Source organism: Stenotrophomonas sp. PS02289 (genome assembly GCF_029960115.1).
Lineage (GTDB): Bacteria > Pseudomonadota > Gammaproteobacteria > Xanthomonadales > Xanthomonadaceae > Stenotrophomonas.
The window spans coordinates 1-48,151 of record NZ_JASCOZ010000013.1; the positions used below are offsets into that span (position 1 = coordinate 1).

Here is a 48,151-nt window from a genome sequence, read left to right on the forward strand (position 1 = left end):
CGGCCACGCTGCGCGCGGCCTGCTGGTTGCGGGTGGCGCTGGAGCGACGCGCGGCCGTGGCGGCCGCCGGCACCGCAGCCACCGCAAGGGCGGCATCGGCCACTGCGGCGGCCTGGGACGGCGCTACGGGAGTGGGCACCGCCGGCGGCGGCAGTTCCGCTTGGCTGGCGAACACGGGCGTGGCCGGCGCATCGGTAGCCTGATCCGGCAGCTGCTCGCGGGTCATGAACAGCGCCACCGCCGCCACCGATGCTGCCAGGGCGGCGCTGCCGCCCCAGCGAAGCAGACCGCGGCGCTGACGCGGGGCCTGCGCGGGGACGACCTGCGGAGCCGGTTCAGCCGCCACGGCGGCCTGCACCCGAGCCGCGAAATCGACCGGAGCCGGCGCGCACGCCTGCCCGCGCAGCACATCGCCCAGCAGCTGCCAGCGCTCGTGACACCCGGCCAGGGCATCGTCGTGCTCCAGCCGGCGCAGCATGAAGCGGGCCTCGTCGGCCGTCAGCTCGCCGTCGATCAGCGCCGACAGCTGCTGGCGGTGATGGGCATCGAATTTTTCCGGCACGTGGCCGGTGGAATCAGCATTGGGATTTTCGTGGTTCATACGCGGCTCTTCTCGCGGGTGGCGCTGCCCACATCCAGCAGCGGCCGAAGTTCGGTGTCGATCGCCTCACGGGCGCGGAAGATCCGCGACCGCACGGTGCCGATCGGGCACCCCATCTTCTGCGCGATTTCCTCGTAGCTCAGGCCATCCACCTCGCGCAGGGTGATGGCAGAACGCAGTTCTTCCGGCAGCGCCGAGACCGCCTTCATCACCGTGTTTTCCAGTTCCTGGCGCATCAGCTCACGCTCGGGCGTGTCGGTGTCGCGCAGGCGGGTGCCGCTGTCGAACTGCTCGGCGTCACCGATGTCGATGTCGTCGGTGGGCGGGCGGCGGTTGTGGGCGGCAAGGTGATTCTTGGCAGTATTCACGGCGATCCTGTGCAACCAGGTATAAAACTGGGCGTCGCCGCGGAAACTGTTGATCGCGCGGTAAGCGCGGACAAAGGTGTCCTGGGCCACGTCCTGACATTCACTCCAGTCGGCGATGTAGCGCCCGATCAGCGCGACGATCCGGTGCTGGTACTTGCGCACCAGTACATCGAACGCCGCGCTCTCGCCGCGCTGCACACGCCGGACCAGTTCCAGATCCAGCTCCTGTGGTGTTTCAACCTCGGCCATGCTGGGCCGCACTCCTGTCAGCCCAACCGACGTCGGGCAATGAGACTGCCAATCCCGGGAAAAGTTCAGCGCTCCGTGAGGAATGCCGTACCAGCTTTTAACCACCGTTCCGTTAAGGTTTCCGCTCACGGTCGTGAACGGTCGTTGCGGATACCCCAGCTATAGGGATTTGACGGGGAGGAAACAACCTCTGGATCATAGCCCCCTTCTCCATACACAACCGGATGGAACGTCCCCATGCTCTCAGGCTTCGATGGGCTCCGCTTCTCGCATTGGCACCCACAGATCCGTGACGATGGTGTCGTGGTGCTCAGCCTTGACCGCCAGGACAGCAGCGTCAACGCCATGTCCCAGGACGTCCTGCTGGAACTGGGCGACCTGGTGGAGCGACTGGCGCTGGACCCGCCCAAGGCGGTCGTGGTGCAGTCGATCAAGCCGGCCGGGTTCATTGCCGGGGCGGACCTGAAGGAATTCCAGGAGTTCGACCGGCGCGGCACCGTCAATGACGCGATCCGCCGTGGTCAGACCGTCTACCAGAAGCTGTCGGAGCTGCCCTGCCCGACCGTGGCGGCCATCCACGGCCACTGCCTGGGCGGCGGCACCGAGCTGGCCCTGGCCTGCCGTTACCGGGTGGCCTCCAACGATGCCTCCACCCGCATTGGCCTGCCCGAAACCCAGCTGGGCATCTTCCCCGGCTGGGGCGGCAGCGCGCGACTTCCTCAACTGGTAGGCGCACCCGCCGCGATGGATCTGATGCTGACCGGCCGCACGTTGTCCGCCTCGGCCGCCCGCAGCATCGGCTTGGTCGACAAGGTGGTGGCACCGGCGGTGCTGCTGGATACCGCCGTAGCGCTGGGCCTGTCCGGCACGACCCGCCCGTTCAAGCAGCGCGCCACGGCGTGGGCCACCAACACCTGGCTGGCGCGCAAGCTGCTGGCCCCGCAGATGGCCAAGCAGGTCGCACGCAAGGCCAAGAAGGACCACTACCCGGCTCCGTATGCGCTGATCAACACCTGGGCGCGTACCGGTGGCAGCCCGATCCAGACGCGCCTGGACGCCGAGCGCCGCGCCGTGGTCAAGCTCGCCGGTACCCCGACCGCGCGCAATCTGATCCGGATCTTCTTCCTGACCGAACGACTGAAAGCGCTGGGCGGCAAGGACCATGGCATCCGCCACGTCCACGTGGTCGGCGCGGGCGTGATGGGCGGCGATATTGCCGCTTGGTCCGCTTACAAGGGGTTCGAGGTCACCTTGCAGGATCGCGAGCAGCGTTTCATCGACCCGGCGATGGAGCGCGCACAGGCGCTGTTCGCCAAGAAGATCAAGGACGAAAGCAAGCGGCCGGCAGTCGCGGCACGGCTGAAAGCCGACCTCGCCGGCGACGGTGTGGCGCAGGCGGATCTGGTCATTGAAGCCATCATTGAGAATCCCGAGGCCAAGCGTGCGCTGTATCAGACCCTGGAGCCGAAGATGAAAGCGGACGCGCTGCTGACCACCAACACCTCGTCCATCCCGCTGGTGGAGCTGCGCGACCATATCCAGCGACCGGCGCAGTTCGCCGGCCTGCACTATTTCAACCCGGTGGCACAGATGCCGCTGGTGGAGATCATCCACCACGACGGCATGGACCCGCAGACCGAGCAGCGTCTGGCCGGCTTCTGCAAGGCGCTGGGCAAGTTCCCGGTGCCGGTGGCCGGCACGCCGGGCTTCCTGGTCAACCGCGTGCTGTTCCCTTACATGCTCGAAGCCGCCACGGCCTACGCCGAGGGCGTGCCCGGACCGGTGATCGACAAGGCAGCGGTCAAGTTCGGCATGCCGATGGGGCCGATCGAACTGCTCGATACGGTCGGCCTGGACGTGGCGGCCGGCGTCGGCCATGAGCTGGCTCCGTTCCTCGGCCTGCAGATTCCAGCAGCGCTGCAGACGGTCGACCCGGGCAAGCGCGGCAAGAAGGATGGCCAGGGCATCTACAAGTGGGAGAACGGCCGTGCGCAGAAGCCCGACGTGCCGGCCAACTACCAGGCACCGGCCGATCTGGAAGATCGCCTGATCCTGCCCCTGCTCAATGAAGCCGTCGCCTGCCTGCACGAGGGCGTGGTGGCCGATGCCGACCTCCTGGATGCGGGGGTCATCTTCGGCACCGGCTTTGCGCCGTTCCGCGGCGGCCCGATCCAGCACATCCGCGCGACCGGTGCCGATGCGCTGGTGGAACGACTGAAGCTGCTGCAGCAGCGCCATGGCGACCGCTTCGCGCCGCGACCGGGCTGGGATTCGCCGGTATTGCGCGAACCGGTGATCTGATCGTCCGCACCGTGCCTTCAACGACGCCGCCGCAAGGCGGCGTCTTTGTGTGTGTGTCGCATTCCCCTACGCGCTATCGATCAGCTTTCGGTCAACACGTTGTGGCGTTCACTGATAACTCCGGCATCGCCCGCTGCCTACCCTCGATCCTGTCGCTGCTCACTTCATTGCAACGACACTTTCTCTCCAACTATCGAGACACGCATGAACAAGATCTTTGCAGGCGTACTGCTGGCCGGCGCAGCACTGGCACCGATGCTGGCATCAGCCGACACCATCGGCCCGGTGGTCGACACCTTCGAGGGCAAGGGCTACGGCCCGACTCTGGAGGCCGCCCACCAGTCGGCGCAGCGCGATGCCCACCACAAGGCCGCCGCCGCCGGCTTCGGCCGCTGCGTGGAACAGTTCGTCAACGCCCAGCATGACGGCTCGCTCTACTACGTCATTTCGGTGCAGGAGTGCGTCGCCCTGTAACCGACACATCGCGGCATCACGCGAGAACCTGCCGGTCTGACCGGCAGGTTCCGTGTTCCTGCCGCCGCAACAGGCTGTTGCCCGAATGGGGCATGCCGGTGCTGCCGGGTCGTGCCATGCTGACGTTCTGTCCACGCCAGCGAGAACGCCCGCATGACCACCATCATCGCCCCGCGCGTCCACGATATCGGCGGCCTGGAAGTACGCCGCGCCGTCCCTACCTTGCAGGCACGCAGCGTAGGTCCGTTCGTCTTCGTCGACCAGATGGGTCCCGCCGTGCTTGCGCCGGGCACCGGCATCGACGTACGTCCGCATCCGCACATCGGCCTGGCCACGGTGACCTTCCTGTGGTCCGGTGCCATCGGTCACCGTGACACGCTCGGCTCGGACCAGGTGATCCGCCCGGGCGACGTGAACTGGATGACTGCCGGCCGCGGCATTGCCCACTCCGAACGCACCCCGCCGGTGGAGCGCGAGCACGACCATCCGTTGCACGGAATGCAGACCTGGGTGGCGCTGCCGAAAAGCTTCGAGGAAACCGATCCGGCGTTCTACCACCACAGTGCGGCCACGTTGCCGCAGCAGCGCCGTGACGGGGTGTGGCTGCGTGTGATCGCCGGCCGCGCCTATGGCGAGGAATCCCCGGTGAAGGTGTTCGCCGACACCCTGAATGTGGCCGTCGACCTGGATCCAGGGGCCGAGCTGGACCTGGACACCGGCCACGTCGAACGTGCCCTGTACATCCTGGAAGGCGAGGCCCAGCTGGACGGCGTGGATGTGCCGGCGCAGCACCTGATCCTGCCCGAGTTCAACGCGCGCGGACGGCTGCGTGCCAAGACCCCGGTCAAGGCGATGCTGCTCGGCGGCGAGCCGCTCGACGGTCCGCGCCATCTGTGGTGGAACTTCGTGTCCAGTTCCAAGGAACGCATCGAGCAGGCCAAGCATGATTGGGAAGCAGGTCGTTTCGGCACGATTCCCGGTGACGACAAAGAATTCATCCCGTTGCCCGTGGCGTAGAGCGGAGCTCTGCCCCGCTTCCACGTCCGATTTCACACGATTTCACAGGTTTCACGCCGTTCGTCGGCAGGCAACATCCGCTTCACCCCGATGAACCGCGATTCAGCTACGGTCGCCACAGCCCGCCTCCCCCGGGCGTTCGTGGAGACATGCAATGAACATGGCAAAGCGATTGGCGGCCGAGCTGCTCGGCACGTTCTGGCTGGTGCTGGGCGGTTGCGGCAGCGCCGTGCTGGCCGCGAAGTTTGGTGGTGAGGGCAATCCCCTGGGCATCGGGTTTGTCGGCGTGGCGTTGGCCTTTGGGCTGACCGTGCTGACCGGAGCCTATGCCTTCGGCCATGTGTCGGGTGCGCACTTCAACCCGGCGGTGACCGTGGGCCTGTGCGCCGGCGGGCGTTTTCCGGCCCGCGACGTGGTGCCCTACATCCTGGCCCAGGTGGTAGGCGGCTTTCTGGCGGCCTGCATCCTGCTGCATATCGCCAGCGGAGCCCCAGGTTTCGCGATCGACGGCAGCCAGGCCGGCGCGTTCGCCAGCAACGGCTATGGGCCCTTGTCGCCAGGCGGCTACAGCGTGGCCGCCGCCTTCCTCTGTGAAGTGGTACTGACCGCGATGTTTCTGGTGGTGATCATGGGAGCGACCCACGGCCGCGCCCCGGCAGGCTTCGCGCCCCTGGCCATAGGCCTGGCCCTGACCCTGATCCACCTGATCAGCATTCCGGTCACCAACACCTCGGTGAATCCCGCCCGCTCCACAGCGGTGGCGGTGTTCGCCGGCAGCGGCGCGTTGAGCCAGCTGTGGCTGTTCTGGGTGGCTCCGCTGCTGGGTGGGGTCATCGGCGGGATCGCCTACAAGTGGATCGGGGCCGAACCCCGCCCCGGCTGACCGTACGCCTAGCCGGATTCAGATACATTTGAAACAGTTATTTGAAGATTCGGTCACATTCCGTTAAGGTCAAAATCACCAGCCCGTCACGCGACCGGAGATTGGACGCTCCCGTTCCGTGGCCCTGCCATTCGACTTCTTGGGGGAAGCATGAACGTCCTGCGCGCTGTTGTATCGCTGTGTCTGTTGTTGAGTGCCACCGTGGCCTCGGCCCAGGCTACCGCCGAATGTCCCACCCTGCCTGCCGGAAGCGGCCTGCAGTGGAAAGAACAGGCCGAGAACAATTACCTCTCGTGCAAGGCGACCACGACCGATGGCCGTGAGGTGTTGAGCCTGATGCTGACCCAACGCGACCCGGATATTCCGCTGTCCCGGCCACTGCGTCAGGAAAAAGGCAGCTTTGCAGGCGAAAGCATGTACTGGTATCTGCCCGATCTGGGTGGCCAGCAGCCGCCGGGCTACGCCGACCGGCGCATGACCATCGTCAAGCTGGACAAGAACAAGTACGCGCAGATTGCGCTGTATCCCAGTGATTCGAAGGAACTGGGTTCGCTGCAGTCGCTGACCCAGGGCATGGCGCTGGGTTCGTCGACGGTGGCTTCCGAGCGTTGATTCAATCCCAGGGCCGGCCAACGGCCGGCCCACCGGATGCCTCCGCAGCCCTCAGAACCGGCCTTCCTGGAAATCCACGAACGCCTGCATGAGTTCCTGTCGCGTATTCATCACGAACGGACCGTGGCGCATGACCGGCTCACGCAGCGGCCGGCCTGCGACCACGATCAGGCGTGCACCATCAGTACCGGCCTGCAGCTGCAGTACTTCGCCGCCGCCCAGCACCGCCATCTGCTGCCGCTCGACCGGCCGTGCGTTGTCGCCCTGCCCGACCGTCACCGCTCCCTCGAACACATAGGCGAACGCGTTATGCCCTTCCGGCAGCACGTACTCCCATGCCACACCCGGGGCCAGTTCGATGTCCAGGTAGACCGGATCGGTCGCCGGCTGCGTGATCGGCCCGGCCGTCTCACCCACCTTTCCGGCAATCACCTTCACCTGCACCCCCGCCGCCGGCTGCACCACCGGAATGCGTTCGGGCGCGAACTCCTGGTACTTCGGGTCGGTCATCTTCTCGCGCGCCGGCAGGTTCACCCACAGCTGGAAGCCGCGCATGCGCCCGGACTCCTGCTCGGGCATTTCCGAGTGCACCAGCCCACGCCCGGCGGTCATCCACTGCACGCTGCCCGGGGTCAGCAGGCCTTCGTTGCCGTGGTTGTCCTTGTGCCGCATGCGGCCGTCGAGCATGTAGGTCACTGTCTCGAAGCCGCGATGCGGATGGCTGGGGAAGCCGGCGATGTAATCCTCGGCCTTGTCGGTACCGAACTCGTCCAGGAGCAGGAACGGGTCCAGGTCCGGCAGGTCGGGGCCACCGATGACCCGGGTCAGGCGCACGCCAGCCCCGTCAGAGGTGGGCATGCCACGAATGGTGCGCTGCACACGCACGGGGGTTGAGGCGCTCATGTTGACTCCATCGAAAGGTTACCCGGTACAAGATGGGCGCAGCCCCTGGAACCGCCAACGGCCACGTCCGCAACCCATTGTTCCAAACGCAAGGCCCATACGACCAAAGTACTAGCGGCAAGTCCCCGCGATTGCATTGACCCGGTCAATGACTGCGCAGACTCTTAACACGCACTCCAGGGAGACGCACATCTCATGAAAGGTTTTTCCAAGCTGGGCTGGGCCGCGCTCGCGCTGCTCGGTGCATTCTGTCTTGGCACCGTCGCACTGCGGCGGGGCGAACACATCAATGCCCTGTGGATCGTGGTTGCCGCGGTCTCCATCTATCTCATTGCCTACCGTTTCTACAGCCTGTTCATTGCCAACAAGGTGATGCAGATTGATCCGACCCGGGCCACACCGGCGGTGATCAACAACGACGGCCTGGACTACGTGCCGACCAACAAGCACGTACTGTTCGGCCACCACTTCGCCGCCATTGCCGGTGCAGGCCCCTTGGTCGGTCCGGTGCTCGCCGCGCAGATGGGCTATCTGCCTGGCCTGCTCTGGCTGGTGGTCGGCGTCGTCCTGGCCGGCGCGGTGCAGGACTTCATGGTGCTGTTCCTGTCCAGCCGTCGCAACGGTCGCTCGCTGGGTGACCTGGTGCGCGAGGAAATGGGCCAGGTGCCCGGCACGATTGCGCTGTTCGGTGCCTTCCTGATCATGATCATCATCCTGGCGGTGCTGGCGATGGTGGTGGTGAAGGCGCTGGCGGAAAGCCCGTGGGGCATGTTCACGGTGATCGCCACGATGCCCATCGCGATCATGATGGGCATCTACATGCGCTACATCCGCCCCGGCAAGATCGGTGAGATCTCGGTCGTCGGCCTTATCCTGCTGCTGCTGGCGATCTGGTACGGCGGCAAGGTCGCGGCTGATCCGGTATGGGGCCCGGCCTTCACCTTCACCGGCACCCAGATCACCTGGATGCTGATCGGCTACGGCTTCGTCGCTTCGGTGCTGCCGGTGTGGCTGCTGCTGGCCCCGCGCGACTATCTGTCCACCTTCCTCAAGATCGGCACCATCGTCGCACTGGCGGTCGGCATCCTGATCGTCATGCCGGAACTGAAGATGCCGGCGCTGACCCAGTTCGCCGCCAGCGGCGACGGCCCGGTGTGGAAGGGCGGGATGTTCCCGTTCCTGTTCATTACCATCGCCTGCGGTGCGGTGTCCGGCTTCCACGCGCTGATCTCCTCGGGCACCACGCCCAAGCTGCTCGCCAATGAAAGCCACATGCGCTACATCGGCTACGGCGGCATGCTGATGGAATCGTTCGTGGCGGTGATGGCCCTGGTGGCCGCGTCGATCATCGACCCGGGCATCTACTTCGCAATGAACAGCCCGGCGGCGGTGATCGGGGCGGATGCGGTTTCCGCCGCGCACTACATCACCAACACCTGGGGCTTCACCATCACCCCGGAGCAGTTGAACGCCACGGCGGCCGCGATCGGCGAACCGACCATCCTGCACCGCGCCGGTGGCGCACCCACGCTGGCGGTCGGCATCGCGATGATCCTGCACGAAGCCATTCCCAGCGGCAGCGACGCGATGATGGCGTTCTGGTACCACTTCGCGATTCTGTTCGAAGCACTGTTCATCCTGACCGCCGTGGATGCAGGCACCCGTGCCGGCCGCTTCATGCTGCAGGACCTGCTGGGCAACTTCATCCCGGCGCTGAAGAAGACCGAGTCGTGGACCGCGAACATCATCGCCACCGCAGGCTGCGTGGCGCTGTGGGGCTACCTGCTGTACACCGGCGTGGTCGATCCCTTCGGCGGCATCCAGACCCTGTGGCCGCTGTTCGGCATCTCCAATCAGATGCTGGCGGGTATCGCGCTGATGCTGGGCACGGTGGTGCTGTTCAAGATGAAGCGGGACCGCTACGCGTGGGTCACCGCCGTGCCGGCGGTGTGGCTGCTGATCTGCACCACCTACGCAGGGCTGATCAAGATCTTTGACAGCAACCCGGCGCAGGGCTTCCTGGCGCAGGCGCACAAGTTCCAGGACGCGATTGCCAGCGGCACCATCACCGCCCCGGCCAAGAGCGTGGCGCAGATGCAGCAGATCGTGGTCAACGCCTACGTCAACACCGGCCTGACCGTGCTGTTCCTGTTCGTGGTGTTCTCGATCCTGGCCTATGCGATCAAGACCATTGTGGTGGCGCGTCGTTCGCCGCAGCGCACGGACAAGGAAACCGCGTACGTGAAGCTGGAACCGCATCAGATGGCGGATCTGTAATGGGTACCGGACTGGTTCCCGTCAGTCAGTACCAGGCCCACCGCCGCATCTGGCGGCGGCTGGTGCAGACCGCGCGCCTGTGCTGCGGCATTCCCGACTACGACAACTACGTGCGGCACGTATTGGAAAAACACCCGGACCGCACGCCGATGGACTACAAGACGTTCTTCCGCGAGCGTCAGGAAGCCCGCTACAGCGGGCGCAACGGCGGCCGGTGTTGTTGACGGCCGGTTGACGGTTTGAAAGCAGGAAGGCGGCGCAGATGCGCCGCCTTCTTTTTGGACGCTGGGGGGCGTTACGCCCCCGCCATCCATTTCAGGATCAGGCCGGTGACGTAGGCTATGCCGGTGCCGGTGGCATAGCCGACCGTGCCCAGCAGTACGCCCACCGGAGCCAGACTCGGATGGAAGGCCGCAGCCACCACCGGGGCCGATGCCGCCGCACCGATGTTGCCCATCGACCCGATCGAGAAGAAGAACAGCGGCGCGCGCACCAACTTCGCCACGATCCACAGCACCAGGACATGCGTGGCCATCCAGATCACGCCGAGCGCAAACAGCCACGGACGGTCCAGCAGCGACAACAGGTCCATCTGCATGCCGATGCAGGCAATCAGGAAGTACAGGAACACCGTGCCCAGGCGCGAGGCACCGGCCGCTTCCAGCTTGCGCGCCCGGGTGAAGCTCAGGCCCAGACCCAGCGCGGTGGAGATCAGCACCACCCAGACGAAGGGGCTGTCCAGGCTGAACTGGCTGGCCCAGCTGACGTTGACCTTGAACCAGCCGGCCAGCGGCGCGGCAATGGCGTGGGCGATGCCCACTCCACCCAGCGCGACACCGACGATGACCATCAGGTCGGTCAGGGTCGGGATGCGCGCATTCTGTGCTTCATAGGCACTGATGCGTGCCTTCATTTCATCGATGGCACGGGTGTCGGCCCCGTTGCGCGTGTCGATCTGCTGGGCGCGGTTGGCCAGGAACAGCAGGATCGCCATCCACAGGCTGGCACAGGCCACGTCCACCACCGCGAACTGGCCGAAGGTGGTGGCGTCCACGCTGAAGACCTCGCGCATCGCCACCATGTTCGCTCCGCCGCCGATCCAACTACCGGCGAGTGCTGCCATGCCGGCCCAGGTATCACCGGCCACGGTTTCGGGATGGATGAGCTTCATCACCTGGAAGGACACGATGGCCCCCAGCACGATGCCGGCGGTGCCGGCGCAGAACACCACCAGCAGTTTCGGCCCCAGCTTGAGGATGCCCTTCAGGTCGATGGAAAGCGTCAGCAGCACCAAGGCGGCAGGCAGCAGTACATCACGGGCGATGGGATTGTAGAGCGAGGTGTTGTGACCATCGATCAGACCGGCGGTGTTGTAGATGGCCGGTATGAAGTAGCACAGCAGCAGGGCTGGCACCCACGCGAATATCTTTTTCAGCAGCGGGGTGGGACCGCTGGCGGCCCAGAAGATCAGGGCCAGGGTGGCGGCAATCAGGCCAAGGCCTACGATGTCGCTGGTAATCAGGGCGGTACTCGGTTCGGTCGGCATGCAGCCATCCTCTGTCGATCGAAAGGGCAAAAAAAAGCGCCACATCACGCGGCGCTTTTCCGAGCTTAACATTGTCTTCACGGCATGCCACCTCGCGCCGCCCCCTCCCCTGTTCAGGTTACGAGGGCGGCAGCGACGCACCCAGGTCCAGAATGACCCGGGTGCCGCGCGGCTCGCTGGACTCGATTGTGAGCCCCCAGCCCAGGTGTTCGCACAAGCGTGCGATCAGCTCCAGACCGATACCATCGCCCTCGCCCCGGTCACCGCGCGCCATGCGCGCATAGACAGCGGCGATCTCCTCCGGGCTCATCCCAAGCCCCGGATCCTGCAGGGTGACCACGGCGCGGTCGGACAAGGAAAGGCTGATGGTGCCCCGCCCGCTGTTCTCGATGGCGTTGCGCAGCAGGTTGCCGATCGCCGCCTGCACCACGCCCAGCGGCGCGATGATGTCCAGTGCCGGCAGCGGCTGCATTTCAATGTGCAGGTCCTTGTCGCCAAGCAGGTGGCGGTGGTCCTCGACGATCTCCGGCAGCAGTGCATCCAGCGCGATGCGCTCCTTCAATGCGGCCAGACGGGCCGGCTCGCGCGCCAGCACCAGCAGCAGCTGGATCAGCTGTTCCACCCCCTGCGCGCTGCGGTGCACACGCTGCATCTGCTGACGTGCGCGCTCGGGCACGTCCGGCTGCTCCAGGGCGAGTTCAGAAGCGCCGGTGATGACCGCAATCGGCGTGCGCAGCTCGTGGCTGGCAGTACTGATGAACACCCGCTCGCGCTCGACGAACTGCTCGTTCCGGCGCAGATAGTCGTTGAGCGCGTCAGCGATCACATACAGCTCGGAACTGCCGCGCGGGTCGACCTCCACGCGTTGGCCAGGTACGCCCGGCCGCAGGTCATGGATGTGCCGGGCCAGCGAGCGCAATGGCTGCACCACGCGACTGACGCCGATGGAGGCCATCAGCACGGTCACGATGATCATCACCACACCGGCCAGCATCACCCAGCGCGTGGCGAACTCTTCCAGTTCGTGGAAATCGTTGATGTCCAGCGCCAGGGCCAGCCGCCCCTGGGTCGCGGTGTCGCGGACCATCACTGCGGCCGAGCGGTCGTTGATGACCACCCCGTCATGCAGGCCCGGATGCAGCGTGCGCAGCACCGCCGGCAGCGCAGGGTCATCATCGATGGTGAACAGCCGCAGCGTGTCCGAGTCCTGCCAGCGGTAGTGGGGTTCGTGCTCGACGTGGTTGATGATGCTGTCCAGTTCGGAATTGAGCAGCGCGCGCCATGCCGAATGTTCGGCGTGCTCGTGCACGTAGTTGCCCACGCTGAACACCGCCACCGAAATCATGGCCAGGTAGGCCAGCAGCCACCACACCAGGCGGCGATGCAGCGGCCCGGGTTTACGGAGTCGCATCGCTGTCTTCCGTCGCCGTGACTGCCAGCCGGTACCCCACACGCGGCAGGGTGTGGATCAGCTTGCTGGCGAACGGACCGTCCACGCTGCGGCGAAGTTCGTAAACATGGGAACGCAGCAGGTCGCCGTCGGGCAACTCATCGCCCCACAACGCGAACTCCAGTTGTTGCCGGGTGACCGCTGCCGGGCTGGCGCGCATCAGCACTTCCAGCAGTTTGCGGCAGGCCGGGTACAGGTGCAGCACCTGGCCGTCGCGGCGGGCTTCCAGCGTTGCCAGGTCCAGGCTCAGGTCGGCCACTTCCAGCACCTTGCGCGGATTGCGCCCGTGCGCACGCACCTGCAGGGCTTCCAGCCGCACCTCCAGTTCCGGCAGCGCGAACGGTTTGGTCAGGTAGTCGTCCGCCCCGGCACGGAAGCCGGCGATCTTGTCGGGCAAGTCATCGCGGGCGGTCAGCATGATGACCGGCACTTCCGAGCCGTGTTCAGCACGCAGACGGCGCAGCACTTCCGGTCCCTCCATGCGCGGCAGCATCCAGTCCAGGATCACCGCGTCATAACTCTGGCTGGCTGCCAGATGCAGCCCGGTGATCCCATCCGGGGCGACATCCAGCACATGGCCGCGTGCCTCGAAATACTCGAACAGGTTGGCCACCAGTTGGCGGTTGTCCTCGATGACCAGCAGGCGCATGTGCGCGATTCCAAGGGTAATGGAGGCGATGGTAGCGTCGTCGATGTCGAAATGAAGTCGCAATTGGCCCGATTCGACGTGTTTCTTACACCGTCCCCGCCACAGTGCGTTTTTTGCCCTCACCCACGCCTGTGACCCGTCTGCTGCTGCGCCGCCATTGGCGCGTTCTGATCTGCCTGGCCCTGCTGCTGACCCTGGCCGCCGGCATCGGGCTGCGTTCGCCCTCGCCGCCGGACGAGCCGCGCTTTGTCCTGGCCGCCCGCGACATGGTGGAGAGCGGGCAGTGGCTGCTGCCACACCGGGGCAGTGAGCTGTACGCGGAAAAGCCACCGGTGTTCATGTGGATGCAGGCGGCCACCTGGTCGGTGGTGCGCAACTGGAACCTGGCCTTCCTGATCCCGTCGCTGCTGGCGGCGCTGACCACCCTGTGGCTGTGCTGGGACCTGGGCCGGCGTCTGTGGAGCCGGCGCGTGGGGTGGTGGGCGGTGTTGGCGCTGATGAGCTGCCTGCAGTTCGGGCTGATGGCCAAGCGCGCGCAGATCGACATGGTCCTGGTGGCACTGACCACACTGTCGTTGTGGGGCCTGTTGCGGCACCTGCTGGAACGCCCCAACACCGCTGCGCTATGGGTCGCGGGGTTCGCCGCCGGCCTGGGCACCGTCACCAAGGGCGTGGGCTTCCTGCCGCTGCTGGTGCTGCTGCCTTGGGCCCTGTGGCGCTGGCAGGCGCGCGGCCAGCGGCACGCCTATCTCGCCCCTGCCCGGCCTCTGCTGTGGCTGCTGCCGGCCTTCCTGCTCGGCACCGCGGTGTGGCTGGGGCCGCTGGGGATCGCCCTGCTGACCGCCCCGACGCCGGAACTGCAGGCCTATGCACACGAACTGCTGTTCAAGCAGACCGGCACCCGCTACACCAACGCTTGGCACCACGTGCAGCCCGCCTGGTACTACCTGCAGGTGATGGCCACGTTGTGGTTGCCCGGCAGCCTGCTGCTGCCGGCACTGGCTCCCGGCTGGTGGCGCAGGCTGCGCCGGCTGGATGCGCGCTGGTGGCTGCTGCTCGGCTGGTCGCTGCTGGTACTGCTGTTCTTCAGTGCCAGCCCCGGCAAGCGCGAGGTGTACATCTTTCCGATGCTGCCCGCGCTGTGCGTGGCGGCTGCGCCACTTCTGCCCGGCCTGCTGCGTCGGCCCGGACCGCGATGGATCCTGCTGGCCTACGCCGTCGTGCTGAGCGTGGCTGGCCTGGTCATCGGTGTACATCTTCTGGGGGGCAGTGCGTGGGCGCACGCACAGCTGGCCAAACGGGCGATGCCCGACAGCCTGCTGGCTCCGCTGGGCCTGTGGCTGCTCGGCTTCGGTCTGCTGATGGCGGTGCTGACCGCGTGTCTGCGTCTACGCCGCGCGGGCGTGCTGGCAGTGCTGGCCTCGTTGCTGCTCTGGAACCTCTATGGCTGGGGCCTGATGCCGGCACTGGACCCCTACAGTTCGGCGTCCGCGGTGATGCAGCGGGTGGGTGAGCGGATTGGCTCCCAGGCCGAACTGGGCGCGGTGGCATGGCGCGAGCAGAACCTGCTGCAGGCGGACCGTCCGGTCACCGAATTTGGCTTCAAACGCGACTGGAACGACCAATGGCTCGATGCCGTGCCATGGCTCGCGCAGGCACCCCACACCCGTTGGTTGCTGGTGGCCGAACCGGCGCTGAGCCCGTGCGTGGATCGTGCCCGGTCGGTCGCGATCGGCAGCGCCAACCGCAATGACTGGTGGCTGGTGCCGGGCACCGCGCTCGACCTGCAGTGCCATGCCACGGTGGTCGGCGGTGAGTCCATGGGCGATGACGGCGACTGATGAACCCAGGCCCGCGTTTAACGCACGCGCAACGCGGCTCTGACCGGTCTCCGACAGCGCGCTGACCAGCATGGCCCGGGTCCTTCCTACCGGCTGTTGTTCGCATGCGCCCTGCTCCTGCCGCGACGTTTATCGCGACCTCCGTCCCCCGCGCGGCAACCTCTGCGTTCCTGACCCGGCACCTGCTGCTGCCCTGGCTGGCGGCGCTGCTCGCAAGCTGGGCGTTGATGAGCGCCGGGGGTGATCAGTGGCTGGCCGACCAGATCTACCGGCTGGAAGGCCACCAGTGGGCGCTGCAGAACGCGTGGGTCACCACCCATCTGATCCACAAGGGCGGCAAGTGGCTCAGCGCGTTTGCCACACTGCTGGCCTTGGTGGCGTGCTTCCACGCTTGGCGACACGCCCGCTGGCGCACCTGGCGCTGGCCGCTGCTGTACCTGGTGCTGGCGGTAGCACTGGGCACCGGCATGGTGTCGCTGCTGAAATCGCTCACCCACATGGACTGCCCGTGGGACCTGACCCGCTACGGTGGCCTGCGCGAGTATGTGGGCCTGTTTGCCACGCGGCCGGCCGACATGCCGCGCGGCATGTGCTTCCCGGCCGGTCACGCCAGCGCCGGCTACGCCTGGGTCAGCCTCTACTTCTTCGCACTGATGGTGCGCCCGTCCTGGCGCTGGCGCGGACTCGCCGTGGGCCTGCTGGCCGGCGCGGTGTTCGGCTTTACCCAGCAGTTGCGCGGCGCGCATTTCCTGTCGCACGACCTGTGGACCCTGGTCACCTGCTGGACGGTGGCACTGGGGCTGTATCTAGTGGCCCTTGCGGTGTCGCGACCGGCCCACTAGCCTTCGGGCGGTAATTCACCACCCAAGGATCTGCCCGTGAACCACCGCCCGCTTTTGCTGGCCCTGGCTGTTGGTGCTGCCGCACTGACGCTGGCGGCCTGCCAGAAGGAACCGTCCCCCGCCGCCACCCCGGCGGCCGGCACCGCCAAGCCCACCGAGACCGCGGACCAGTTCATCGCCCGCGTCAACGCCGAGTACAAGGCCATGTACCCGGAAATGACCTCGGCGCAGTGGCTGTCGTCGACCTACATCAATGACGATTCCGAACGCGTGGCGGCCAAGGCCAACGAGCGCTGGCTGACCGTGTTGAATGGCTGGATCGCCCAGGCCGGCCAGTACGACGGCCAGCCGATGACCGAAGACACCAAGCGCCAGCTGCACCTGCTGAAGCTGATGACCGCCATGCCGGCCCCGCGCGACCCGGCCAAGCTGGGCGAGCTGACCCGCATCGCCAGCCGTATGGAAGGCGCATACGGTGCAGGCAAGTACTGCACCGACGAAGCCAACCCGGCCACCTGCCGCCAGCTCGGCGACCTCGAGCAGGTACTCGCCCGCAGCCGCGACTACGACAAGCAGCTGGACGCCTGGCAGGGCTGGCACGGCACCACCAAGCCGATGCGCGCTGACTACCAGCGCTTCGTTGGCCTGGTCAATGAAGGTGCCAAGGAAATGGGCTTCGCCGACGCCGGCCAGATGTGGCGCAGCGGCTATGACATGCCGGCCGACCAGATCGGCCCGGAAACCGACCGCCTGTGGGAACAGGTCAAGCCGATGTACGAGCAGCTGCACTGCTATGCCCGTACCAAGCTGGACACCACCTACGGCAAGGACAAGGCCGAAACCGAAGGCGGCCTGATCGCCGCGCACCTGCTCGGCAACATGTGGCAGCAGGACTGGTCCAACCTGTGGGACCAGCTGGAACCCTACCCGGGTGCCGGCAGCCTGGACATCACTGCCGCGCTGGAAAAGCAGTACCAAGGCAACCTGAGCGGTGCCATCGCCAAGGCCGGCGGCAGCAACGCCAGCATGGAAGCGCTGTACAAGGCGCAGCGTGACGCCGAACTGCGCACCGCCAAGCAGATGACCGAGCGCGCGCAGGACTTCTACGTGTCGCTGGGCATGCCCGCGTTGCCGAAGTCGTACTGGGACAAAACCCAGTTCATCAAGCCGCTGGACCGTGACGTGGTCTGCCACGCCAGCGCGTGGGACATGAACATGGAAGGCGACGTGCGCACCAAGATGTGCATCAAGCCGAACGAAGAAAACTTCACCACCATCTATCACGAGCTGGGCCACATCTATTACGACCTGGCCTACAACCCGCTGCCGCCGTTGTTCCAGGGCGGTGCCAACGACGGCTTCCACGAAGCCATCGGCGACACCATCGTGCTGGCAATGACCCCGCAGTACCTGAACTCGATCGGTCTGGTCGACAAGCCGCAGGAAAGCCGCGAGGCCACCATCAACGCGCAGATGCGCATGGCGCTGAGCGGCGTGTCGTTCCTGCCGTTCGGGCTGATGATCGACCGCTGGCGCTGGGGTGTATTCGACGGCTCGATCACCCCGGAGAACTACAACAAGGCGTGGTGGGACCTGAAGGCCAAGTACCAGGGCGTGGCTCCGGCCAGCGCGCGCGGTGAGGAGTTCTTCGATCCGGGTGCCAAGTACCACGTGCCGGGCAACACCCCGTACACCCGCTACTTCCTGGCGCGCATCCTGCAGTTCCAGTTCTACAAGGGCCTGTGCGACGCAGCCGGCTACAAGGGCCCGCTGCACCAGTGCAGCTTCTACGGCAACAAGGAAGCCGGGCAGAAGTTCTGGGCGATGCTGAGCAAGGGTGCCAGCCAGCCGTGGCAGGCCACGCTGAAGGAGATCACCGGCGGCGAGAAGCTGGATGCCGGCCCGATGATCGAGTACTTCACCCCGGTCAACGAGTGGCTGAAGCAGCAGAATCAGGGCCAGATGTGTGGTTGGCAGGCCCCGGGGGCACCCGCAGCAGCGGCTACCAAACAGTAATTCCGCTTTTTCTTGTGCCAGAACAACGCCCCACAAGGGGCGTTGTTCGTTATCGGTACCGCCTTGTCGTCCGTGTGTATGATGTGTATGCTTCGATCATGACAAGCTCGGAGCTGATCAAGCTGTTGGAAGCCAATGGCTGGGCCCTGAGCCGGGTCCGCGGCTCGCACCACGTTTATGTGCATGCCAGCCGGTCCCAGATCATCACCGTGCCCCATCCCCGCAAAGGCCTCGGCAAGGGTCTGTTGAACAATCTGCTGAAGATTGCGGGATTGAAGTGAACCGGTGGAATTTTGCGCTTCGCAACCGAGCCGAGCAGGAGAGACCACATGCGTTATCCGATCATGATTGAACCAGGTGACGAAAACACGGCATGGGGCGTGGTCGTTCCGGACCTTCCGGGCTGTTTCTCTGCCGGCGACACCCTGGACGAGGCAATGACTGCCGCAGAAGAAGCGGCCGCCGCATGGATTGACGCCGCACTGGATGCAGGCCAGGTCATTCCTTCACCGTCCTTGGCCCAGGACGTCCTTGAAAAAGGAGAGTTCAAGGGCTGGATCGTGAGTTACGTCAAGGTTGATCCGGCGTTGCTGGATGACACCATCGAGCGGGTAAACATCAGCATTCCCAGGCGGATACTGATGAGGATTGATGCCAAGGCCAAGGAAGCGGGGGAAACGCGGTCTGCCTACATTGCGCACCTGGCGGTAGGTTGAACTGACCCGTAGATCCAAGCGACGAGAGCCGACCTTCGGGTCGGCTTTCTGCTGTGTGGAACGTGCCAGTCACGCAGGGCGTAGCTCTACGCCGAGGTGGGGATTGCGGCGGTGCGTTAACGGAGGCGTGGAAGTGTGACGCATGGCATTGGGCAAAGCAGATGTCGGTCAAGGAATCTGCCACTTCAAACAAATACGAAATCCAATCGCGAACTCCAGCGCTAACGTGCAGCTTCCCTTCCGCATCAGGATGCATCATGCACACCCCTGCCTTGCTGAGTACCGCACTTCTGGTCGCCCTCGCCGGTTCCGCACCGGCGCACGCTGCTTCGTCCCAACAACCGCGCGCCTCTACCGCCGTTGCCAGCGACACCTGGAGTCCCAGCCAGACCTACACCGCCGGTTGTGTGGTGATCTTCCAGGGCCGTTACTTCAAGGCCAAGTGGTGGGCCGATGCCGGCCAGTCCCCGGCGCAGATCGACCCGGCCCAACCCTGGTTGTCACCGTGGGAGGAAGTTGCCGAAACCACGCCCGGTTGTGATGGCAGTGGTGGTACTCCGGTCGACCCCGATCCGGATCCCGACCCGTTGCAACCGGTGCAGATTCCGTTGAGCGCCCTGCGCGCCGACGAGGCCCGGCTGACCGACTTCCCGCTGATGCAGCAGACCCTGGCGTCGATCCGTACCCTGCCCAACGCAGAGGTCGAGGCGGTGCAGCCACTGCGCCCTGCCAACCCGGAGAATGTGCGCCGGGTGGAAGGGCTGGTCAGCAACGAACAATTCGAGTTCCTGTTCCCGCTGCGTGCGCCGGAATACACCTATCGCGGCTTCCTGCAGGCCTTTGCCAAGTTCCCCGCCATCTGTGCCACCTACACCGACGGCCGCGACTCCAACGCGATCTGCCGCAAGACCCTGGCCACCATGGTGGCCCACTTCGCGCAGGAAACCGGCGGCCACGATGCACACAGCGCCATTCCCGAGTGGCGGCAGGCGCTGGTGCATGTGCGTGAGATGGGCTGGAGCGAGGACCGCGCCGATGGCTATGCCGGCGAGTGCAACCCGACCACCTGGCAAGGCCAGACCTGGCCGTGCGGCACCTTTGCCGATGGCCCCAATGCCGGCCGCTACAAGAGTTACTTCGGGCGCGGGGCCAAGCAGCTGTCCTACAACTACAACTACGGGCCGTTCTCGGATGCCATGTTCGGCACCGTGCGCACCCTGCTCGACCGCCCCGATCTGGTTGCCGACACCTGGTTGAATCTGGCCAGTGCGGCGTTCTTCTACATGTATCCGCAGCCGCCCAAGCCGTCGATGATGCATGTGATTGATGGCACCTGGCAGCCGAACGCGCACGATGTCGGTAATGGCCTGGTACCGGGCTTTGGCGTCTCCACGCAGATCATCAACGGCGGCGTCGAATGTGGCGGCAGCGCCGAACATCTGCAGTCGCAGAACCGCATCACCTACTACAAGGCAGCCGCGCAGTACTTCAACGTGCCGGTGCCCGGCAACGAGGTGCTGGGCTGCAAGGGCATGAAGCAGTTTGACGAAGGCGGCGCTGGTGCGCTGCCCATCTACTGGGAAGAAAACTACGACTGGGTGCCGGGGAACGTGGGCGGTCGCAGCTATCAGTGCAAGCTGGTGACCTATCAGACCCCGTACTCGGCCTTGAAGCCGGCCGACTACGTGAACTGCGTGATCGACAAATTCCCGAATGTCGAGGTGATTGAGTAACCCGGGATTACGACTTCTTCTTGAGGCTCTCGGCGAACTGCACCTTGAACGCGTCGAAGTCCAGGCCATCGGCCTGGGCTTCGGCATGCGCCGCATCCTTCAACGCATCCGAATACACCAGCCGCACCGGCGTGCCTTGGCGCTCGTGCAGTTCGGCGGCCTGCATGATCAGCGCCAACACACGCGCGGCACTGGTGGTCTGCCCGGCAATGCGGCCGTCCATGCCCAGCACCCATTCGCCGTCGCGGCGAACGACGCCAGCCAGCAGCGTGCGTTGCTGGTCGCGCAGTTCGGCATGCGGTTCCACCGGCGAGGCGTGGGCCTTTTCGCGGTTGGCTTCTTCGATTTCACGGCGCCGGCGCAGGTCGCGGCGCAGCTTGGAGGTGGTCGACATCAGGTACGTCCGGACTGCATCAATGGGGAAAGGATACCGCAGCGCGCCTTGCGAGCCGGTATTCAGGCCGGCTCGGCCAGCAGCGCGCGACGGCGCTCGCAGTAGCGCTCCCAGTACCAGAAGCTGGCCCCGATGGCGAAGAAGCCACCGTAGCCCAGCGCCAGGTGCAGCGGCTGGCTGCTCAGCAGCGGGGAGATCATGCCCGCCACCACCGTGTTGATCATCAACTGCAGGAACATCTGCATCGACGAGGCCAGCCCGCGCTGGTGCGGGTACATGTCCAGCACCGCCAGGGCCAGGATCGGGAAGATCAGCGCCATGCCCACCCCGCCCAGGAAGATCGGCAGCACCGCCCACGGCACTACGATCTGCGGCACCGACAGCACGTAGGCCAGGTTCACCAGCGCCGACACCCCGCACAGTGCGAAGCCGATGCTGACCTGGCGCTGCGCGGTCATGCGCCCGGCCATGCGCCCGGACAGGAACGAGCCGAAGGTCATGCCGCCGATGGTCGGAATGAACAGCCAGGCAAAGCCACCCTCGCCCAGCTTCAGGTGCTGCATCACCAGCACCGGGGCCGAGGCGATGTACAGGAAGATGCCGGAGAAGTTGAACGCCCCCGCCGCGGCCAGCCGCAGCAGCCGCGGGTTGGAGCCCATGCGCACGTAGCTGCGCAGCAGCGGCCCCATCGCCAGCGGGGTGCGCGCCGGCTCCGGGTGGGTTTCCGGCAGCCACTTGCCGGTGGCCAGCAGCAACAGCGCGGCGAAGCTGACCAGGAACCAGAAGATCAACGGCCAGTCGCCGCCACCAAGCAGGATCCAGCCGCCGATGATCGGCGCGATCGCCGGGGCGACACCGAAGATCATCGATACCTGGCTCATCAGCCGCTGCGCGTCGGCACCGTGGTACAGGTCGCGGATGACCGCGCGGCCGACAATCACGCCCACGCCCGCCGACACGCCCTGCAGCGCGCGGAACACCAGCAGCGTGGTCAGGTCGCGCGACAGCGCGCAGCCCACCGAGGCCGCAATGAACACCACCAGCCCGCCCAGAATGACCCGCCGGCGGCCGAACGCGTCCGACAGCGGCCCGTGCGCCAGGCTCATCAACCCGTAGAACAGCAGGTAGACGCTGACCGTCTGCTGCACCGCGACCTGGTCCACCTGCAGGCGCTCGCCGAGCAACAGGAAGGCCGGGAAAATGGTGTCGATCGAAAACGGACCGAACATGGCCAGACCGGCCAGCAGCAGGGCCAGGCGACGCGTGGAGGGTGAGGCGGGTGTCATGGCTGGGTTCCGTCAGCAGCCTGCGCGAGCACAGGCAGGCACCGGCCCAAACCCGGGCGGTGCCTGATGAATACGAGAATCTGCTCATGATAGGCCGTTGCCGCCTCCGGTTCCATGCCCGCGAGGGTGAATGCGTACGGTTCGCAGTCCGCGTTCATCTGCCGTGCGGCCGTTGCGCGGCAGGGCGCTGGGCTATAATCGCCGGGCAACATGGTGGGAGAAGTCGAGGGCGGTTTCATGCCCCCGCTGCCGAAGGCGCAACGCCCGTAATCGCTCAGGCCCGATACCACCCGCAGCAAAACTCTGGAGAGACCGGCCAGTGCCGGCGCCGAAGGGGCACGAAGCGCGCAGCCGCGCGCTTCTAAACTCTCAGGCAAAAGGACAGAGGGGCACCCAGGAAGACCACATGGTCTTCTGAACGTGCGTGCCCACTCTTCCGGAAGCCAGCCATGTCCAACAACACCCCCTCCCTGCGCGAGCTTGAACACAGCCACGCGTTCGTCGAACGCCACATCGGCCCCAACGACGCTGAAATCGCGCAGATGCTCGACGTGGTCGGCCACGCCTCGCTGGACGCACTCACCGACGCCATCGTGCCCGCCTCGATCAAGTCGCCTGCGCCGCTGGCGCTGCCGGAGTCGATGACCGAAGTGGAAGCACTGGCCAAGATCCGCGCCATCGCCGACAAGAACCAGGTGTTCCGCACCTTCATCGGCCAGGGCTACTACGGCACCTTGACCCCGAACGTCATCCTGCGCAACGTGCTGGAAAACCCGGCGTGGTACACCGCCTACACCCCGTACCAGGCCGAGATCTCGCAGGGCCGCATGGAAGCGCTGATCAACTTCCAGACCCTGTGCGCCGACCTCACCGGCATGGAAATCGCCAACGCCTCGCTGCTGGACGAAGCCACCGCCGCCGCGGAAGCGATGACCCTGGCCAAGCGTTCGGCCAAGAGCAAGTCCGACACCTTCTTCGTGCACGACGCCGTGCACCCGCAGACCCTGGAACTGCTGCGCACCCGCGCCGAGCCGCTGGGCATCGTGCTGCGCGTGGGTACCCCGGCTGAAGCGCTGGAAGCCGATGCCTACGGCGTGCTGCTGCAGTACCCGGACACCTTCGGTCACATCGGCGACTACAAGGCGCTGGCCGATGCCGTGCACGGCCGTGGCGGCCTGGTCGCCGTGGCCACCGACCTGCTGGCCCTGACCCTGATCGCCGCCCCCGGCGAATGGGGCGCGGACATCGTGGTCGGCAACAGCCAGCGTTTCGGTGTGCCGTTCGGCTTCGGCGGCCCGCATGCCGCCTTCATGGCCTGCCGTGATGCCTACAAGCGCTCGATGCCGGGCCGCCTGATCGGTGTCTCGATCGACGCCCAGGGCAACCCGGCCTACCGCCTGACCCTGCAGACCCGCGAGCAGCACATCCGCCGCGAGAAGGCCACCTCCAACATCTGCACCGCGCAGGTGCTGCTGGCGGTCATGGCCTCGATGTACGCCGTGTACCACGGCCCGGAAGGCCTGACCCGCATCGCCCGCCGCACCCACCGTCTGGCCGCCATCCTGGCCGCGGCACTGCGCGATGCCGGCGTCAACGTGGGCGAGCACTTCTTCGACACCCTGCACGTCAAGGACATCGACGCCACCGCCATCCATGCCAAGGCCGCCGCTGCCCGCATCAACCTGCGCGCGATCGACAGCGAAGCGGTGGGCATCAGCCTGGACGAAACCACCACCCGCGCCGACATCGTCGCGCTGGGCCAGCTGTTTGGTGCCGTGGTCGACGTGGACGCTCTGGACATCGCCACCGCCGACGCACTGCCGGCCGGCCTGGTGCGTACCAGCGCGTTCCTGACCCACCCGGTGTTCAACACCCACCACAGCGAACACGAACTGCTGCGTTACCTGCGCTCGCTGGCCGACAAGGACCTGGCCATGGATCGCACCATGATCCCGCTGGGCAGCTGCACCATGAAGCTCAATGCCACCGCCGAGATGATTCCGGTGACCTGGCCGGAGTTCGCCAACATCCATCCGCTGGCCCCGGCCGACCAGTCCACCGGTTACAAGGAGCTGATCGACGGCCTGGAAGCGATGCTGGTGGAATGCACCGGCTATGACGCCGTCAGCCTGCAGCCGAACTCCGGCGCGCAGGGCGAGTACGCCGGCCTGCTGGCGATCCGCGCCTACCACCGCTCGCGCGGTGAGAGCCACCGTGACATCTGCCTGATTCCCGATTCCGCGCACGGCACCAACCCGGCTTCGGCGCAGATGTGTGGCATGAAGGTGGTGGTGACCAAGACCGACGCCAACGGCAACGTGGACGTTGAAGACATCCGCGTCAATGCCGAGAAGTACAGCGACCGCCTCGCCGCGCTGATGATCACGTACCCCTCCACCCACGGTGTGTTCGAGGAGGAAGTGGTCGAGATCTGCGAGATCATCCACCAGCACGGTGGCCAGGTGTACACCGACGGTGCCAACATGAACGCCCTGGTCGGCCTGGCCAAGCCGGGCAAGTGGGGTTCGGACGTTTCGCACCTCAACCTGCACAAGACCTTCTGCATTCCGCACGGCGGCGGCGGCCCGGGCGTTGGCCCGTGTGCGGTGAAGTCGCACCTGGCTCCGTTCCTGCCCAAGGTGCTGGGCGGCGAAGGCGACGTTGGCATGGTCAGTGCGGCCAGCTTCGGCAGTGCCTCGATCCTGCCGATCAGCTGGATGTACATCACCCTGATGGGCACCGCCGGTCTGCGCAAGGCCACCCAGGTGGCCCTGCTCAACGCCAACTACATCGCCAAGCGTCTGGCTCCGCACTTCAAGACCCTGTACACCGGCCGCAACGGCCTGGTCGCGCACGAGTGCATCCTGGACGTGCGCCCGCTGGAGAAGACCTCCGGCGTGGTGGCGGAAGATGTGGCCAAGCGCCTGATCGACTTCGGCTTCCATGCACCCACCCTGAGCTTCCCGGTGGCCGGCACGCTGATGGTGGAACCGACCGAAAGCGAGTCGCTGCATGAGCTGGACCGCTTCATCAACGCGATGATCCAGATCCGCGAGGAAATCGCCGCGATTGAAGACGGCCGCCTGGATCGTGAGGACAACCCGCTGAAAAACGCCCCGCACACCGCCACTGCGGTGTCGGGCAGCGAGTGGGAACACGCCTACCCGCGCGAACTGGCCGCCTTCCCGTTGACCAGCCTGAAGCAGCAGAAGTACTGGCCGCCGGTGGCACGCGTGGACAACGTCTACGGCGACAAGAACGTGATGTGCGCTTGCATTCCGATTGATGCGTACAAGGAAGACGAGGGTGTGGCGGTGTAAGGCTGCTGCATTCGTTTGATTGAAAACGGCCCGCGATTGCGGGCCGTTTTTGTTTGCGCGGATGGATCGCGATGACGCGCATGGCGCGTGACTACGCGGGATTCGTGGGATGTCGGTACGCGGCGATGCTGGGATGCTGGGATGCTGGGATGCTGGGATGCCGATACGCCGATACGCCGGGATGCAGGAATGCCGGAATGCCGGGATGCCGGGATGCCGGGATGCCGGGATGCCGGGATGCTGGGATGCTGGGATGCGATGGTAGGGTCGCACGACAGTCGACCGCCGATAGCGGTGATTGGCACGGTGAGGCATGACCTGTGCCGGAAAGGCGCGTCTTCGTTCGAAGGTCATGCCCTAATGCACTGACCAATGATATCGGCGGTCGACTGTCGTGCGACCCTACCGAATCCCCTCCACAGGGGACCTCATGAGTCCTCCGTGCCCCCATACACAAACGGCCCGCATCCGCGGGCCGTTTGTCGTTGAATCATTCGTCGACGCGATTGCGCCTGACCCGCCGCGCGACCTCACTGCTGATCGCGATAAATGCCGTCAGCGCGGCCATCGACAGGAACTGCACCCGGGTCACCTCTTCCGACAGCAGCAGCGCGAAGATCACCGCCAGAATCGCCAGGGCCCCCACGGTGAGGTACGGGTACCCCGCCATCCGGAACGGCAAGCGGGTGCCATCGCGGTTGGCACGGTGGCGCAGGATCAGCTGCGACAGCAACGACATCGTCCACACCAGCAGGCAGGTGGAACCGACGATGTTCAGCAGCACCGGCAGCACCTTGTTCGGGAACATCAGCTCCATCACGGTGGCGGCAAAGCCGAACAGCACACTGGCCAGCACAGCGATGATCGGCACCTGCCGCGGGTCGGTCCAGCCCAGCACGGCCGGTGCTTCGCGGCGCTGGGCCAGCGAGTAGATCATGCGCGACGCGCCATACAGGTTGGCGTTCAACGCCGACAGCAGGGCAATGACCGCGATCAGAGTGATGGCGGTGGCCGCTCCCGGAATCTTCGCCACATCCAGCACCGCGGCGAACGGCGAGCTCAGCGCTTCGCTGTTCCACGGCACCACCGCGATGATGACGGTCAGCGAACCGATGTAGAACACCAGAATGCGCCACGCCACGGTGCGGATGGCACGGGCGATGCTGCGCTCGGGGTCTTCGGTTTCCGCTGCCGCCACGGCGACGATTTCTGTGCCGCCGAAGGCGAACACCACCACCAGCAGGGCCGCGCCGATGCCGGCCAGCCCATTGGGCGCAAAGCCGCCGTGCTGGGTGAAGTTGCTCAGGCCCGGCGAACTCACGTTCGGCAGCCAGCCCATGAGCAGGGCCACACCGATCACGATGAAGCCGATGATCGCCGCCACCTTGAGAATGGCGAACCAGAACTCGAACTCGCCGAAGTTGCGCACGCCCAGCAGATTGATGGCGGTGAAGAACACCATGAACGCCAGCGCCGCCATCGGCGCGGGTATGACCGGCCATACCGTGGCCAGCAATCCTGCGGCACCGACCGCCTCGGCGGCGATGACGATGACCAGCTGCACCCACCACAGCCAGCCGACGGTGGCTCCGGCGGTCGCGCCCATGGCGTCGGCAGCGTAGACCGAGAACGCGCCGCTGGTGGGCTTGGCTGCGGCCATTTCGCCCAGCGCGTTCATGACGATGATGACCAGCGTGCCGGCCAGCAGGTAAGAGAGCAGCACGGCCGGGCCGGCGGCTTTGACGCCCACCCCCGAGCCCAGGAACAGGCCCGCGCCGATGGCGCTGCCCAGTCCCATCATGATGAGCTGGCGGGGTTTGAGCGCGTGGCCCAAGGGGGCGTTGGACGAAGCAGGTGCAGCCGGAGTCTGGGATGCGGGCATCGGAAGTCGAAGGCGGGCAACAGGTGCGACACGATACCGTGTATGAAGCACCGGCGGGATAGGCCGAAAGCCCACCCCGCAGTCGGATCAGTCCGTGCCGGCGTCGTCGGCGCGCCCGGACACCTGCGCCCGATAGGCCCGGGGCGACACCCCCACTTCGGCCTTGAACTTGCGGGTGAACGCGCTCTGGTCGGTGAAACCGCAGGCCTGGCCTACGCTGGCGATGCTTTCGCTGCCATGCAGCAAATGCATCGCCATCTGGATGCGCAGTCGGGTCAGCACCTGCTGCGGGGTCATCTGGAACACTTTGCGGAAGCTGCGCTCCAGCTTGGACAGCGAGAATCCGGTGATGTCGAGCAAGGTCTGCATGCGGACGTTTTCGGCGTAATGCGCGTTCAGATGCGCGAGCGCCAGCCGCAGTTGTTCGTACTGGGTACCCAGGCTGTCCTTCTGGCCCAGGTCGCGCGAGATGCCGATCACCCCCTCGATGCGCCCGTCCACCCGCAGCGGCCGCTTGCAGGTCAGGCACCAACCCGGTTCGCGGTTGGCGAACAGGTGCAGCTCCATCAGGTTCTCGATCACCTGGCCGCCCAGCACCTGCGCGTCCTGGGTGGCGTAGTCCGCACTGAGCCCGGTCGGATAGATCTCGGCCGCGGTGCGCCCGATGATTTCCTTGCGCGAGCGCAGCCCCAGCCGGCGCAGCATGGTCTGGTTGATGTAGGTGTAGCGCCCCTCGCGGTCCTTCATGAAGAACAGCACGTCGGGAATGGCATCAAACAGGGCTTCGATGTCGGCAGGTTCGACGCGCATGCGGCAGCGGGCGGCGGAAACGGAACCAGAAGGATACCGCCGATGTCGCTTGTCACCCAGCACCATGCCGTCCGATGTGAAGCACAGGTGCAAGCACCCGGGCAATCACCCACCCGCGATTAACGCCCCTGCCGCGAAGGTGAAGCGATTCCCCCGCCAGCCCGGAGTGCCTCTCATGGCCGCCAGCAAGCCCCGCAGCAAGCCCGCCCCCAAGCGCAGTCCCGCCCCCGCCGCCGAGGTACGCGGCAATGCCGACGAACTTCACCAGCGCGCCGGCAGCGGCCACCCGGTGCTGACCACCAACCAGGGCATCCCGGTCGGCGACAACCAGAACTCGCTGCGCCCTACCCCGCGCGGGCCGACCCTGCTGGAAGACTTCATCCTGCGCGAGAAGATCACCCACTTCGACCACGAGCGCATTCCCGAGCGCATCGTGCACGCGCGCGGCAGCGCCGCACATGGCTACTTCGAGCTGACCCGCTCGTTGCACGAATTCACCCGCGCCCGCGTGCTCACCGAGGTCGGCGTGCGCACGCCCGTGTTCACCCGCTTCTCCACCGTGGCCGGCGGGGCCGGCTCGGTGGACACCCCGCGCGACGTGCGCGGCTTCGCGGTGAAGTTCTATACCCGTGAGGGCAACTGGGACCTGGTGGGCAACAACATCCCGGTGTTCTTCATCCAGGACGCGATGAAGTTCCCCGACCTGGTGCACTCGGTGAAGATGGAGCCGGATCGTGGCTACCCGCAGGCCGGCAGCGCGCATGACACCTTCTGGGATTTCATCTCGCTGATGCCCGAAGCCATGCACATGATCATGTGGGCGATGAGCGATCGTGGCATTCCGCGCTCGCTGCGGATGATGGAAGGCTTTGGCGTGCACAGCTTCCGCCTGCTCAACGACGCCGGCGAGTCCACCTTCGTCAAATTCCACTGGCGGCCGAAGCTGGGCATCCAGTCCACGGTGTGGGACGAGGCGCTGAAGTTGCAGGCCGCCGACAACGACTTCCATCGCCGCGACCTGTTCGAGGCGATCACCGCCGGCGACTTCCCCGAGTGGGAGCTGGCCGTGCAGTTGTTCAGCGAGGATGACGCCGCCGGCTTCCCGTTCGACCACCTGGACCCGACCAAGATCATTCCCGAATCGCTGGTACCGCTGACCGTGATCGGGCGCATGGTGCTGGACCGCTGGCCGGACAACTTCTTCGCCGAGACCGAGCAGGTGGCGTACTGCCCCGCCAACGTGCCGCCCGGCATCGACTTCAGCAATGACCCACTGCTGCAGGGCCGGCTGTTCTCCTACCTGGACACGCAGTTGAGTCGCCTCGGCGGCCCGAACTTCAACCAGATTCCGGTCAACGCCCCGAAGTGCCCGTTCGCCAACCACCAGCGCGACGGCCACATGCAGATGCAGGTGCCCAAGGGCCGCGTGGCCTACGACCCCAGCTCGCTGCAGGACGACAGCCCGCGCGAAAGTGCCGACGGCTTCCCCAGCCACGCGAGCCCGGCCGACGATGGCAACAAGGGCCGCGTGCGCCCTGAAAGCTTTTCCGACCATTACAGCCAGGCGCGACTGTTCTTCCGCAGCCTGGAGGCGCCGGAGCAGGCGCATCTGGCCTCCGCGCTGGTGTTTGAGCTTTCGAAGGTGGAGACCGCCAAGGTCCGCGAGCGCACCGTGAGCCACCTGCGCAACATCGACGACAAGCTGGCCCAGCGCGTGGCCGACGGCCTCGGCATGACCGCCCTGCCCGACCCCGCCCCCACCGCCACGCCCGCGCAGGATCTGCCCAAGGCCCCGGAAGTGCGCATCATCGGGCGCACCAAGGACACCCTGAAGGGCCGCGCGATTGGCATCCTGTTCGATGAAGGCTCCGACGCCGGCATTCTCAACACCCTGCGCAAGGCCGCCGAGAAGGCCGGTGCCACAGTGAAGCTGGTTGCCCCCAAGCTGGGCGGCGGCAAGCTCAGCGACGGCAAGCGCCAGGCCGCCGATGGCCAACTGGCCGGAACACCTTCGGTGGTATTCGATGCCGTGGCGGTAGTACTGAGCGCCGAGGCCGGCAAACGCCTCAGCAAAGAAGCGGCGGCGATTGATTTCGTCAGCTTCGCCTGGGCCCATCTGAAGGCGATCGCCGCTGACGAAGGCGGACAAGCCCTGCTGAAGACCGCCCGCGTAGGCAACGATGCGGGCATCGTGGAAGCCGAAGACGCAAAGGCCTTCCTCACCGCCGCCGCCACCCGCCAATGGGCGCGAGAGCCCAAGCTGCGCACGCTGGCATAACCCGAGGAGACACGACATGCCTGTGGGAGACAAATCCAGCTACACCGACAAGCAGAAGCGCCAAGCCGCTCATATTGAAGAAAGCGAGAAGAAGCAGGGACGCAGCGAGAAGACCGCCGAGCGCATCGCCTGGGCAACAGTGAACAAACAGGACGGCGGCGGCAAGAAAAAGAAATGATCGTCGACGGCCTCTGCTCGTGCGCGGTGACCTGCGATGGTGTGCGGCGGTAGCGTCGGTCGACAGACGACGGCCGATAACAACCCAACATTCTCTAACGCATGACCATAGAACAGAAACAAACCACGGGGTGCCGAACAACCCGGCACCCCGCGGACCGGCCAACAGCCGGCGCTACCGGTTAACACTCCTTGAGCGCAGTGGCCTTATCCACCACCAACGTCACCTTTTCATCGCCCGGGATCACCTCCAACACGGTGCCCACATCGATCCGCAGCCGGGTCAACCACATCCCGCGCAGCTTGATGCACGGCACCTGCTCCTCCCCGTACTTGTCCTTAGACCCGGGGTAATTGACCGCCTGCACCTTGAGCCGCTTCGGCACATGCCAATGCAGCACCTTCGGACGGCTCTTGCTGCCGTCGCGCCCATCTGAACCAGAATCGTCTTTCATGAAACGTCCTCATGGCTTGCATGTTCCCCGCCGGGATGGCGGGGATATCGGGAGGCTGAAATCCGTAAACAGACCAAACACGGAGTGACGTTTTCCCCGGGGGTGTTGTATTGCGCCACCCTCCCGATGCAGGACGTCCATCTTTCATTTCGGTCTGTTAGGAGATTTCAGTCTCCGATGCACACCATGCGCGATGACGCACGCAAATTGATCTAGGAATTGTTGCGATGATACGGAACAAAAATTGACAGCGGCGCGCCTTGCGACCCGATCAGCACGGAACGGCGCTTTTGGCACGAAATTGTGACTTCATTGCGCCACGCCCGTCGCTGCTGGCACATATCCGCCAATCTTATGACGCTCGATCACGCTGTCACCCGGCAGCCCAACTCCCATCGACTCAGCTCTTCAGTGACGCAACCGCCCTCTACTGCGTCAAGCGAATACAACATCCGCGATCTGAGAGAGTTCCTTGTGATGCTTCGGCTGATCCGGCTGAACGATGTCGTCATAGATCTTCAGCACCAGCGCCTTGACCAGATCGGTCTTTGACAACTGCGCTTGGTCACGCACTCGCTCGAACCGACTGTCGGTGACATCGCTCAACTTCATGGACAGACGCTTCTTTGGCATGGCGACAGGCTTGAGCAGATCGGATGGGCCCTGCATCAGGCCGACGAGCTCGCGCGCATCGTCCTCTCCAGAGGCGTAGCGATTGACGTAGTAGACCAGCAACTGCTTCCGGAACTCAGGGCTGGGGTGTTCTGTCACGCGTACGATCGCAGCATCCAGTGCATCTACGAAGCTGGCAGGAACATTGACCTCCAGCGACCGCTCCACACGTTTACGGGCCGCGGCAATGGCAGGCGTAGATTGTGCGGGGATAAGGATCGCATCACCACAGACCTCGCAGGCACCGACCAGGACGTTATGTGCGACCCCGTTGCCATCTCTGAACGGAACGTCCTGATGAACGAAGGTTACCGTCACGCGACCGTCCCTGTGGCAGAGGGCGCTCTTCCTGTCGCCCGGCATGAAGAACTTCATGTGTATGCCCCATTGATCACTGATGAACGCTGATGAAGGTGGTGTCGGGATCAAAGTAGAACTTGACGTACCAACTACGGCAGACGATTACGTGCACGAGAATGTCGGCATCTTGGTGGTGAGGGCTGGAGTGATGGTCACTGCCACCGCTCTTCCTCAACACCTCCGCCACCTCAGCGGCGCTGACCTTGCCAACCTGAAGCAGGTTCTTGTCTTCGATGTCCGCACGTCCCTCGTGCGAGTAGTCGCCGGAAAGCAGAGAAACGAGCACCTTACGTTTGATCTCAGCAAACCCCAGCTTGGCGGCCATCTTATACGATACCTTTCGTACAGTCAATCAGCGGTGGATTGGGGGGGGCGAGCTCCCACCGACCTCGAATGGCGCGATCTTCACTCGGACGTTCGCGCGACACCCACCTCGCGCATACCAAACCACGCTTGAGCCGTAGCGGCTTGCAACAATCGCTCACTTGAGCAGCACGGTACTGCGGGGGCCGGCGAGAAACGACCGAGGTCGAGCGACGTTCCATTCCGCAACAACCTGGGCACGCGGCCATCCGGCTGACCCCGCCCCTCAACCGCAGCATCCACACGGCTAGTCCGAAGGGTTGGCTTCGCTAAACGGCGAATCATGTACGGATGGCCGCCCTTGCCATACAGTGAGTTCATCAACAGCCCGCCGCGATGCTTTGATGGTCTGCGAAATGACGACGGACTCAGCGCAATCGCCCCGCCACCCCAAGGGTGAATTCCGCGGCACGACTGCGTGCACCTTGAGCCTGATTCGACGGTCAGTTATCGACACGATCTCAACTGAACCGGACTCCGCGCGACCGTAGCACCCTCGCTTTCCCGCGAACGCCGCACTTCCCTCGCTGAAGAAGACCCCGACCTTTCCGTTCTCCGTCAGAAGTATGTCGCCAACGGCAATGGCCGCTGGAAGCCGGATTGTCAGCTTCCGATAAGTGGAGCTGTCAATATTCCACGACCGGCGATAGCGGTGTTCGGCGACTACGATTCCGTCGCCCGGCGTAACGCGGTGACAGGCGAACTGAAGTTCCCGGGTGCCAACCTCAAGACACTGCGGCGATATCGCGACTGCATCGCGGACGTAGACTGTCGTTTTCCGGCTGGCGACAGCTGTGCAAGGTGCCAGAAATACGGCGACCGTTGCCACCATGAGAAGTCGATTGCAGCCTGCTATACGCCATTGCACAGCGATTCACTCCTTTGTCTCTTCAGGAATGGACCAGTACCAAACCTGCTGGCCGATCTCGTCGATAAGCAACGCGTACGGGCGAACTGAGGGCTCACGACCAAGGTCGCTACAACGGTAGGCTCTGCCGGGTATCGGTGGCGACGCCCCCTTGCCTCCGGTGAGCGCCTCCGGCCACCATCCGGCGATGCGCCGGGTCTGGCGCGCGGGCGGCAAGGGGACATTGCGGTCGACCACACAGCGCTGAATCAGGTTTTCCGGTATCGATCCGCTCAGCCTATGGCCGATCCATACCTCATTGGAATCAAGGTTGTGCGATTCCACGATGTCGGTTGCGTCTGCGGGGATATCTGCGGGCAGCCAGCCCCGTACGAAAGCCCCATCGCGCTCGGCATCGGCGCGGGTTGGGTACTGGCGTGTCTGAGACTCGCCTGGGACTTCCACGCAGGAACAGAGAGCGCTGATCGCAATCAGCACAAGCGCTCTAACCCTCAAGGGCCGTCCCTCTTCTCGGCCGCTTCCAATACTGCGTCCCATCCAAACTCCTTCTCCAAGGCCTCTCGCACCAACCCACTGATGGCGAAGCGCGACGTGTTCCGGTGCACATCGATGCCTTCGGGACGAAACTCGTCGCGCAGGCCAAGCGTCTCCGCACGCCTCATCTTCTGATGCTCGTCGATGAGCAGAGCTCGCCGATGGCGTTTCATCAGGAGTCGGAAGTCCTTCCTGGTCGCAATGCCGAAGTGATCCAGCTCTGGAACCAGGTCCTCGGCGGTACATCCGGCATAGTCGTGGTTCTTCGTAAACAGCGATAACACCACCTTCCGGACATACTGGGACGTCAGCGGTTCGTTGTCGCGGATTGACCTGGCGCTTTTCTTTTGCATTCGATGATCTCAATCATGCTCATTTCAATGCGGCTCTTCAAATGCGCCGTCTTCGGTTGGGTATCCCTGCCCCCCAGCAGAATCCAACCGCAGAAATGAGTCCGATGACAGCCCCATGCATCGCAGTGCGACCCGCTGACTGCAGGGCTACCGCTAGCGCATACCCCTGATCCAGCATCTGAGGCCAGTAATTGAGCCAACCATTGAAGCCGCCCAGTAGCATTGCCCCTGCCAATACGCCAGACGCACAGATCAGGATGGCTGTAAGCCTTTGACGCCTACGCAACCAGATGACGAGGGGAACACCGACGATCGCCGCAGCCAGGCTGCCAATCACGAAAGCAATCGGCCAGGCGAGCCACATCCCCAGGTATTTGTATCCGGGATCGCCTAACAGCGCGATGCCAACCACCATGGCGCAACAGGTACCGCTGGCGAGCACCCCGACTACCAACGGACGTCGATTTCTATTCATCGCCTCTCCCTTCCTAAATGCCACTACCACGCCCCGATGCACTCCCACTCCCCGGGCCCCATCTCGTTGGTACGGCTGCACGTGTTGGTTCCGGGCCGGAAGTACTTGAAACTCAACTTATAGCGCTCGGGAGAGGATGACCCGTAAAAAACCTTCACCCTGTTGTCCTGCGTCCCAATGTTCGAGTTCTCGGGGCCGCCCACAGATCTTCTGGGCATCTGCTGCTCCTATGCACTCATGACCCAGCGTCAACCATAAGCTGTTCCTTGGTGCGCACTCCACCGGGCAGATAGCATCGATAGCCGTCCGCGACCAGCCGGCAGTGCGCGATCGCCTCCTCATTCCGTGCTAGCTGAATCAACGCGCCAGCAAGATGCATTCTTGATGCGTCAGAGTAGTACCCGAAACCTTCGGCCTCGCCCAACTCCACCGCACGCAGGAACGAAGACGCGGCGTCCTCGACGCGGCCATCCCGCCACTGTGCCAGGCCCAAGTGGAATCTATCGGCCGGCTCCCAGTCGCCTGACGCGACAAGCAGTTCCAGATCGGCGATCTGACGCCCTCTCGCTCCGGCGCTGGCGTAGACCTCTGCACGAGCGCGCAGTCCGGCACGCATCGTCGCTCCATGAGCAACAAGCGCGTCACATAGCGCGAGCGCCGCGGGGAGCTCACCGACGGTACTCAGCCTCACGATCTCCCCGAGCGCACCATCGAGTTCAGCCTCATTGACTGGCAATCGCTTCACCGCCTGCTCCTTTCACCGTCTACAACGACAATCCGGCGATGCTGCTTTCCGGCCCTATCCATGCAAATGCTACATGAAGGGAGAGAATCCACCTGAAGCCCCGGAACAGAACTCAACCATGTATTTCCCACCCCCGCCCTTTACCCCGTGTCCGGGCAATATCAGAGGAAAAAACCTCACCTCATGCCCGCCCGAAACGCTCGTTATGCGCACCTCGTAGTTCTGCGGATTGGAAAGAAAGCTGCTCTGAGCCCCCTTCACCTTTGGATGCTCTACTGGGAGGATGTTCCTCGAAAAGTCGGCATAGGCCACCTCCACAGCATTCACTAATGCGAGCCTTCCATCGGAGCATCGATCTGCGTCTTGAGCAGCTCCGGCAGCGGACGACTCGGCCGCAAGAAGGAGTACTGCCACATGGAGAATTGCATTCATTACGCACCTCATTCTGCGGTGGGCGCATACACGTTGCGCTCGGCCTTGGATCAGGATCGATCGAGGCACTACTGATCCAACCCTTGCCGAGTGACCCCAGCGATCATCGTCGCACCATCCTCAAGCACCTTGATCGCGTTCTTCACATCCAGCGATGAAGGGGTGCCAGGTTGAACACCTACGAAGTCCGCCACTTCACACCTGGAGAAGTAAGCATCATAAGTATCTGACAAACCAGCATGAAAGCGGGCGTTACTCCCCGAGACTGTCCTGAAGAGATCAGTCAGCAAGTTCCAGATGTCAATCATCAGCTCAGGATCAACACTGGAAGATTCCCGCAGTGACCGCAATGCTGCATCGACATTGAAGAAGGACTGATCCCCGACCCTCACACCCCCAGCTGGTAAGTCTGCGCTCGACATGAGGGTCGGCCAGTCTTCGGCGACCAAAACACCTTGTTCATTGCTCCAAAAGAAGTCGCCGGCATCCGATGACTCCCACAAGAACCAAGCTTCTTCACCATTTACGCAAAGCCTGACCGGGAAGACCTCGCGTTCATCAGCAGAATTCACGTTCAGCAGAGCCCCCTGGGCCTTGATTGGAGCTTCGCTTACAGGGCAGTACAAAAGTTGGACCGAAACTGACCAACTTCGTCACACGACGGCGAACTTGGTAGCTGCGCCGGAGCACTCACATCTTTCCGCTGGCTTTGCAGGACCCCAGAGACGCAAGAATCTCGACGTCGGCAAACTCTTCAGCCATCTGAAGTGCAGATGTCCCTCCAATTCCTGCACTGCAGGGGTCTGCCCCTGCGCGTAAGAGGATAGAAATCATCTCCTGATTCTTGGTCCTGACAGCCCATAGAAGCGCAGTGTTTCCTCCTCCATCGACAGATTCAACATCCGCACCATTCTCCAATAGCCACTGAACCGCCACTTTGCGCTTTCTTGCAGCGCTGAACGGCAGCGGACGCCATCCATCCAAACGTGTGCTGTTAACGTCCGCACCGTCGGCAAGGGCTCTTCTCATCTGGGCGGCGTCGTCTGACATGAGTGAGTCGTAGAAGTTCTGACTTGCTGTAGATTGGCTACACCCAAGGCAAGCCAGGATGAGTGAGAGGAGAAGCGTCTGATTTAAACATCTTACGTTCACTGTTTCGGCTCAAGTTGAAGATGCATCAACCTATGCACTTTACGTTCGCCACCGCACCCCTGCTTCAAGCAAGAGCTACTGGAAGCTCTGACATGCTTACGAAATCGTGGCTGGTCCACTCACCTATCCCAGAGCCCCCTCTCATTCCCGACACATTTCATTAGCTTTTGCTATCACTCTCTGATGTGCCTGATACCTCACAAGCCTTTCCCCAAGGCCTGCGCAAACAGGACGTTCATCTTCGCGCCACGGATATATCATCAGATTTCCACGCCGCTCGACACCGTCCAAATAGAGGACCGCACAGTTCCCTGTGTTCATTTGAATTTTTATTGATCGAGATCGGCCCTCAACGTAGTCCAATCCACTACCCGTCCACCTATCAACCCCGTGACGCATCTCATTGTAGAACAGACCACTCAAATCGCTATATATCGGCTTGGCCTCCAGCTCCGGCCTAATACCATCGTCTTCACATCCAGCCAAGCCTGAAAAGCAAGCCATGACCAGGATCACCACCCTACCTGCCGATAACGACAAGCGGGAGCAGCGCATCACTGAAGCAATGACCGATCCTCGCATAACACTTCCTCAGTCAAATCCATTCATGAGAACGGGAGGGATACTCTGCCTTTCGGTATGAAGTAGTACTTCGCCCCTTCAAGAAGCATCCACCAATAGAAGTGGCCCTTGGACTATCGCTCAACTGCAAGCGAATGACTAATCGGGGTACAGCTCCACAGAGACGCCAAACCCGGTCCTTGCCAATTCCACGTCCCAGATCCGCCCGGGTCGGTAATTGCGGTCCACCGGGCGAATCAACTGGCGGCCGTTTCCGTAGTTCCAGCCGATGGCCGACCCGAATGGGACGTACATCAACTGGTTCACCACCACATCACCATGGACTCGGATGATTGCCCCGCGTGTGCCGCCCAAACCTTGAAGGAGCCGAAGCCTGGATCCTTTTACCTTTCCTCAGCAACCAGTGGAACTCTTGCGACGCTGCGTGACTCTCGCACAACCACTGCAATCCACAGAACCACGCCGAATGGTACGACGAAGTTGAGCCCTACCTCATCGGGCTACGTCCCTGGGTAAATATCGAAGGCAAGGTCGATCTTCAGCTCGCTCAACACCCTTGATAGATCGCTAGTCACGTAGAAACCCGAGTTCCGGGACGAGAACCAACCAACAAAGCACTCAACGCGCCCACCAGTGCTACTCAATTGACGCAAATAGTCACCATTCCCTAGCAGTCTCTCAGTCAGTTTGCCAAGTGACTCTTCAAAAGAGCCGTTCACAGGCCACTCGTGAGTCCAGTATGTCTCCGCTCTCTGCCCGCCGATCACACTCCCTTTTGGCGTGACCTTCTCGTCGCCTGCACTGTACGAAACGTCAGGCACCAAACCTAGTGCATCAGTGATCTCCTCGCTTCGCAGATTTGGGTGCACAATCCTGAGAGATATCCGGAATCGCGTTGAGTTGTTCACTTTAGATACTCCTCAATCGAGCCTTGCCCGCTAGCTTCACCACCCTCATTGATCCAGACGCCTCCATCAGGGCTAATGCCTACCCAGTCCCTTGGCCCGGCATTAACGCCACGCTTGATGTCATGGACATCTTCTGTACTCAACCCTGGCCATTGATCAATCGGCTTTGTCCCGGTAGGACAGTCATCAGGGCGCTGTTCACGCGAAGGCTTGGCTCCTTTGCCATGCTTCTTGCTGAAGTGAGCTTGGACGATCCACGGCGCAGCCAGCGCAAGTGAACTCAACATTCCGGGAAGGTCAACGATCCGGATGCCACCAAACGAGGGAGGTGGAGAGTAGTGACCAGTGTACCCGGAATCAGTAACAGGATAACCGTCAGGATCCGACCAGACCGCACCCGTTGAGGACGGAGGCGTAAGTACAATCCGACTCCTCGTCTGAAGCCCCCAGGGATCTGCGGCACTGTTTGGGACACTTCCAACATATGCAAAAGTGCTAATCCCACCCCTCAGCCCAATCGGATCACTCTGCGAGTAGCGCCCCGCCGCCGGGTCATACTCCCGCTGATAGTTGTAGAACAGCCCACTCGCATCGGTCGCCTGCTGCCCCGGGAACCGCAGCGACAGATCAAACGCCACCCCATCGCCATCCGGATCGCTGTTCGGAGCCTGGTTACCAAACACCTCGCTCTTGTTGCTCCACTCCCAGATGCTCAGGTTGCGCACCGGGTCAATCACCACCCGCGGGGTGCCGAGGTGGTCGGGCTGGATGTACGCCACTTCCGGCACACCGGCGGCCGGCGCATTGATCAATGCGACCGGATAGTTGTCCAGCCAGATTGCCTGCTGAAGTAGTTGCCCGGTGCTGCCGTAGTTGCCAAGCCATTGGCCGGCTTCGTCGTACACGGTGAGCTGGGCACTGCCGCCAGTAGGCTCGCGCTGGATGCGCTCACCACGGTGGTTGTACAGGTAGCTTTCCAGCACTGCCCCACCCTGCTTGGCTTGCCGCAGGCGATTGGCGTCGCTGTACACGTACTCACGGCTGCCGATGCTGGTGGTGTTGCCGGCTGCATCGTGGTCGCGGGCTTCCCCGCCCACACCGGTCAGGCGATGGCTACCAGGGGCGTACGTATACACCTGGGTGCCGGCATTGCTGGTCATCCCCATTCGGTTACCGGTGGGGTCGTAGTCATAAGCCTCGATGACCGTGCCGGTGGGGCCGTCCTTGGTCTGGGTGAGCCGGCCCATGCTGTCGTAGCCGAACTGCGCCAGCGAAGAGCCCCCGTCCGCGGTCTTGAGCTCGGTGATGGCTCCCACAGGGTCGTACGTGAACCCGAGCGACAGGCCATCCTGGCCCACATCCCAGATCCGCTCGGGACGGTAGTTGCGGTCCACCGGACGAATCAGCTGGCGACCGTCGCCGTAGTTCCAGCCGGTAGCCGGCCCGAACGGGGCGTACATCAGGTTGTTCACCACCACCCGACGGGACTGGCCCGGGCGGGTGAGACCGATTTCGCTGACGCGCCCGAGGCTGTCGCGCACGTAGTCAGCAACGCTGCCGTCCGGATAGGTCAGCAACTGCAGTCGGCCACCAATGTTGTATGCATAGCGCAAGGTGCTTGACACGCCGTTGACAGTCTGCACCTTGCGGGTCATCTGGCCTAAGCGGTCGTAGCAGTACGTGGTGCTGCCGCCGGCATGCTGCACCTGGGCCACGCGGCCTTTGTGGAAGCGCTCATTGCTGCCGCACACGGCCGGAGCAGTGTCGTAGCTGTAGCCGACGTTGAGATTCGGATTGGGGTAACTGATGCCGGTGAGCCGATTCAGCGCGTCGTAGTGATGCAGCACCTGCACGCCACGCGCGTCGGTGCGCACGGTGAGGTTGCCGGCCGCATCACGGGCCATGGCGGTGTTGCCGCTGTCCGGGCTGTTCTGGGCGATGAGGTCGCCGAAGCCGTTGTAGGTGTAGGTGGTGTTCAGGCCCTTGGGGTCGGTGACCTGGGTGACCTGGTCCAGCGCGTTGTAGGTGCTCTCGATCTGCGCATTGAAGCCGGCGATGTCCTGCACGGTGTGCGACAACCGGTTGAGTGCGTCGTACCGGTGGCTGGTGCTGCGCGCCAAGGCGTCGATCACGCTGGACGGATTGCCTTCGGGATCGTAGCCGAAGGCCGTTTCGTGGTTGTTGGCATCGCGCAGCACGGTCAGCTGCCCCAGCGTGTTGTAGATGCGGCTGAGGGTGCGGCGCAGGCTGCCGGTGGTATCAGCGGTGTCCTCGCGCAGGCGGTTGCCGGCGTTGTCCAAGGTGTAGTGGATGGAGTTGCCGGTGTTGTCCTCGATATCGGTCAGGCGCTGGGCGGCATCGTAGATGTAGGTAATGCTGCTGCCGTCGGGTTCGCGGATCTTCTGGACCTGGCCGGTGGGCCAGTAGTCGATCAAGGTGGTGCGGTTCTCACCGGGCATCGCCGGATTGACACGGATGGCGACCGGCCAGCCGCGCGGGTGATACTCGTACTCGGTGATCACGGCGTTGCTGTCGGCGACCTGCAGCGGGCGGCCCAATGCGTCGTAGCGCAGCGTGAGCGTGGTATGTCCCAGCCCGTTGGTGATGCTGTGCAGGTCGCCCTTGCGGAACTCGCAAGCACCGGTACTGGCCGGCCCGCAGTTTGGACCATCCACCGGATAGTACTCGTAGCTAACGATGTCGTTGACATCATTGCGCGGTCCGTTGACCTGCTTGAGCAGGCCCAGCACCGGGCAGCTGCCACCAGCAGTCACGTCCGCCGCTTCGCAGTAGCTGAAGGTGGTGGTACGGACCTCATTACTGACCAGATCGCGCACCACAACGCTGGTTGGCTGCAGGCGCGCATTGCGGATCGTGCGCGTTTCGCGGTTGCCAATGCGGCTGTACACCACGCGGTTGCTGCCGGTGAGCGTGTGGGTTTCGGTGATGCGCTGGGCCGCCAGGCCAACCGCCTCGGTGATGGTGGTAATCTCCACCGGTTGACCGCTGTTTGGGTCCGCCCCGGCGCTGTAGCTGTAGGTGGTCTGGGTGCCCCGGCGGTCGGTCTCGCTGGCGATCCGGCGACGGAAGTCCTGTGCTTTGGGGTAGTAAGTGCGGCTGATGGGGCCTTGCGGGTCGGTGACGCCGGTGACCTTGCGCGGGTAACCTTCGCCGGCGGTGGTGCTGAGGCCATAGGTAGCAACCTTGCCCAGTGCGTCGGTGACGATGGTGGTGCCGGCAGGGGTGTAATGCAGCTGCACGCCATCAATGCCCGGCTCAGGCTGGCTGCAGGTGCCGGAGTGGCGGCTGCAGATCACGCGCCCCTTGGGGTCGTAGTCGTACCAGCTGTAACGGCGCGCGTCTTCGGTGGTGATGCCGGTGAGGTAGCGCGGGAAATTCGTGTTCTCGTAGTGGTACACGCGCACGGTGTTGCCGGGGTACTGCACGGTGGCCACCTGGCCGTTGGCGTTGTAGGTGTAGGTAGCCACGCGCTGGCCGCTGACCGACAACGCGCTGATCAGTTCCTCGCCTTCCAGCGCTTCGTAGTGGAACAGCAGCGCACGGCCGCTGGAATGGGTGATGGACAGCAAACGCCCACGTGCGTCGTGCTGGTAGCTGAGCGTGGTGCCGTTCTCGAAGGCGCGCAGCTGCAGACGGCCGTTGCCATCGAAGGTGAGTACCTCGTCGCTGCGGTAGAGCAGCCAGTTGCTGCCCTGCTGCACGGCACGGTCCCCACTGCCGTTGGCGGCTTCGTAATCGTTGCCGATCTTGGTGAAGGCGATCTGGGTGCCGTTGCTTTCAATCAAGCCGAGCTTGAACAAATTGCTGGGCGGGAAGCCGCTGGTGTCCACGCCCATGGCCAGCACGAGGTTGTGCGAGTGGGTCCAGTTGGGACCGAAGCCGCCGGCCGGCGTGGAGGTAAGGGAATTGAAGTGACGCACGAACTGGATCCAGCCCAGGTCGAGGTCGGATTCGGGTTGGGACTTGTTGCCGGTGGAGGCGTCACAGGGGTTGCCGACCTGGCTTTTGCAGGTGTTGGACAACGGCGTACTGCTGTAGTTGAGGATCATCTGCCCGGCCTGTTCCTGCATCGGATCCATGGCACAGGCCTGCAACTCGGGACGCCAGGACATCAGCGCGGTGTTGGTGCATTGCACGGTACGGGTGCGGCTGACGTACTTTTGTGGTTCCAGCAGGTCGCAACTGCCGGTCTGCGCATTCTTGTTGTAGAACGGCGTGACGTAGTTGGCCGACTCGCCGGTATTGCTGCCGTCAGCACCACTGCCGAGCCCGCCGCCGGGAATGCCGCTCCACTGCCCCGGTACCACCTCCGTAGCCGGACATCCTGCTGCAGAGGGCGTGTCGGCCTTCAGCGCGACGATCATGGCCTGTTCGGTGGCGTAGTCCCGATCGTTGTAGCGATACACCCAGTCGGTGATCTTCAGCTTGGCCGGCTTGATGCGGTAATTGTCCACGACCTTGTCGCCGTCAATCAGCGTGCTGGCCACATGCCAGTCGAAGTGACCCGCAGACTGGTAGGCGCTGAAGTTGTTTTCAATGGCCTGCTGGGCCTGGCGTTCGCTGGTGAGGGTCTGGTTGAACGCCGAGAGCGTTTCCCATTTTTTCTCGACTTCCTGCGCGTGTGCGAGCGGGTACGTGGAGAGCGCAATGAGGAACAGCAGCGTGCGGGGGCGGACTACCACAGGGGCAGAACGGGACATTCCGGTACTCCTTCCTGGAGGGTGGAACTGCTCGTACGACAATGCTTGATCGAGGTGCAGCCACGCAGGGCGTGGCTCTACAGGTCGGGCGTGGCCCGATTTCCGTGCATACGGGTTGAGCAGGTACGGCACGCCCGACGGTCCGTGGGCGGCTGAATGTGCTGCTGAGTTTCGACGGAGCGTGAACGCCCGGTCAAGACATCAAACTGTGCGGGTGCTCACTGTTCTGACAGCGGGCAGCCGGTTTTCGGAGTGTTCCGAACAATGTTGCAGATTTTTCCTACGGCAGAATCAGAGATTCCCGCGTGCGACATAACCGCGCAGCCAGTCGGTAATCACGCCGGCCGCGGCATCCGCGCGGGCCTGCAACAACAGGTGTGGGCCATCGAGCGTGACCCAGCGTGCCTGCGGTGCCAGCCGTTGCAGCGCCTGCACGCTGATCGGCCAGAGCAATCGGTCATGACGTGCCAGCAGGCCCAGTACAGGTACCCGCACATTCCCGAGCGACTTGCGCGCATCCACGCGCAACGTGGCGGCAGCGCGCTGACGCAGCACGTTGGCGGGCACTTCATTCAACGCTGCCCGCAGGGCGCGACGGGTATCCCGCGTGCTCCAGCGCCCCAGCAGCAGGGGCACCAGCACGGCCAGCGGCGGCAGCGGCCAAGCCGGCGCAAGCAGATTGGCAAACACCGCCGGCACTGGCACCGGTCGGTGCGCGAAGGTGGTGGACAGCACCACGCCGCGAAGTGCGGGCGGGGTCTGCGCGGCCAGCAGCACTGCCAACGGGCCGGCGAAGGATTCGCCGAGCAGCACGAACGGCGTTTCCGGCAACTGCAGTCGCACACGTGCAGCCAGGGTGGCGTAATCCTGCGGCCCATCCTGTGGGTAGCGCAGCACCTGCGCCGGCACGCCACGGGCGGCCAATGCGTCCAGCAAGGGGGTGGTCAGCAGGCCGGTGCCGTCCAGACCGGGCAGCACCACCAGGGTGGGTTGAGCGTCCATGCAGGCAGCCACAACAGCGGGGGTACCGGCATGGTGGCATGGTCGCTGTGACGGGTTCAACGTCAAACCGGGACGCGGCCTGCCTTGACGGCGGTGGCAGTTCGCAAGCGATACTCGGCACTTACTGCGCGATGCGGTTCACAGGGGAAAACAGATGAAGTCTGTCGCATGGGTGTTGGCCGGCCTGATCATGCTGCTGCCGGTGGCGGCCGGCGCGGAGGACTCGATCCTGCCGCAGGGATCGGCAAGCAAGCAGGAAGGTGAATTCTCGGCTTCGCTGCTGATCACCGACGACCCGGACTGGCAACAGGAATGGGAGGCACCGAAAGGCGAGGTGCCGAACTTCCGGCTGGCCGACTCGGTCTCGGCAGGCGGTGACCTGTATGTACTGGCCTTTGTCAGCAACCCGAAGCTGGACGAAGCCAGCATGACCAACGTGCGCTGCGACCTGAAGGTGGCACACCCGGACGGCACGCTGAGCAGCAACGACCATGACCTGCCCTGCTTCGTCACCCGGCTGGAAAGCGACCCGAAGCGGGTATACCTGTCGTCGGTGGGATTGAAGTTCACCGCCGAGGAAGGTGATGCAACCGGTACCTGGACGGTCAGCATGACCGTGCACGACAAGAATCGCGGGGTGACACTTCCGTTGGAAGCCGCCTTCGAACTGCGTTGAGGAGCGTCAGACCATGCGTATGTTCTGCCTGATTGTGATCGGCGCAGTCCTCGCCACGGGCCAGGCGCGTGCCGACGACGCACCACCGAAGCCGATGCCGGTCTTGAATGCCAGCGACACGCAGGCGGCGCTCGCTCGCGCGGAAACCGTGGGGCGGTTGATGTACCTGCACGACCGGGCGGCTGAGCACGCGCTCGAGACGCTGGTGACGAAGGACAGAAAGTTCCGCAAGGACAAACGCGTCAAGGACTGGATCACCGAAGCGCGCGGTGATTCGGTGGTGGTGAGCTTCCTCGACGCCACGCCGGCGGTGTTGTACCGGGTCACGGTCGATGCGCAGGGGGCCGTGGCGGGCACACCGGAAGTGCTGGCTGTGCCGGTCGCGCTGACGCCGTATGAAGCCGCTGCGGCACAAGCACGGCGTGCGGCATCGACACCGCAGATTGCCGCGTGCGCGCCAACGTACAAGATGGTGGCGATTCCCGACGGCGCGTCCCTCGATCATTGGGCGGTATACCTGCTTCCCGGCACCCGCGACCCCCGATTCATACCGCTGGGCGGCAGCTTCAAGGTCGACGTCACCCGTGGCCAGGTAACCGCCAGCCGGCCGTTCACTTACAGCTGCATCCAGCTGGAGAAAGGGCCCAAGGTAGCCGCGATCGTGACCATGCACCTGCTAGACCCGACGCCGATGGAAGTCCACGTTTACTGGGGGCTGTGGGGGCGCATACCGCTGTTCGTGGGCACGTCCAACAACCTGATGTGGAACATCGACGACGGTCATATCACCTTGGTGGAGGATGAACCCTCCACTGCATCACCGTGACCCTCAGATGACCCGTGCGTGGCAACCGCCGTGCTGGCGTTCTGGTTCGTGTTGCCCAAAGCTGCCAACATGGTCTGATGTCTTGCGCCAGCCCCGCCCCGGCCAACAGCCGAGGCGGGACAATGGGTGAATCAGGCAGCCCGACGAGGCATGCCTTTGCTGCTCTGCTGCTCCAACTTGAACACTGCCACTGCTTCATTGAGCGACTGCGCCTGCTCTTCCAGCGCGCGGCTGGCGGCAGTGGCTTCTTCCACCAGCGCAGCGTTCTGCTGGGTGACCTGGTCCATCTGTACCACCACCTGATTGACCTGCTCGATACCCGCCGCCTGCTCCTTGGTGGCGGCGGCAATGTCGCTCATCAGCTGGTTGGTGCGTGAGCTGGCTTGGGTGAGGCGAGCGATGGCCGCTTCCGATTCGACGGTGACGTTGAGGCCGGTTTTGACCTTGTCGCTGGCCACATCGATGAGGTCCTTGATCTCCTTCGCCGCCGTGCCGGCACGCTGGGCCAGGGTGCGCACCTCGCTGGCGACCACCGCGAAACCACGGCCGTTTTCACCGGCGCGCGCCGCTTCCACGGCGGCGTTGAGCGCGAGGATGTTGGTCTGGAACGCAATGCCGTCGATGACCGAGGAGATTTCGGAAATACGCGCGGAGGACTGATCGATCTCGCCCATCACCGCCGCCATCTGCGCGATGGCCTGCTCGGTGGCACGCACGGCGGCACCGGCGGCATGCGCTTCCTGGTCGGCCTGGTTGGCCAGTTCGGCGTTCTGGCGCACGGTGGAGGTCAGTTCTTCCATCGATGCTGCGGCTTCTTCAAGATTGGCGGCCTGCTGCTCGGTGCGACGCGACAGATCGCTGTGACCGGCAGCCAGTTCCTGCGCGGCATTGTTGATGCTGCCGGCCGCGCCCTGGATCTGCTGCACGATGCCGGTGAGCTGGGCCGCGGTGACGTTGGCGTCATCGCGCATCTGCGCGAACACGCCCTGGTACTGCCCGCTCATTCGCTCGGTGAGGTCACCGGTGGAAATGGCGCGCAGCACGGTCGAGAGGTCGGCGATGCTGGACTGCGAGGCTGCCATCATGCCGTTGAGGTTGGCGACCATGGCCTGGAACTGGAACTGGAACGCGGCCTCGTCGCCGCGCACGCTGAAGTCGCCCGCGCGGGCGGCAGCGGCAAGGGTGTCGATACCGTGATTGATGGCGGTCAGGTTGGCCTTGACTGTGGCCATGGTGCGGGTGAGCACGGCCTTTTCGCCGGGGTAGCTGTCCAGGTCACGGCGCAGGTCGCCGATCGCGTAATCCTGCATCACATCGACCATGTGGTTCTGCACGTCCACGTGCGAGCCGACCAGTTCATTGGTGGCGTGCAGCATGCGGCCGTAGTCGCCGGGCAGCGCATCGGCGTCCATGCGGTAGCTGATGGCACCGGCTTCGTGTTCGCGCGCCATGTCCAGCTGCGCGGTGATCGCCGCCTGCACGTTGCGGCGCACGCTGCCCATGGCTTCGCCCAAACGGGTGAGTTCGTCGCGGCCGCCGAGGTTGAAGTTCTGGTCAAGCTCGCCCTTGGCCATGCGGTCGGCCAGGGTGACGGCGCGGCCGAGCGGGCCGGTGAAGCTGCGGCCGATCAGCACGGAGGCGGCAATGCCGACCAGCAGGGCGATGCCGCCAAGCACCAGCAGCTGCAGCTGGGTGCGCTCGCCAACGCGGATGGCTTCGGCGGCGGCCTTGCGGCTTTCGGCTTCCTCATAGGCGACGCCATCGGCCAACGCCTTGTTCCAGCCGTTGGCGGCTTTCTGCACTTCACTCAGGGTGAAGGCCACGGCACCGGCGAAATCGCCGTCGGCCATCATCTGCCCCGACTGCTTGTTGAGCGGGCGGGCAATGGCGCGCTTGGCGGTGATGTTGTCGATGACCTGCTGGCCTTCGGCGTTGTGGGGGAGAGCCTGGTAGGCGGCCCAGCTGGCTTCGTAGCGGGTGACCAGGTCGGCGATGCGCTTTTCATCGGCTTCGCGCTCCTGACCCTGGCGGATGAGCATTTCACGGCGGACGACCAGCATCTGGTTGTTGGCGTCGAGCAGGTCGGAGAGCAGGTGGACCTTGGCCACGCCTTCGTCGACGACGGTCTGCATGGCGTGTTTCTGCACGGTGGCCCCGACTGCGCCGGTGGCGACTACGGCAACTACCAGTACCAGTAACAGTCCAAAGCCAAGACCAAGACGCCAGACGACGCTGACGTTGCGCAACAGATCCATGAGTGATCCACGAATGTAGGGGGAGAGATCGGTTATCGGCCGATCTTCACGGTTTCTTTACATTGTGGTTCAGGCGACGTAGAGCCACGCCCTGCGTGGCTGCTCGTGGGGCCAGAGACAGGGTCGAAGCCACGCAGGGCGTGGCTC

At 64.2% G+C, this 48,151-nt stretch carries 40 protein-coding genes and 1 riboswitch; of the genes, 18 read left to right on the forward strand and 22 right to left on the reverse strand.

The annotated features are described in order from the left end of the window. The coding region (locus QMX83_RS03340; protein WP_282295228.1) for an RseA family anti-sigma factor at positions 1 to 601 on the reverse strand (601 nt) is incomplete at its 3' end. After that, entirely contained in the window at positions 598 to 1,218 is a 621-nt protein-coding gene (gene rpoE / locus QMX83_RS03345) for an RNA polymerase sigma factor RpoE (RefSeq protein WP_282295229.1), read from the reverse strand. The genes QMX83_RS03340 and rpoE, both read right to left, overlap by 4 nt. Positions 1,219 to 1,455: 237 nt before the next feature. On the opposite strand from rpoE, the gene QMX83_RS03350 reads away from it, so the two are divergent. From QMX83_RS03350 to QMX83_RS03370, 5 genes are all read left to right on the forward strand, one after another. After that, positions 1,456 to 3,519 (forward strand): 3-hydroxyacyl-CoA dehydrogenase NAD-binding domain-containing protein, encoded by a 2,064-nt coding sequence (locus tag QMX83_RS03350; RefSeq protein ID WP_282295230.1) that lies wholly within the window; start codon positions 1,456 to 1,458, stop codon positions 3,517 to 3,519. Between the two features lie 204 nt (positions 3,520 to 3,723). Continuing rightward, on the forward strand, positions 3,724 to 3,993 hold the full coding sequence (locus QMX83_RS03355; protein ID WP_282295231.1) for a hypothetical protein: 270 nt from the start codon (positions 3,724 to 3,726) through the stop codon (positions 3,991 to 3,993). Positions 3,994 to 4,146: 153 nt separating this feature from the next. Continuing rightward, the gene (locus tag QMX83_RS03360) at positions 4,147 to 5,010 is read left to right on the forward strand and encodes a pirin family protein (protein WP_282295232.1); all 864 of its coding nucleotides are present in this window, start codon (positions 4,147 to 4,149) and stop codon (positions 5,008 to 5,010) included. 154 nt (positions 5,011 to 5,164) lie between these two features. Further along, positions 5,165 to 5,893, forward strand: coding sequence for an aquaporin Z (gene aqpZ / locus QMX83_RS03365; protein ID WP_282295233.1), 729 nt, complete (start codon positions 5,165 to 5,167; stop codon positions 5,891 to 5,893). A gap of 150 nt (positions 5,894 to 6,043) precedes the next feature. Continuing rightward, entirely contained in the window at positions 6,044 to 6,505 is a 462-nt protein-coding gene (locus tag QMX83_RS03370; RefSeq protein ID WP_282295234.1) for a hypothetical protein, read from the forward strand. A gap of 51 nt (positions 6,506 to 6,556) precedes the next feature. Here the strand turns inward: QMX83_RS03370 and QMX83_RS03375 are convergent, their stop codons facing one another. Continuing rightward, positions 6,557 to 7,408, reverse strand: a complete 852-nt coding sequence (locus tag QMX83_RS03375) for a pirin family protein (RefSeq protein ID WP_282295235.1) — start codon at positions 7,406 to 7,408, stop codon at positions 6,557 to 6,559. Between the two features lie 195 nt (positions 7,409 to 7,603). On the opposite strand from QMX83_RS03375, the gene QMX83_RS03380 reads away from it, so the two are divergent. Both QMX83_RS03380 and QMX83_RS03385 read left to right on the forward strand, forming a co-directional pair. Further along, positions 7,604 to 9,685, forward strand: coding sequence for a carbon starvation CstA family protein (locus tag QMX83_RS03380; protein ID WP_282295236.1), 2,082 nt, complete (start codon positions 7,604 to 7,606; stop codon positions 9,683 to 9,685). Continuing rightward, positions 9,685 to 9,909, forward strand: coding sequence for a CstA-like transporter-associated (seleno)protein (locus QMX83_RS03385; RefSeq protein WP_282295237.1), 225 nt, complete (start codon positions 9,685 to 9,687; stop codon positions 9,907 to 9,909). Before QMX83_RS03380 ends, QMX83_RS03385 begins: the two co-directional genes overlap by 1 nt. 71 nt (positions 9,910 to 9,980) lie before the next feature. Here QMX83_RS03385 and QMX83_RS03390 read toward each other — a convergent pair whose 3' ends face one another. The 3 genes from QMX83_RS03390 to QMX83_RS03400 form a co-directional block, all read right to left on the reverse strand. Then, positions 9,981 to 11,231 (reverse strand): DUF819 family protein, encoded by a 1,251-nt coding sequence (locus QMX83_RS03390; protein WP_282295238.1) that lies wholly within the window; start codon positions 11,229 to 11,231, stop codon positions 9,981 to 9,983. Positions 11,232 to 11,349: 118 nt separating this feature from the next. Continuing rightward, complete coding sequence (locus QMX83_RS03395) at positions 11,350 to 12,642, reverse strand: HAMP domain-containing sensor histidine kinase (protein WP_282295239.1); 1,293 nt, start codon at positions 12,640 to 12,642, stop codon at positions 11,350 to 11,352. Continuing rightward, positions 12,629 to 13,330 (reverse strand): response regulator transcription factor, encoded by a 702-nt coding sequence (locus QMX83_RS03400; protein WP_282295240.1) that lies wholly within the window; start codon positions 13,328 to 13,330, stop codon positions 12,629 to 12,631. Before QMX83_RS03400 ends, QMX83_RS03395 begins: the two co-directional genes overlap by 14 nt. Positions 13,331 to 13,461: 131 nt before the next feature. On the opposite strand from QMX83_RS03400, the gene QMX83_RS03405 reads away from it, so the two are divergent. The 6 genes from QMX83_RS03405 to QMX83_RS03430 all read left to right on the forward strand — a co-directional run bounded on the left by QMX83_RS03405 (position 13,462) and on the right by QMX83_RS03430 (position 20,478). Continuing rightward, positions 13,462 to 15,171, forward strand: coding sequence for a glycosyltransferase family 39 protein (locus QMX83_RS03405; RefSeq protein ID WP_282295241.1), 1,710 nt, complete (start codon positions 13,462 to 13,464; stop codon positions 15,169 to 15,171). A 227-nt stretch (positions 15,172 to 15,398) separates the two neighbouring features. After that, entirely contained in the window at positions 15,399 to 16,013 is a 615-nt protein-coding gene (locus QMX83_RS03410; protein WP_282295268.1) for a phosphatase PAP2 family protein, read from the forward strand. Positions 16,014 to 16,049: 36 nt separating this feature from the next. After that, complete coding sequence (locus QMX83_RS03415; protein WP_282295242.1) at positions 16,050 to 18,029, forward strand: M2 family metallopeptidase; 1,980 nt, start codon at positions 16,050 to 16,052, stop codon at positions 18,027 to 18,029. Between the two features lie 98 nt (positions 18,030 to 18,127). Next, on the forward strand, positions 18,128 to 18,310 hold the full coding sequence (locus tag QMX83_RS03420) for a type II toxin-antitoxin system HicA family toxin (protein WP_282295243.1): 183 nt from the start codon (positions 18,128 to 18,130) through the stop codon (positions 18,308 to 18,310). A 48-nt stretch (positions 18,311 to 18,358) separates the two neighbouring features. Next, positions 18,359 to 18,745 (forward strand): type II toxin-antitoxin system HicB family antitoxin, encoded by a 387-nt coding sequence (locus QMX83_RS03425; RefSeq protein WP_282295244.1) that lies wholly within the window; start codon positions 18,359 to 18,361, stop codon positions 18,743 to 18,745. 257 nt (positions 18,746 to 19,002) lie between these two features. Beyond that, on the forward strand, positions 19,003 to 20,478 hold the full coding sequence (locus QMX83_RS03430; RefSeq protein WP_282295245.1) for a glycoside hydrolase family 19 protein: 1,476 nt from the start codon (positions 19,003 to 19,005) through the stop codon (positions 20,476 to 20,478). Positions 20,479 to 20,485: 7 nt separating this feature from the next. Here QMX83_RS03430 and QMX83_RS03435 read toward each other — a convergent pair whose 3' ends face one another. Both QMX83_RS03435 and QMX83_RS03440 read right to left on the reverse strand, forming a co-directional pair. Then, the gene (locus tag QMX83_RS03435) at positions 20,486 to 20,872 is read right to left on the reverse strand and encodes a hypothetical protein (protein ID WP_282295246.1); all 387 of its coding nucleotides are present in this window, start codon (positions 20,870 to 20,872) and stop codon (positions 20,486 to 20,488) included. Between the two features lie 62 nt (positions 20,873 to 20,934). Then, complete coding sequence (locus QMX83_RS03440) at positions 20,935 to 22,158, reverse strand: multidrug effflux MFS transporter (RefSeq protein ID WP_282295247.1); 1,224 nt, start codon at positions 22,156 to 22,158, stop codon at positions 20,935 to 20,937. A 293-nt stretch (positions 22,159 to 22,451) separates the two neighbouring features. Continuing rightward, positions 22,452 to 22,553, forward strand: a riboswitch (glycine riboswitch). A gap of 54 nt (positions 22,554 to 22,607) precedes the next feature. Between QMX83_RS03440 and gcvP the strand changes: the two genes are divergently transcribed. Beyond that, a complete protein-coding gene (gene gcvP, locus QMX83_RS03445) occupies positions 22,608 to 25,478 on the forward strand; it encodes an aminomethyl-transferring glycine dehydrogenase (RefSeq protein WP_282295248.1) in 2,871 nt (956 codons plus the stop codon). Between the two features lie 490 nt (positions 25,479 to 25,968). Here gcvP and QMX83_RS03450 read toward each other — a convergent pair whose 3' ends face one another. Then, positions 25,969 to 27,360 carry an amino acid permease gene (locus QMX83_RS03450; protein WP_282295249.1) on the reverse strand — a complete coding sequence of 464 codons (1,392 nt, stop codon included), beginning with the start codon at positions 27,358 to 27,360 and terminating at the stop codon, positions 25,969 to 25,971. A gap of 87 nt (positions 27,361 to 27,447) precedes the next feature. Then, positions 27,448 to 28,170, reverse strand: a complete 723-nt coding sequence (locus tag QMX83_RS03455; protein WP_282295250.1) for an AraC family transcriptional regulator — start codon at positions 28,168 to 28,170, stop codon at positions 27,448 to 27,450. Positions 28,171 to 28,345: 175 nt separating this feature from the next. Here QMX83_RS03455 and QMX83_RS03460 point away from each other — a divergent pair, with 175 nt between their 5' ends. Together QMX83_RS03460 and QMX83_RS03465 are read left to right on the forward strand one after the other, a co-directional pair. Beyond that, positions 28,346 to 30,448 carry a catalase gene (locus QMX83_RS03460; RefSeq protein WP_282295251.1) on the forward strand — a complete coding sequence of 701 codons (2,103 nt, stop codon included), beginning with the start codon at positions 28,346 to 28,348 and terminating at the stop codon, positions 30,446 to 30,448. A 16-nt stretch (positions 30,449 to 30,464) separates the two neighbouring features. Further along, positions 30,465 to 30,626, forward strand: a complete 162-nt coding sequence (locus QMX83_RS03465) for a hypothetical protein (protein WP_282295269.1) — start codon at positions 30,465 to 30,467, stop codon at positions 30,624 to 30,626. A gap of 181 nt (positions 30,627 to 30,807) precedes the next feature. Here QMX83_RS03465 and QMX83_RS03470 read toward each other — a convergent pair whose 3' ends face one another. The 11 genes from QMX83_RS03470 to QMX83_RS03520 form a co-directional block, all read right to left on the reverse strand. Further along, positions 30,808 to 31,080, reverse strand: a complete 273-nt coding sequence (locus tag QMX83_RS03470) for a hypothetical protein (protein ID WP_282295252.1) — start codon at positions 31,078 to 31,080, stop codon at positions 30,808 to 30,810. Between the two features lie 435 nt (positions 31,081 to 31,515). Next, a complete protein-coding gene (locus tag QMX83_RS03475) occupies positions 31,516 to 32,127 on the reverse strand; it encodes a hypothetical protein (RefSeq protein ID WP_282295253.1) in 612 nt (203 codons plus the stop codon). Between the two features lie 16 nt (positions 32,128 to 32,143). Then, positions 32,144 to 32,437 (reverse strand): hypothetical protein, encoded by a 294-nt coding sequence (locus QMX83_RS03480; RefSeq protein ID WP_282295254.1) that lies wholly within the window; start codon positions 32,435 to 32,437, stop codon positions 32,144 to 32,146. A gap of 912 nt (positions 32,438 to 33,349) precedes the next feature. After that, on the reverse strand, positions 33,350 to 33,820 hold the full coding sequence (locus QMX83_RS03485) for a hypothetical protein (RefSeq protein ID WP_282295255.1): 471 nt from the start codon (positions 33,818 to 33,820) through the stop codon (positions 33,350 to 33,352). 14 nt (positions 33,821 to 33,834) lie between these two features. Beyond that, a complete protein-coding gene (locus QMX83_RS03490) occupies positions 33,835 to 34,230 on the reverse strand; it encodes a hypothetical protein (protein ID WP_282295256.1) in 396 nt (131 codons plus the stop codon). Between the two features lie 710 nt (positions 34,231 to 34,940). Continuing rightward, positions 34,941 to 35,450: a hypothetical protein gene (locus QMX83_RS03495; protein WP_282295257.1), complete on the reverse strand. Its 510-nt coding sequence runs from the start codon at positions 35,448 to 35,450 to the stop codon at positions 34,941 to 34,943. Positions 35,451 to 35,519: 69 nt separating this feature from the next. Beyond that, positions 35,520 to 35,882: a hypothetical protein gene (locus tag QMX83_RS03500; RefSeq protein WP_282295258.1), complete on the reverse strand. Its 363-nt coding sequence runs from the start codon at positions 35,880 to 35,882 to the stop codon at positions 35,520 to 35,522. A 68-nt stretch (positions 35,883 to 35,950) separates the two neighbouring features. Further along, positions 35,951 to 36,454: a hypothetical protein gene (locus QMX83_RS03505; RefSeq protein WP_282295259.1), complete on the reverse strand. Its 504-nt coding sequence runs from the start codon at positions 36,452 to 36,454 to the stop codon at positions 35,951 to 35,953. Between the two features lie 118 nt (positions 36,455 to 36,572). Beyond that, complete coding sequence (locus tag QMX83_RS03510) at positions 36,573 to 36,932, reverse strand: ankyrin repeat domain-containing protein (RefSeq protein ID WP_282295260.1); 360 nt, start codon at positions 36,930 to 36,932, stop codon at positions 36,573 to 36,575. Positions 36,933 to 38,520: 1,588 nt separating this feature from the next. After that, entirely contained in the window at positions 38,521 to 43,245 is a 4,725-nt protein-coding gene (locus QMX83_RS03515) for an RHS repeat-associated core domain-containing protein (RefSeq protein WP_282295262.1), read from the reverse strand. 291 nt (positions 43,246 to 43,536) lie between these two features. Further along, positions 43,537 to 44,247, reverse strand: a complete 711-nt coding sequence (locus QMX83_RS03520; protein WP_282295264.1) for an alpha/beta fold hydrolase — start codon at positions 44,245 to 44,247, stop codon at positions 43,537 to 43,539. Between the two features lie 154 nt (positions 44,248 to 44,401). On the opposite strand from QMX83_RS03520, the gene QMX83_RS03525 reads away from it, so the two are divergent. Both QMX83_RS03525 and QMX83_RS03530 read left to right on the forward strand, forming a co-directional pair. After that, positions 44,402 to 44,923, forward strand: coding sequence for a hypothetical protein (locus QMX83_RS03525; protein WP_282295265.1), 522 nt, complete (start codon positions 44,402 to 44,404; stop codon positions 44,921 to 44,923). 13 nt (positions 44,924 to 44,936) lie between these two features. Beyond that, positions 44,937 to 45,749 (forward strand): hypothetical protein, encoded by an 813-nt coding sequence (locus QMX83_RS03530; protein WP_282295266.1) that lies wholly within the window; start codon positions 44,937 to 44,939, stop codon positions 45,747 to 45,749. 131 nt (positions 45,750 to 45,880) lie between these two features. On the opposite strand, the gene QMX83_RS03535 is transcribed toward QMX83_RS03530, so the two are convergent. Continuing rightward, positions 45,881 to 48,004 carry a methyl-accepting chemotaxis protein gene (locus QMX83_RS03535; RefSeq protein ID WP_282295267.1) on the reverse strand — a complete coding sequence of 708 codons (2,124 nt, stop codon included), beginning with the start codon at positions 48,002 to 48,004 and terminating at the stop codon, positions 45,881 to 45,883. Positions 48,005 to 48,151 lie beyond the last annotated feature (147 nt).

What these genes read in the sequence shown, in the direction of transcription:
- QMX83_RS03430 (WP_282295245.1), top strand. Translation starts at nt 19,003, where the DNA reads ATGCACACCCCTGCCTTGCTGAGTACCGCACTTCTGGTCGCCCTCGCC.
- QMX83_RS03490 (WP_282295256.1), bottom strand. Translation starts at nt 34,230, where the DNA reads ATGCAAAAGAAAAGCGCCAGGTCAATCCGCGACAACGAACCGCTGACG.
- QMX83_RS03475 (WP_282295253.1), bottom strand. Translation starts at nt 32,127, where the DNA reads ATGAAGTTCTTCATGCCGGGCGACAGGAAGAGCGCCCTCTGCCACAGG.
- QMX83_RS03450 (WP_282295249.1), bottom strand. Translation starts at nt 27,360, where the DNA reads ATGCCCGCATCCCAGACTCCGGCTGCACCTGCTTCGTCCAACGCCCCC.
- QMX83_RS03535 (WP_282295267.1), bottom strand. Translation starts at nt 48,004, where the DNA reads ATGGATCTGTTGCGCAACGTCAGCGTCGTCTGGCGTCTTGGTCTTGGC.
- aqpZ (WP_282295233.1), top strand. Translation starts at nt 5,165, where the DNA reads ATGAACATGGCAAAGCGATTGGCGGCCGAGCTGCTCGGCACGTTCTGG.
- QMX83_RS03435 (WP_282295246.1), bottom strand. Translation starts at nt 20,872, where the DNA reads ATGTCGACCACCTCCAAGCTGCGCCGCGACCTGCGCCGGCGCCGTGAA.
- QMX83_RS03385 (WP_282295237.1), top strand. Translation starts at nt 9,685, where the DNA reads ATGGGTACCGGACTGGTTCCCGTCAGTCAGTACCAGGCCCACCGCCGC.
- QMX83_RS03515 (WP_282295262.1), bottom strand. Translation starts at nt 43,245, where the DNA reads ATGTCCCGTTCTGCCCCTGTGGTAGTCCGCCCCCGCACGCTGCTGTTC.
- QMX83_RS03520 (WP_282295264.1), bottom strand. Translation starts at nt 44,247, where the DNA reads ATGGACGCTCAACCCACCCTGGTGGTGCTGCCCGGTCTGGACGGCACC.
- QMX83_RS03460 (WP_282295251.1), top strand. Translation starts at nt 28,346, where the DNA reads ATGGCCGCCAGCAAGCCCCGCAGCAAGCCCGCCCCCAAGCGCAGTCCC.
- QMX83_RS03350 (WP_282295230.1), top strand. Translation starts at nt 1,456, where the DNA reads ATGCTCTCAGGCTTCGATGGGCTCCGCTTCTCGCATTGGCACCCACAG.
- QMX83_RS03355 (WP_282295231.1), top strand. Translation starts at nt 3,724, where the DNA reads ATGAACAAGATCTTTGCAGGCGTACTGCTGGCCGGCGCAGCACTGGCA.
- QMX83_RS03480 (WP_282295254.1), bottom strand. Translation starts at nt 32,437, where the DNA reads ATGGCCGCCAAGCTGGGGTTTGCTGAGATCAAACGTAAGGTGCTCGTT.
- QMX83_RS03380 (WP_282295236.1), top strand. Translation starts at nt 7,604, where the DNA reads ATGAAAGGTTTTTCCAAGCTGGGCTGGGCCGCGCTCGCGCTGCTCGGT.
- QMX83_RS03525 (WP_282295265.1), top strand. Translation starts at nt 44,402, where the DNA reads ATGAAGTCTGTCGCATGGGTGTTGGCCGGCCTGATCATGCTGCTGCCG.
- rpoE (WP_282295229.1), bottom strand. Translation starts at nt 1,218, where the DNA reads ATGGCCGAGGTTGAAACACCACAGGAGCTGGATCTGGAACTGGTCCGG.
- QMX83_RS03470 (WP_282295252.1), bottom strand. Translation starts at nt 31,080, where the DNA reads ATGAAAGACGATTCTGGTTCAGATGGGCGCGACGGCAGCAAGAGCCGT.
- QMX83_RS03400 (WP_282295240.1), bottom strand. Translation starts at nt 13,330, where the DNA reads ATGCGCCTGCTGGTCATCGAGGACAACCGCCAACTGGTGGCCAACCTG.
- QMX83_RS03465 (WP_282295269.1), top strand. Translation starts at nt 30,465, where the DNA reads ATGCCTGTGGGAGACAAATCCAGCTACACCGACAAGCAGAAGCGCCAA.
- QMX83_RS03425 (WP_282295244.1), top strand. Translation starts at nt 18,359, where the DNA reads ATGCGTTATCCGATCATGATTGAACCAGGTGACGAAAACACGGCATGG.
- QMX83_RS03375 (WP_282295235.1), bottom strand. Translation starts at nt 7,408, where the DNA reads ATGAGCGCCTCAACCCCCGTGCGTGTGCAGCGCACCATTCGTGGCATG.
- QMX83_RS03510 (WP_282295260.1), bottom strand. Translation starts at nt 36,932, where the DNA reads ATGTCAGACGACGCCGCCCAGATGAGAAGAGCCCTTGCCGACGGTGCG.
- QMX83_RS03370 (WP_282295234.1), top strand. Translation starts at nt 6,044, where the DNA reads ATGAACGTCCTGCGCGCTGTTGTATCGCTGTGTCTGTTGTTGAGTGCC.
- QMX83_RS03440 (WP_282295247.1), bottom strand. Translation starts at nt 22,158, where the DNA reads ATGACACCCGCCTCACCCTCCACGCGTCGCCTGGCCCTGCTGCTGGCC.
- QMX83_RS03500 (WP_282295258.1), bottom strand. Translation starts at nt 35,882, where the DNA reads ATGAATGCAATTCTCCATGTGGCAGTACTCCTTCTTGCGGCCGAGTCG.
- QMX83_RS03420 (WP_282295243.1), top strand. Translation starts at nt 18,128, where the DNA reads ATGACAAGCTCGGAGCTGATCAAGCTGTTGGAAGCCAATGGCTGGGCC.
- QMX83_RS03360 (WP_282295232.1), top strand. Translation starts at nt 4,147, where the DNA reads ATGACCACCATCATCGCCCCGCGCGTCCACGATATCGGCGGCCTGGAA.
- QMX83_RS03410 (WP_282295268.1), top strand. Translation starts at nt 15,399, where the DNA reads ATGAGCGCCGGGGGTGATCAGTGGCTGGCCGACCAGATCTACCGGCTG.
- gcvP (WP_282295248.1), top strand. Translation starts at nt 22,608, where the DNA reads ATGTCCAACAACACCCCCTCCCTGCGCGAGCTTGAACACAGCCACGCG.
- QMX83_RS03455 (WP_282295250.1), bottom strand. Translation starts at nt 28,170, where the DNA reads ATGCGCGTCGAACCTGCCGACATCGAAGCCCTGTTTGATGCCATTCCC.
- QMX83_RS03390 (WP_282295238.1), bottom strand. Translation starts at nt 11,231, where the DNA reads ATGCCGACCGAACCGAGTACCGCCCTGATTACCAGCGACATCGTAGGC.
- QMX83_RS03395 (WP_282295239.1), bottom strand. Translation starts at nt 12,642, where the DNA reads ATGCGACTCCGTAAACCCGGGCCGCTGCATCGCCGCCTGGTGTGGTGG.
- QMX83_RS03530 (WP_282295266.1), top strand. Translation starts at nt 44,937, where the DNA reads ATGCGTATGTTCTGCCTGATTGTGATCGGCGCAGTCCTCGCCACGGGC.